A 53735-nucleotide genomic window follows, 5' to 3' on the forward strand; every position below is an offset into this window, starting at 1 on the left:
CACCCAGGGGCCGAGTAAGTCGCGCAGGTTACGATCTGTCACTTGATTCCTCACTTCTGTTAGTCACCAGCTCGTTTCTGTCATTGGTCGGTAATGCATCCGGTTCGATGTTCATGGTGCGCAGTACGCCGCCCATGATGGCACCAAACACCGGAGCAGAAACCGCACCACCATAATATTTGCCGGCCTGGGGATCGTTGATCACCACCACCAGCGCGAACCGAGGATGACTGGCAGGTGCAACACCTGCGGTATAGGCGATGTATTTGTTGACGTAGCGACCATCCGGCCCGACTTTTTTCGCCGTACCGGTTTTTATCGCAATGCGATAGCCCTTGATGGCCGCTTTGACACCGCCGCCACCGGGCAGCGCCACGCTTTCCATCATATGCATCACGGTTTTCACCAGCGACTCATCGAAAACGCGCTCCCCCGCGACGGGCGGGTCGACTTTGGTAATCGACAGCGGGCGATTAATGCCATAGCTGCCAATGGTTGCGTAGACTCGCGCTAACTGTAACGGCGTTACCATTAGCCCGTAGCCGAAAGAGAAGGTGGCCCTCTCTATGTCAGACCACCGTTGTTTTTTAGGGTATAAGCCACTGCTTTCCCCGACCAGCCCCAAATTGGTCGGTTTGCCCAGTCCAAAACGCGAGTAAGTTTCTACCAGCGCTGAGGAGGGCATCGCTAACGCCAGACGTGAAACCCCGACGTTACTCGACTTCTGCAGAACCCCTGTCAGGGTCAATTCGTTGTAGCGCGCCACATCTTTGATCTCATGACCATTGACGCGGTACGGCACGGTATTCAGAACGCTGTTCTCTCTGACCACGCCGCGTTGTAGCGCCGTCATCACCACCATCGGCTTCACGGTTGAGCCAGGCTCGAAAATGTCGGTGATGGCGCGGTTGCGCATCAGATCTTTGGAGGTATTACTGAGATTGTTCGGGTTGTAAGCCGGGCTGTTAGCCATCGCCAGCACTTCACCGGTGTTCACATCCACCAGCACCGCCGTGCCCGACTCCGCTTTGTTGAACGCCACGGCGTTATTCAGTTCGCGGTAAACCAGCGCCTGCAGACGTTCATCAATGCTCAGGGTCAGGTTGTGGGCCGCCCGGCTGTCGACGGAAGAGATATCTTCGATGACCCGACCGTAACGGTCTTTACGCACCGTTCGTTCGCCCGGCGCACCGGTCAGCCACTTATCAAAGCTCTTCTCGATGCCTTCAATGCCCTGTCCGTCGATATTGGTAAAACCAATCAGATGGGAGGTGACCTGCCCGGCAGGATAGTAGCGGCGCGACTCTTCGCGCAGATGAATACCGGGAAGTTTGAGTTTTTTAACGTACTCGCCGATAGCCGGATTGACCTGGCGCGCCAGATAGACGAAGCGGCCTTTCGGGTTGGCGTTAACACGCGCCGCCAGCTGATCCAGCGGAATCGAAAGCGCATCGGAGAGCGCCTTCCAGCGGCTGTCCAGTGTGACGCCGCCGCCGGCGTGGAGCTCTTTGGGATCGGCCCAGATGGCATTTACCGGGACACTGACCGCGAGCGGGCGTCCGGCTCGATCGCTGATCATCCCGCGCGACGTCGGCACCGCCTGCACGCGCAGCGAGCGAAGATCGCCCTCTTTGACCAGCTTGCCTGGATTGATCACCTGCAGCCAGGCAACGCGTGACAGCAGTCCACCCAGCGCCAGCAAAATACAGCCGCACAGCAACGCAAAACGCCAGCTTACAAAGCTGGCCTTATCTTCCGGTTTCTTTAACTTCAGCGTTCTGCCTGTACCGCTCATTCGCTATCTGAGGTCCTTATTTCTGCACCACGATATTTTCTTGTGAAGGATCAACGTGCTGCAGCTGCAGCTTCTCGGTGGCGATGCGTTCGACACGGCTGTGATCGCCCAGCGCATTCTCTTCCAGAATCAGGTTGCGCCATTCGATATCCAGCGCGTCGCGCTCCAGTACCAGCTGTTCACGCTGTGCGGTTAACAGTCGGGTTTTATGGGTGGTGGTGACCACCAGTACGGCAGAAACCACCACAGCGATCAGCAACAGCACCGGGATCTTGCCCTTTCGCAGCAGATCCCCGCCGATGACGGCGGGCAGACTGTGACGCTCATTACCGATCATGCGTCGGTTTTCTCCGCAATACGTAATACCGAACTGCGCGCGCGCGGGTTCTCAGAAACTTCGGCATCGCCCGGCGACATTTTGCCGAGTAATTTCAGTTCTCGACCGCCCAGGGCACGCAGCTGATGTTCCGTCATTGGCAGCCCGGCTGGGACCTGCGGCCCGCGACTCTGATCGCGCATAAAGCGTTTCACCAGCCGATCTTCCAGCGAGTGGAAGCTGATCACCGAAAGGCGCCCTTGTGGTGCCAGCACCTCAACTGCCCCTTTCAGCGCAATATCGATCTCTTCCAGTTCACTGTTAATCCAGATACGGATCGCCTGGAAACTGCGCGTCGCCGGATGCTTGAACTTATCTTTAACCGGCGTGGCAACGGCGATCACCTCAGCCAGCTCCCGTGTCCGGGTCATCGGCGCTTCGCGATTGCGCTCAACAATGGCGCGGGCGATACGTTTGGCGAACCGCTCTTCACCGTAGGTTTTCAGAACGAAAGCGATGTCTGCCTCTTCCGCCTGCAGCAACCACTCGGCGGCGGAGTGACCGCGCGAAGGATCCATACGCATATCCAGCGGTCCGTCACGCATAAACGAGAAGCCGCGCTCTGCGTCATCCAGCTGCGGTGAGGAAACCCCCAGATCCAGCAGGATGCCGTCAATTTTTCCGACCAAATCCCGCTCAGAAACATACTCTGCCAGGGCGGAAAAAGGGCCATGAATAATAGAGAAGCGGGGATCTGTAATCTCAGCGGCAGCGGCGATAGCTTGAGGGTCGCGATCGATGGCGATCAGTTGTCCCTTCTCTCCCAGTTGCGAAAGAATCAGACGTGAATGACCACCACGACCAAACGTGCCGTCGATGTAGATACCGTCTTCCCTGATATTGAGGCCGTTAACCGCCTCATCCAACAGCACGGTGGTATGTTTGAAATTTTCCTGCATAGCTATAGCGACAAGTCCTGCAACCGCTCAGATAAAGGCTCCTGAGCTGACTGTTCTGCGTCAATATCGTCCCTGACCTGTTGATACCAGGTCTGTTCATCCCACAGCTCAAACTTGTTGAACTGTCCGACCAGCATCACTTCTTTGGTTAATTTTGCGTGCTGCCGAAGCGTATTCGCCAGCAGCAGGCGTCCTGCATTATCCATCTGACATTCACTGGCATGTCCCAGCAACAGACGCTGCACACGGCGCTCAAGTGGATTCATACTGGATAAGCGGGCGAGCTTTTTTTCAATGATTTCCCATTCGGGCAGGGTATAAAGCAACAGGCATGGCTGGTGGAGGTCGATGGTACAGACCATCTGCCCCTGAGATTCCCCGATCAGCAAATCGCGATATCGCGTGGGTACGGCAAGCCGCCCTTTACTGTCGAGATTGACTAACGTTGCTCCGCGGAACATGCCAGTCTCTCCCCCTGGTCACCCGTTTGCACCACTTTATCCCACTTTTTACCACGAAACGAGTTTAAGGATTCGATGAAATCCTTGTCAAGCCGGAGCGGCAGTTGAATATCACTATTTACAGAGCGCCGAATTAATGGCTGCCGACGCCGTTATCGAATAAAAAGAGAAAGAAAAAATTAAACCAATGAATACCTGAATAAAAAAAGCGGGCGCGGAAAAAACGATTAAAAATGAAACAGCATCACACGCTGAATATTTCTCGTGGTTTCTGAGACAGCGGCGGCATTTTAGGGGATTTCCGAAAGAAAGCCCAGCGGCTCAGGCCGGACAGGAAAGCGGCATTTGTTGAAGTTGTAAGCAGATAATAAAAATAACCCTTTCTGCTTTGTTAGAATTGATGAGCAGAATTTACGCTTTTTTACGTCGACCTGTTTATTTAATCAGTAATTCGGAAAAAATAAACGTGGCGGGCAGCGTAATACTGCCCTTCCCTCATTTAACTCTTCGGCTTAATTGTCCGCGACGATATAAATTACGGCGGATACGGGTTAAACCGGGTTTAGGTTTTCTTGGCTCATCCAGCGAGGCTAAAACTAATTCCAGTACCCGTTCGGCGACGTCACGATGGCGCTGTCCTACGGCCAGCACCGGGCACTCAAGAAAGTCCAGTAATTCGTGGTCGCCAAAGGTGGCAATCGCCAGCTCGGTAGGCAGCCGGCCGTCTCGTTTCAGCGTGACATCCATGACGCCCTGCAGCAGCCCGAAAGAGGTGGTAAAAAGCGCCTCCGGCATCGGATGCTCTTCAAGATAACGCTCAAACAGCGCGGCGGCAGCGGTGCGTTCGAAGCTGTTGCAGTAGATGTAATCTATCGGCCGCGGGTCATCTTTCCACGCATCACGGAATCCCATCTCACGCAGGAAGCTCACTGACAGCTCAGGCAGGGCGCCGAGGAACAGCACGTTTTTGACCTCAAGCTGACGCAGTTCAGCCGCCAGCGTATGGGCATCGTCCTGGTCGGCACCCACGACGCTGGTGAAATGTTCACGATCCAGCGCACGGTCTAACGCAATGATCGGCAGCGGATCGTTGACCCAGCGCTGATAAAAGGGATGCTCAGGCGGTAACGAGGTGGAGACGATGATCGCGTCGACCTGACGCTGTAGCAGATGCTCAATGCAGCGCATCTCGTTATCAGGCTGATCTTCTGAGCAGGCGATCAGCAGCTGATAGCCTCGCTGGCGCGCCTGTCGTTCAAGATAGTTTGCAATACGGGTGTAACTGGTATTCTCCAGATCGGGAATCACCAGCCCAATAGAGCGCGTTCGCCCGGCGCGCAGCCCGGCGGCCACCGCATTGGGGTGATAATTATGTTCACGCACGACCGCCATCACTTTCTCAACGGTTTTGTCGCTGACACGATACTGCCGCGCTTTACCATTGATCACATAACTGGCCGTGGTGCGCGACACGCCTGCCAAACGCGCAATTTCATCCAGCTTCACGATAACCCCACCATCAAATCCGCTTTTACGGCAGAAATAGCCGCAGTTAAGCTATGGATAACTCATGGCTATCATCTAACAGCAGAAAAGTGCGCGGAGCAACCGCTTTTCTGAATGTAACCAGCCTGGCGCATAAAAAATAAAAAAACCCGGCATTTCGCCGGGTTAGGTGAGGTTCGATGGTGACGCAGCGTGATTAACGCATGATGCGATCGCCGCGTGATACGCCCACAATACCGGAGCGGGCCACTTCAACGATTTCGGCAACCTCACGCACGGAATGGAGAAACGCGTCCAGTTTGTCACTGGTGCCTGCCAGCTGAACCGTGTACAGCGTAGGCGTTACATCAATAATCTGACCGCGGAAGATCTCAGCATTGCGCTTCACCTCTTCGCGGCCATAGCCACTCGCCTGGATCTTCACCAGCATGATCTCACGCTCAACGTAGGCACCCTGCCCCAGTTCGGTCACGCGCAGCACATCCACCAGCTTGTGCAGCTGCTTTTCGATCTGCTCCAGCACCTTCTGGTCGCCTACCGTCTGAATGGTCATCCGCGACAGGGTGGGATCGTCGGTAGGCGCAACGGTCAGGCTTTCGATGTTGTAGCCGCGCTGCGAAAAGAGACCGACAACACGGGATAATGCGCCAGATTCGTTCTCCAGCAGAACTGATAAAATGCGACGCATAGTTATGTCCTCTCCGTTTTGCTTAACCACATCTCATCCATGCTGCCACCGCGAATCTGCATCGGGTAAACATGCTCGCTACCGTCCACGGCGACATCCACAAACACCAGACGCCCCTGTGCCAGTTTCTCCAGCGCCAGCGTCAGCTTCTCTTCCAGTTCAGCCGGATGCTCAATGGCGATCCCGACGTGCCCGTAGGCCTCAGCCAGACGCACGAAGTCAGGCAGTGATTCCATATAGGACTGCGAGTGGCGGCCGGAGTAGATCATATCCTGCCACTGTTTCACCATGCCCAGAACCCGGTTATTCAGGCTCAGTACCAGCACCGGCAGATTGTACTGCAGTGCGGTAGAGAGCTCCTGAATGTTCATCTGGATACTGCCATCGCCCGTCACGCAGATAACGGTTTCGTCCGGCAGCGCCATCTTGACACCCAGCGCAGCGGGCAGGCCAAAGCCCATCGTGCCCAGCCCCCCGGAGTTGATCCAGCGACGCGGTTTATCGAACGGATAATAGAGCGCAGCAAACATCTGATGCTGGCCCACATCGGATGTGACGTAGGCGTCGCCGTGGGTCAGACGGCTGATGGTTTCAATGACGGCCTGCGGCTTGATTTTGTCGCTGGTCCGATCGAACTCCAGGCACTGACGACTGCGCCAGCCCTCAATCGCGCTCCACCACGCCTGCAGACTCTCAGAGCGCGGCTCACTGTCGTTTTGCGCCAGCAGCTCCAGCATCTGCTGCAGCACCTGCTTCGCATCACCCACGATCGGGATATCCGCCGCCACCGTTTTGGAGATTGAGGTCGGGTCGATATCAATGTGCATGATGGTGGCGTTGGGGCAATACTTCGCCAGATTATTGGTGGTGCGGTCGTCAAAGCGAACGCCGATACCAAAAATCAGATCGGTGTTGTGCATCGTCATGTTGGCTTCATAGGTGCCGTGCATGCCGAGCATCCCGACGCACTGACGATGCGTGCCAGGAAACGCGCCCAGCCCCATCAGAGACGTGGTGACCGGAATGTTCAGGCTTTCGGCCAGCTGTAACAGTTCCGCTTCACAGCCCGCGGTGATGGCTCCGCCACCGGCATAAATCACCGGCTGTTTTGCGGCCAGCAGTGTCGTCAGCGCACGCTTGATCTGACCTTTATGGCCCTGGATGGTCGGATTGTAGGAGCGCATGCTGACAGCGTCCGGCCAGTGATAAGGGAGCTTATTGGCCGGGTTGAGAATATCTTTCGGCAGATCGATAACCACCGGTCCCGGACGTCCGCTGGCGGCGAGCCAGAACGCCTTTTTCAGCACGGTGGGGATCTCTTCGGTGCTTTTGACCAGAAAACTGTGCTTCACCACCGGTCGTGAAATGCCGACCATGTCGCACTCCTGAAAGGCATCATAGCCAATCAGCGAGGTAGGCACCTGGCCCGACAGAATCACCAGCGGAATAGAGTCCATATAGGCGGTGGCGATCCCGGTGATCGCATTGGTCGCGCCGGGGCCGGAAGTGACCAGCACGACCCCAACTTCACCCGTGGCGCGTGCGAGGCCGTCAGCCATATGCACCGCAGCCTGCTCATGGCGTACCAGAATGTGATCGATACCCCCGACGGTTTGCAGCGCATCATAGATATCTAATACCGCGCCACCCGGATAACCGAATACCTGCTTAACGCCCTGATCGATTAACGAACGGACGACCATTTCGGCTCCTGACAACATCTCCATCTTCTGCCTCCAGGCTTCAGGACCGGGCGCCATGAATAGGGCCTTTTGCACATATCGCGTCGCGCCGGTGCCTGCTCTGCCAATCAAAATCTTATGTTTATGCACGACAGCGGAAACCTGTGCCGCTGTCCGGTTACAGAGAAATCTGTCGAGTTCATTGTTCTGAGAGTAGGTCGATTACCATAACCGCACTTCAGCGGGCAGGCAAACCGCAAAGCCGTGTAAATTAAATGGCAGGGACGTAAAGGCTCTGCCCGATAAGAATTGGCTGCGCGGATTAAACTAATTACGCCGCAGAACCGCAGAGGAAAATGCTGACTAAGAAATTATTTTTAGCGTGATCTAAGAAATAACGAAAACTTATTGTGACCTGCCCCAGCCCACAATCGCCCCACCGTTTTATTTTCTGGGTTAATTAACCAGAAAATCGCTAAAGCGCATACGATTATGCTAAGCAAGCGGACATAAATTCTGCGCCACGCCTGAGAAACATAAAAATAAAATTATTATTTTTCAAATAGATAAAACAGTCACCACCCTGAAACAGCGTACTTATCCTGCCTGACCGGCGCGGCACTCACTTCTGCGCTATTCATTACGCTGTCAGGCCGTAAAATAACAGACGATCTTCCTTTTACTCGCTGGAGAATAACCCTGCACAGAAGGTTGACATCCCTGAGTGATTGCAGTACCAATATAGGCAGCACAACAATTTATAAGGTTTGAATCCATGTTTCGTTTTGCTCGCCTTCTCGGTCTACTACTAAACGCATACAGCTTGCGCGGTAGACTTGTGGGCGGAATCAAACACTGATTCAAACCTGCTGAAAGTTAAAAACCCGCGCCTGTCGCGGGTTTTTTTATGCTCGTTGCCAGGCCAGAAAATGCATAAGGATGAATACGATGAGTCAGCAAGTCATTATTTTCGATACCACTCTGCGCGACGGTGAGCAGGCATTACAGGCCAGCCTGAGTGTGAAAGAAAAATTGCAGATTGCATTAGCGCTGGAGCGTATGGGCGTGGATGTCATGGAAGTGGGTTTCCCGGTCTCCTCACCTGGCGATTTTGAATCCGTACAGACCATCGCGCGCACCATTAAAAACAGTCGGGTCTGCGGTCTGGCCCGCTGTGTGGAGAAGGATATTGATGCGGCGTACGAATCACTGCGCGTTGCCGAAGCCTTCCGTATTCATACCTTTATCGCCACCTCACCGATGCACATCGCCACCAAACTGCGCAGCACGCTGCCCGAGGTGATTGAGCGCGCGGTACACATGGTGAAACGTGCCCGCAACTACACCAATGACGTTGAATTCTCCTGCGAAGATGGCGGCCGCACCCCGATTGATGACCTGTGCCGGATGGTTGAAGCCGCAATTAATGCCGGTGCCAACACCATCAATATCCCGGACACCGTGGGTTACACCCTGCCAGGCGAATATGCTCACATCATCAGCCAGCTGATCAACCGCGTGCCTAACATCGACAAAGCGATTCTCTCCGTCCATACCCACGATGACCTGGGTATGGCGACCGGTAACGCCCTGGCGGCTGTCCAGGCGGGGGCACGTCAGGTTGAAGGCACGCTGAATGGTCTGGGTGAACGTGCCGGTAACTGTGCGCTGGAAGAGGTGATCATGGCGATCAAAACCCGCCAGCAGATCATGAATGTGCACACCAACATCAATCATCAGGAGATCTACCGCACCAGCCAGATGGTGAGCCAGATCTGCAATATGCCTATCCCTGCGAACAAGGCGGTGGTCGGCTCCAACGCCTTCGCCCACTCCTCCGGTATTCATCAGGATGGCGTGCTGAAGAATCGCGAAAACTATGAAATCCTGACGCCGGAGTCGATCGGCTTACACAAGATTCAGCTGAACCTGACCTCACGTTCTGGCCGCGCGGCGGTAAAACATCGTATGGAAGAGATGGGCTATGCAGAACAGGATTACAATCTGGATGCCCTGTATGACGCCTTCCTGAAGCTGGCTGACAAAAAAGGTCAGGTGTTCGACTACGACCTGGAAGCGCTGGCCTTCATCAATAAACAGAATGAAGAGCCGGAGCATTTTCAGCTGCATGAATTTAACGTTCAGACCGGTTCCGGCATCACCGCTACCGCCTCTGTCAAGCTGGGCTGCGGCGATGATGCCAAAGCGGATGCGGCCACCGGCAACGGCCCGGTTGACGCGGTCTATCAGGCCATTAACCGTATTACCCAGTTCGACGCGGAGCTGGTCAACTACAAACTGACCGCCAAAGGCCACGGCGAAAACGCGCTGGGTCAGGTCGACATTGTGGTGAGCTACAACGGCCGTAAGTTCCACGGCGTCGGTCTGGCGACCGATATCGTGGAATCGTCCGCCAAAGCGATGGTGAATGCGCTGAACAATATCTGGCGTGCCCGCCAGGTTGAACAGGAATTGCAACGCAAATTTAAAGATCAGAAGGAAACCGTATAACTATGTCCAGCTCTTCTCATATCGCAGTTTTACCCGGTGACGGCATTGGCCCGGAAGTGATGGCACAGGCAATAAAAGTGCTGGACGCCATTCGCCAGCGCTTTGATATGCAGATTACCACTCAGGAATATGCGGTCGGCGGCATCGCTATCGATCAGCACGGCGAACCCCTGCCTCCTGCGACCGTAGCGGGCTGCGAGCAGGCGGACGCGATCCTGTTTGGTTCGGTTGGCGGACCGAAGTGGGAACATTTGCCACCGGCCTCGCAGCCGGAACGCGGTGCTCTGCTGCCCCTGCGCAAACACTTCAGACTGTTCAGTAACCTGCGCCCGGCGGCACTCTACAGCGGTCTGGAAGCTTTCTGCCCGCTGCGCGCCGACATCGCGGCGAAAGGCTTCGATATCCTGTGCGTGCGTGAACTGACCGGCGGCATCTATTTTGGTCAGCCTAAAGGACGCGAAGGCAGCGGCCCGGAAGAGCGGGCATTCGATACGGAGGTTTACCACCGCTTCGAGATCGAGCGCATCGCCCGTATCGCGTTTGAGTCTGCGCGTAAACGCCGCAATAAAGTGACCTCAGTAGATAAAGCCAACGTCCTGCAGACCTCAGTCATGTGGCGTGAAATCGTCAACGAGGTCGCTAAAGAGTATCCGGACGTGCAGCTGAGCCACATCTATATCGACAATGCCACCATGCAGTTGATCAAAGATCCGTCACAGTTTGACGTGCTGCTCTGCTCCAACCTGTTCGGCGACATTCTCTCTGATGAGTGCGCCATGATCACCGGTTCGATGGGGATGCTGCCTTCGGCCAGCCTGAATGAAGCGGGCTTTGGCCTGTTTGAACCGGCAGGCGGCTCCGCACCGGATATCGCCGGACAGAATATTGCTAACCCGGTCGCGCAGATCCTGTCGCTGTCCCTGCTGTTACGCTACAGCCTGAATGCCGATGAGGCTGCCGACAGTATCGAACGCGCCATCAGTCGTGCGCTGGAACAGGGCTACCGCACTAAAGATTTAGCCGGTGATGGCCCAGCGGTCAGCACAGATGAGATGGGCAGCATCATTGCCCGCTTTATCGCCGAGGAAAAATAAAAAAATGAAAACCTTATACCAGAAGTTATTTGATGCACATGTCGTCCACGAAGCGCCGAACGAAACGCCGTTACTCTATATCGATCGCCACCTGATCCATGAAGTCACCTCGCCTCAGGCTTTTGATGGTCTGCGCGCGCACGGACGCAAGGTGCGTCAGCCGGGCAAAACCTTTGCCACCATGGATCACAACGTCTCTACTCAGACCAAAGACATCAATGCGTCGGGCGAGATGGCGCGGATTCAGATGCAGGAGCTGATGAAGAACTGCGCTGAATTTGGCGTACAGCTCTATGACCTGAACCACCCGTATCAGGGAATTGTGCACGTTATCGGCCCTGAGCAGGGCATGACGCTGCCAGGCATGACCATCGTGTGCGGTGACTCGCACACGGCGACGCACGGAGCCTTCGGCTCACTGGCCTTTGGTATCGGCACCTCCGAAGTAGAGCATGTGTTTGCCACCCAGACCCTGAAGCAGGGCCGGGCGAAAACCATGAAAATTGAGGTGCTGGGCCAGGCTTCAACCGGCATTACGGCAAAAGATATTGTCCTGGCGATCATCGGCAAAACCGGCAGCGCAGGCGGAACCGGCTATGTGGTTGAGTTCTGCGGTCCGGCCATTCAGGCGCTGAGCATGGAAGGTCGTATGACGCTGTGCAACATGGCGATTGAAATGGGCGCGAAAGCGGGCCTGGTGGCACCGGACGAGACCACCTTCAGCTACCTGAAAGGCCGCCAGTTCTCCCCACAGGGTGAGAAGTGGGAGCAGGCCGTAGAGTACTGGCGCACACTGAAGTCAGATGAAGGCGCGACCTATGATGCGGTGGTCACGCTGCAGGCAGAAGAGATTGCGCCACAGGTCACCTGGGGCACCAACCCGGGTCAGGTGATCGCCGTTGATCAGGTGATCCCGAACCCGGCCTCATTCGCCGATCCGGTAGAGCGCGCCTCAGCGGAAAAAGCGCTGGCGTATATGAATCTGCAGCCGGGCATCCGACTGACCGATGTCGCAATTGATAAAGTCTTCATCGGCTCCTGCACCAACTCACGCATTGAGGATCTGCGTGCCGCCGCCGCTATCGCCAAAGGCCGCAAAGTTGCGCCGGGTGTGGTTGCGATGGTGGTGCCCGGTTCCGGTCCGGTAAAAGCACAGGCGGAAGCGGAAGGTCTGGATAAAATCTTCCTGGAAGCGGGCTTTGAGTGGCGTCTGCCAGGCTGCTCCATGTGTCTGGCGATGAACAATGACCGCCTCAACCCCGGCGAGCGTTGCGCGTCAACCAGCAACCGTAACTTTGAAGGTCGTCAGGGCCGCGGTGGACGAACCCATCTGGTCAGCCCGGCGATGGCCGCAGCGGCAGCCGTCACCGGCCACTTTGCCGACATCCGTGAACTGACGACAGGAGCATAAGTCATGGCGAATAAATTTACTCAGCACACCGGCATCGTCGCGCCGCTGGACGCCGCAAACGTCGATACCGACGCGATCATCCCTAAGCAGTTTTTGCAGAAGGTGACCCGCACCGGTTTTGGTCAGCACCTGTTCCATGACTGGCGTTTTGAAGATGACGCCGGCACGGTCCCTACCCCCAGCTTTGTGCTGAACAAGCCAGAGTTTAAAGGCACCAGCATTCTGCTGGCGCGCGAGAACTTTGGCTGTGGCTCTTCTCGTGAGCATGCGCCCTGGGCGCTGACCGATTTCGGTTTTCACGTGGTGATTGCGCCAAGCTTCGCCGATATCTTCTACGGCAACAGCTTCAACAATCAGCTGCTGCCGGTGAAGTTAAGCGAAGAGGAAGTGGATGAGCTGTTCCGGCTGGTTGCGGCTCAGCCAGGTATCAGCTTTACGGTCGATCTGGAAGCGCAGACGGTGACCGCAGGCGATAAAGTCTACCCGTTTGAACTCGACAGCTTCCGTCGCCACTGCATGATCAACGGCCTCGACAGCATCGGCCTGACCCTGCAGCATGAAGCGTCTATTTCGCAGTATGAGCAGAATCAGCCCGCCTTCCTCCGCTGATTACGTTAAGACAGGGCAACATCCCATCGCCTGAGGTTGCTGGCAACCTCAGTTCTGGCCCGCTTTGAGATCGAGCCAGCGAAGGCAACACGGTCAGATCGGAAAGTCGCTTAAACCTTCCCTGGCCGCTCGGCCCGCGCCGTCCATGGCGCGGGACGCTTTCCTCCTCTGCCCGTGTTGCCTTCGTGTAAAGCGTGTTGTTGCGGTCAGACTCACTCGAATCTGAGCTTGTCAGAAATCCAGGAGCGACATCCTGTCGCCCTTCTTCTTTATACGTCGCGCACCCGCGCCGACATCACCAGCGCCACAATCGCCAGCCCGAATGCCAGCCAGTAGACCGCCTCATGTCCCAGCCGCTCACTCAGCGTCCCCTGAATCACCCCGGCCAGAATCATGCCGGTTGAGATGGAGTTGGTGAACAGGGTGGTTGCGGCGCCAGGCCGTCCCGGCATCAGATCCTGGAACCACAACATCCCAATCCCGGCAATAATCCCGACAAACACCGCATTAAACAGCTGCAATACCATCAGTGACGTGCGGGAGTTAAACAGCACCAGCCCCAGGTAAAACAGCACCCCGGCGGCCACCGCCACCAGCATTAACCGGCGCTTGCCCATGCGGCGGGCGTAATGCCCGGCCAGCAGCATCACCGGGATCTCCAGCCCGGCGGCCGTGCCCATCAGCAGACCCGCCAGCTTTTCCGGCAGGCCAAGCGTCGTACTGATATAGAGCGGCATATCAATGATATACATGGTATTGCAGGTCCACATCACCACCGACGCGATAAACAGCAGGCGCACATCGCGATCGCGCCAGCCGCTTAGCGGCAGACCGCCGCTTTGCAGCAGCGGCTGCGCACGGGGCACTGACGGCAGGGTAAACCAGACCAGCAGGATACAGATCAGAAACAGCGCGGCGGCCACCATAAACAGCGTGACAAAACCATAGTTCAGCGCCAGCGCAAATGAGAGCGGTGGCCCGATGACCCACGCCAGCGACAGCTGCGCGCGCATCACCGAACTGAACATGACCGCTTCACGCGCCGACTGATCGGCATATTCCCGTGCCAGCGCAAAGAGCTGAGGCATTGAGACGCTGGCGAGCGCCGACAGCAGCACACCCAGCGTAATCAGCGTCAGGTAGTGGCGACTGAAGGCAAACAGCAGCGCATTGACCAGCGCCATCAGGCAACAGAACAGAATGATATTACGGCGGTCCCCCACGCTGTCCGAACGCTTCGCCACCAGCATGCTCACCAGAATACCGGCCACCGCATTGATGGTAAAAAACAGTCCGACCCAGAAAGGGCGGGCCTGCACTTCGCGCGTCAGAAACAGGCTCAGCGTCGGTGCCTGCAATGCGCCCGCCACGCCCAGCATGAACGAGGCAATCATAAAAGCGAGGTAGACCGGATTGATGCGGCGCTGCCGCGTTAACAGCGATTTCATAGCGAAATCCCTTAGAGGCTAAACAGAGAGGAAAAAAAGAAGGGTAGACCATACCGCGCACGATGAAAAAAGCCAGCAGAGATCCTCTGCTGGCGGTGTAAATGCACCCTACTCAGAAAAGCACTCCGCTGAACAGCGAAGTCAGGGTTGAACGCCATTCCAGACTGAATGCCTCCCGCTCTTCCCATAGCGCAAAGTTTGCTCTTAAAATGAGGCAGAAAAAACAGAGCGCTTTTCAGCAGGAGTTCCTCTTTTATGTCCTCGTCACGTCTGAAGCAGCAATTCATTCGCCTGTGGCAGAGCTGCCAGGGCCAGTCGCAGGCCATTACCCTCAGCGAACTGGCTGACCTGCTACACTGCTCGCGCCGCCACATGCGCAATCTGCTCAACCGGATGCAGGCGGCAGGCTGGCTGGTCTGGCAGGCAGAAGCGGGACGCGGCAGGCGGTCACATCTGACGTTCTGCTATACCGGGCTGGCTTTACAGCAGCAGCGTGCCGAAGATCTGCTGGAGCAGGATCGCATCGATCAGCTGGTCCAGCTGGTGGGCGATAAGGATCAGGTGCGGCAGATGATCAGTGCGCATCTCGGCCGCAGTTTCCGGCAGGGTAAGCATATCCTGCGGGTGCTCTACTATCGTCCCCTGCTCAATCTGCTGCCTGGCTCGCCGCTGCGGCGCTCTGAAACGCACATCGCCCGGCAGATTTTTAATGGCCTGACGCGGATAAATGAGGAAAACGGGGAAATCGAGCCCGATATCGCGCATCACTGGCAGCAGACCTCTCCGCTTCACTGGCGCTTCTTTCTGCGTCCGGCTATTCGTTTCCATCACGGTAGGGAGCTGGAGATGGCGGATGTCATCGCCACCCTGGAGCGTCAGCGCCCTCATCCGCTCTTTTCCCACATTGCGGAGATCTTCTCACCCGCCCCCTGGACGCTGGATGTGCATCTGAGCCAGCCCGACGACGGCCTGCCCTGGCTGCTGGGCAGCGTCAGCGCGATGATCCTGCCGCGCGAGTGGCCGACGATTCAGGATTTTGCCCGCCAGCCAGTCGGCACCGGCCCCTACCGGGTGATCCGCAATCATGAGAGCCAGCTGAAGATTGAAGCCTTTGATGATTACTTCGGTTTTCGTGCCCTGATCGACGATGTCTCTATCTGGGTGCTGCCCGACATCAGCGATGAGCTGGTCTATGCCGGTGTGCGCCTGCAGGGGGACGCTGCGGATGAGATTCAGGAGGAGAGCCGCCTTGAGGAGGGCTGCTACTATCTGCTGTTTGACCAGCGTTCAGAGCAGGGCCGCAGCGAGGCAGTCAGGCGCTGGGTCAGTTATCTCTTCAACCCTATCGCCCTGCTCAACCACGCGGGCGTCGGCTATCAGCGATACTGGTTTCCGGCTTATGGCCTGCTGCCGCGCTGGCATCACCGCCGGGACCTGACCCCGGTCGAAAAGCCGCCCGGCCTGACCCATCTGACGCTGACCTGGTACAGTCAGCACGTGGAGCATGAGGGCATCGCCAATGCGCTGCGTCCCCTGCTGGCCCAACAGGGCGTCACGCTGGAAACCCGTGAGATCAGTTATGAAAGCTGGTATCAGGGCGACGCGGAGAGTGATATCTGGCTCGGCAGCGTCAACTTTACCCTGCCGCTGAACTGGTCGCTGTTCGCCCAGCTGTATGAGATCCCGCTGCTGCATCACTGCCTGCCGATTGACTGGCACAGTGACGCGGCCCGCTGGCGCGAGAAAACGCTGCCGCTGGCCGAGTGGAGCAAACAACTGGTTGAAGAGGCGGGCCTGCATCCGCTGTTTCATCACTGGCTATTGCTGGAGGGCCAGCGCAGCATGCGTGGCGTGCGGATGAATACCCTGGGCTGGTTTGATTTTAAATCGGCCTGGTTTGCGCCACCGGCACTGTGACGCTTTCGCCACGGCGCTGAAATGACTAGAATGTGACGTTCTCAACGGGGTGCCGCCTGCCACCAGCAAGCAGCTGAGAGAGACCCGTCGAACCTGATTCGGTTAATACCGACGTAGGGATTTGAGAGGCCGCTGTGCTCAGATCCTTTGCGACTCATCCCCTATTCTCCTGAAGGAGCGCAAAGTGTTAAACAAAGTTCTGCCGGTATTGCTGTTACTCTCCGCCCCCGTTCTGGCGGCTAAACCGGTCCTCACGGTCTACACCTACGACTCCTTCTCTGCCGACTGGGGCCCTGGCCCGGCGGTAAAAAAAGCCTTTGAGGCGCAGTGCAACTGTGAGCTGAAATTCGTCACGCTGGAAGATGGCGTCTCGCTGCTGAACCGCGTACGGATGGAAGGCAAAAACAGCAAAGCGGATCTGGTGCTGGGGCTGGATAACAATCTGGTGCAGGCGGCGCAGAAAACCGGTCTGTTTGCTGAAAGTCAGGTCGACACCGCAAAACTTACCCTGCCTGGCGGCTGGCACGACACCACCTTTGTGCCGTTTGACTATGGCTACTTCGCCTTTGTCTATGACAAAACCCGGCTGAAAAACCCGCCCAAAAGCCTGAAAGATCTGGTCGACAGCCCGGAAAAGTGGCGGGTGATCTACGAAGATCCGCGTACCAGTACCCCCGGCTTAGGCCTGCTGCTGTGGATGCAGAAGGTCTACGGCGACCAGGCTCCGCAGGCGTGGCAGAAGCTGGCGCAGAAAACCGTAACGGTGACCAAAGGCTGGAGCGAAGCCTATGGCCTGTTCCTGAAGGGCGAAGGCGATCTGGTGCTGAGTTACACCACCTCTCCGGCTTACCACATCATCGAAGAGAAAAAAGAGAACTACGCCGCCGCCCCGTTTGCCGAAGGACACTATCTGCAGGTGGAAGTGGCCGCACAGTTAGCCAGCAGCAAACAGCCTGCGCTGGCACAGCAGTTCATGCAGTTTATGGTCTCGCCTGCGTTCCAGCGCACCATTCCCACCGGCAACTGGATGTACCCGGTGATCGATACGCCGCTGCCTGCCGGTTTTGCCAGCCTGACGGTGCCGTCCACCGCCCTGCAGTTCTCGCCTGAAGAGGTGGCCACACAGCGTTCAGGCTGGATCAGCCAGTGGCAACGCGCCGTCAGCCGCTGATGCCGCGCTGGCTGATCCCCGGCTCGCTCGCCACGCTGCTGCTAACCGGCGTGGCGCTGCTGGCCTTTGGCGCACTCTGGATGGCCGCGCCAGGCCTGGAGTGGCGCAGCGTGCTGCAGGATGCATATCTGCGGCACGTGATCGGCTTCTCTTTCGGTCAGGCGCTGCTCTCCGCCCTGCTCTCCCTGCTGCCTGCCGTGCCGCTGGCGCGTGCGCTCTATCGGCGCCGTTTTCCCGGCCGCCAGCTGCTGCTGCGTCTCTGTGCCATGACTCTGGTCCTGCCGGTACTGGTGGCGGTGTTTGGTCTGCTGACCGTCTATGGCCGCGTTGGCTGGCTGGCCCAGCTCTGTCAGCTGCTGGGCATCGGTTATCACTTCTCACCCTATGGTCTGCCGGGCATTTTGCTGGCGCACGTCTTCTTTAATCTGCCGCTGGCGACACGCCTGATGCTGCAGGCGCTGGAGAGCATTCCGGCCGAGCAGCGTCAGCTCGCGGCGCAGCTCGACCTGCGCGGCTGGCACCATTTTCGCCTGCTGGAGTGGCCGTGGCTGCGGCGTCAGTTGCTGCCGACCGGCGCGCTGATCTTTATGCTCTGCTTTGCCAGCTTTGCCACCGTGCTGTCACTGGGGGGCGGGCCGCAGGCTACCACGCTCGAACTGGCGATTTTCCAGGCGCTGAGTTATGACTACGATCCGGGCCGTGCCGCGCTGCTGGCGCTGATTCAGCTCGGCTGCTGCCTGACGCTGGTGCTGCTCAGCCAGCGCTTCAGCAAGGCGATCCCCGCCGGAACCCGTCAGCTGAAGGGCTGGCGCGATCCGCAGGATTCGTGGGGCGCACAGCTCAGCGATGCGCTGCTTATCCTGCTGGCGCTGCTTATCCTGCTGCCTCCGCTGGCGGCGGTGATTGTGGAGGGTCTGCATGGCGGCGTGCGCGGTGCGCTGGCTCAGCCTGCTCTCTGGCGGGCAACCCTGACCTCATTACGCATCGCCACGGGGGCCGGATTAATCTGCGTGGTGCTGACCATGATGCTGCTCTGGAGCAGCCGCGAGCTGCGTCTGCGCCAGCATCTGGCGGCGGCCACGCTTATCGACACCAGCGGAATGCTGATTCTGGCGATGCCGGGCATTGTGCTTGCCACCGGCTTTTTCCTGCTGTTCAACGCCACCATCGGCCTCCCCGACTCCGCCGAAGGGCTGGTGATGTTTACCAATGCGCTGATCGCCATTCCCTATGCGCTGAAAGTGCTGGAAAACCCGATGCGCGACACCGCAGAGCGTTACGGCAGACTCTGCCATTCACTGAATATTCAGGGCTGGAACCGGCTGCGGCTGATCGAGTTGCGGGCGCTGAAACGTCCGCTGGCCCAGGCGCTGGCCTTTGCCTGCGTGCTGTCGATTGGTGATTTTGGCGTGGTGGCGCTGTTTGGCAGCGCCGACTTCCGCACGCTGCCGTTCTATCTCTATCAGCAGATAGGCGCCTATCGTGGCGCTGATGGTGCGGTCACCGCCCTGCTGCTGCTGCTGCTCTGCTTATTGCTGTTCACGCTAATGGAAAAATTACCGGGCCGCCATGCTGACTCTTGATAACCTTACCTATCTCTACCAGCATCTGCCGATGCGCTTCAGCTTCAGGGCCACACGCGGTGAACGCATCGCGATTCTCGGCCCCAGCGGCGCGGGTAAAAGCACCCTGCTGAGCCTGATTGCCGGTTTTCTGCCGGTGAATCAGGGCACCCTGCTGATTGACGGTCAGGAGCACACCCACACTGTCCCGGCCCGACGACCGGTCTCCATGCTGTTTCAGGAGAACAACCTGTTTCCGCACCTCAGCGTGCAGCAGAATATGGCGCTGGGGCTGCACCCCGGGCTACGACTCAGCGCGGAACAGCAGCAGCAGCTGACTGCGCTGGCTGAACAGGTGGGATTAGGCGATCTGCTGTCACGCCTGCCAGGCGAACTGTCGGGCGGCCAGCGCCAGCGCGTGGCGCTGGCCCGTTGCCTGCTGCGTGACCGTCCGGTACTGCTGCTGGATGAGCCCTTTTCCGCGCTGGACCCCGCCCTGCGCGGCGAGATGCTTCAGCTGGTGCGATCGGTGTGTGAGGCGCGCAGCATCACGCTGCTGATGGTGTCACACAGTCTGGAAGATGCGCAGCAGATCGCGCCGCGCAGCGTGGTGATTGTGGATGGCCGGGTTTACTGGGATGGCGAAACCCGACAGCTGCTGTCGGGCGACACGCGGGAGGCCGACGTGCTCGGCATCCCGCGTCGTTAAGCGGCTCAGGCGATGAAGACCTGCCACAGCAGATGGCGGAAAACCGGCATCATGGGATGGAACTGGATCGCGACAAACGCCGCCACGGCGATCGCCAGCCCCAGCGGGCCAGCCCAGCGCAGGCGCGCCGGAGGCAGCCAGGCGGTGGCCCAGTCACGGCTTTTGCCACTGCGCCACCAGCGCCAGCCTAACCAGCCGCCAAGCCAGATCAGCAGCGCTGCGCCGAGTAACAGCCATTTAAAGCTGCCACCCTGCGCCGCTTTTGGCACGTCAATCGCCACCCCGGCCAGAATGCCGGGCAGCAGATAGATCGGTGGCCAGAGAAGACAGCCAATGAGATTAGGCGGCAGAAATTTACGTACCGGCAGCTCCAGCATACCCGCCGCCAGCGGGATTAGCGGCCGCGTGGGGCCGACAAAACGTCCGACCAGGATGGTAAACATACTGTGCTGATGCAGGGCATGCTCGGTTTTATCCAGCAGGCCTTTGTACTTTTGCAGATACTTCCAGCGGTGCAGCGGCCCCTGGAATTTCCAGCCGATACCGTAGGAAACCCAGTCACCGATCAGGCAGCCCGCAAAGCCCGCCGCCCAGGCAGGATAAAGACCAAGCTCGCCACTGCCGACCAGCGCGCCCAGGCTGGCCATCATCACCGTACCTGGCAGCAACAGCCCGACCAGCGCCAGCGACTCCAGAAACGTCACCAGCGCAACGGCAAACAGCGCCCACTCCAGGGACTGCGTAATCAGTTGTTGAATCCAGGCTTCCATAGTGGTCCTTAGTCAAAGCAGAAGGCTGGATTGTCCAGAGCCAGCCACACAGCGTCAAGGCAAGAATTGTAGGACAATGTTGACAAATCGTGGCGACAGGAACTGTATAAATACCCATGATATACTCAGGTTGTTTACTTATCCCTGAAACACGGCGTCCGGAGAACATCTGACTATGCCCCGCGCAGGTTTTCTGCTCACCCGCCACTGGCGCGACAGCCCGAATGGCACCGAAATTATCCTCTGGCTCGCCACCGATGCGGGCGCGCAGCGCGTGGTGCTGCCTGTGCAGGAGTCTGTCGCTTTTGTGCCTGCGGAATATCAGGCGCAGATCAGCGAGCTGCAGAGAGAGGAACGCCAGCTGCGTATCCAGCCGCTGGCGCTGAAAGATTTTCGTCACCGTCCGGTGCTGGGCCTCTACTGCCAGCAGCATCGTCAGCTGCAGCGCATCGAAAAACGGCTGCGCGAACAGGGAATTCCGATCTACGAGGCGGATATCCGCCCGCCGGAACGCTATCTGATGGAGCGCTTTATTACCGCCCCCGTCTGGTTTGATGGCGAGCAGCAGGGCGACACGCTGGTCAACGCGCGGCTTAAGCCCCACCCCGACTATCGTCCGCCGCTGAAATGGGTCTCGCTGGATATTGAAACCACCCAGCATGGCGAGCTCTACTGCATCGGACTGGAGGGTTGCGGTCAGCGCCAGGTCTATATGCTCGGCCCCGCTAACGGCGATGCCAGCACGCTGGATTTCGACCTGATCTATCTCGACAGCCGGCCACAGCTGCTGGAAGCCCTGAACCAGTGGTTTGCAGAGCATGACCCGGATGTCCTGATTGGCTGGAACGTCGTGCAGTTTGACCTGCGGGTGCTGCAGAAGCATGCGGACCGCTACGGCATTCCGCTGCGTCTTGGCCGCCAGCAGACGGCGCTGGAGTGGCGGGAACATGGCTTCAAGCCAGGCGTTTTTTTCGCGCAGGCCAGCGGCCGCCTGATCATTGATGGCATTGACGCACTGAAGTCGGCGTTCTGGGATTTTCCGTCGTTCAGCCTGGAGTCGGTGTCGCAGCAGCTGCTGGGAGAAGGCAAAGCGATCGACAATCCCTGGCAGCGAATGGAGGAGATAAACTGGCGGTTTGCCAACGATAAACCGGCGCTGGCGCGCTACAACCTGAAAGATTGCGAACTGGTGACGCGGATCTTTCACAAAACGGCGATCATGCCGTTTCTGCTGGAGCGCGCGGCGGTCAATGGTCTGGCCGTGGACCGCCATGGCGGTTCGGTGGCGGCGTTCAGTCACCTCTATATTCCGCGCATGCACCGTGTCGGGTTTGTCGCGCCTAACATGGGTGAGGTGGCCCCGGAAGCGAGCCCGGGCGGTTATGTCATGGATTCGCGTCCCGGTCTCTACGACTCGGTGCTGGTGCTGGATTACAAAAGCCTCTATCCGTCGATTATCCGCACCTTCCTGATCGATCCGGTGGGCCTGGTGGAGGGTCTGGCTCATCCTGATGATGCGGATTCGGTTGCCGGTTTCCGGGAAGCGCGCTTCTCTCGCCACACCCACTGCCTGCCGGCGATGGTTGAACAGATCTGGCTGGGGCGCGAAGCGGCGAAAAAACAGAACAATCAGCCGCTGTCACAGGCACTGAAGATCATCATGAACGCCTTTTACGGAGTGCTGGGCACCAGCGCCTGCCGCTTCTTCGATCCGCGACTCGCCTCCTCAATTACCCTGCGCGGTCACGCCATCATGCAGCAGACCCGCGCGCTGATCGAAGCGGAAGGCTACGACGTCATCTACGGTGACACCGACTCCACCTTTGTCTGGCTGAAGTCGGCCCACGATGAGGAGCAGGCCGCTGCCATTGGTCATCAGCTGGTGCAGAAAGTGAATACCTGGTGGCGCGATCACCTGCAGCAGACGCTGGGACTGACCAGCGCGCTGGAACTGGAGTATGAAAACCACTTCTGCCGTTTTCTGATGCCGACCATTCGCGGCGCGGAACAGGGCAGCAAGAAACGCTACGCCGGACTGATTCGTGACGCCGACGGTGCGCGCATGGTCTTTAAGGGGCTGGAGTCGGTGCGAACCGACTGGACGCCGCTGGCCAAAACATTTCAGCAGCAGCTCTACCACCGTATTTTCCACCGCGAGCCGTGGCAGGATTACATCCGGGAGACCGTGGCGCAGCTGCTGGCGGGCGAGCTGGACGATCAGCTGATCTACAAAAAGCGCCTGCGGCGTCCGCTGAAGGAGTATGAACGAAATGTGCCCCCGCACGTGCGCGCCGCCCGGCTGGCTGATGAGCAGAATCGCAAACTGAACCGGCCACTGCAGTATCAGAACGGCGGCCGGATTCGTTACGTCATGGCTACGGCTGGCCCCGAACCGCTGGAGGCGCGCAGTACGCCGCTCGACTATGACCACTACGTGACGAAGCAGCTGCAGCCGGTGGCAGAGGGGATCCTGCCCTTTGTCGGGGGAGATTTTGCTACACTGATTACGGGGCAACTGGGGCTTTTTTGACAGGTGACGAATGCCCTGCCATCCAGTACCATAGCGCCCTTCCTGAAACTCACCGCTCTTATGCACGCTCCAGACCTTGTTGTCTGGCGGTAACGCTATTGCCTGAGATTCGGGAACACCTCTAAAAACGTTAAAATTCGAGCTAAAAATATATGGTTTTTACATTAGGTCAGCGCTGGATTAGTGATACGGAAAGTGAACTGGGACTGGGCACCGTGGTGGCGATCGATACCCGCATGATCACCCTGCTGTTTCCGGCCACGGGGGAAAACCGCCTCTACGCCCGCAACGATTCGCCGGTTACCCGCGTCATCTTTAACCCGGGTGATACCATCACCAGTCACGAAGGCTGGCAGATGCGCGTCGATGAAGTCCGCAACGAAAATGACCTGATGACCTATATCGGTACCCGACTGGATACTGAAGAAAGCGATGTGATCCTGCGTGAAGTGATGCTCGACAGCAAGCTGGTGTTCAGTAAGCCGCAGGATCGTCTGTTTGCCGGTCAGCTCGACCGCATGGACCGCTTTGCCCTGCGCTTCCGCGCACGCAAATACCAGAGTGAGCAATACCGTCTGCCGATCAGCGGATTACGCGGCATGCGCACCAACCTGATCCCTCATCAGCTGCATATCGCACACGATGTGGGTCGCCGCCACGCGCCACGCGTACTGCTGGCCGATGAAGTGGGCCTGGGTAAAACCATTGAAGCCGGGATGATCATTCAGCAGCAGCTGCTGGCGGGTCGTGCCGAGCGGGTACTCATCGTGGTGCCTGAAACCTTACAGCATCAGTGGCTGGTCGAGATGCTGCGCCGCTTTAACCTGCGTTTCGCTCTGTTTGATGATGACCGCTACACCGAAGCGCAGCACGACAGCGATAACCCGTTTGAAACGGAACAGCTGATCATCTGTTCGCTCGACTTTGTTCGCCGTAACAAACAGCGTCTTGAACTGCTGGCCGATGCCGAATGGGATCTGCTGGTGGTGGATGAGGCGCACCACCTGGCCTGGTCCGAAGGCGAACCCAGCCGTGAATATCTGGTCATCGAAAAACTGGCTGAGAAAACGGCCGGGGTGCTGCTGCTGACGGCGACGCCGGAACAGCTCGGCATGGAAAGCCACTTTGCCCGTCTGCGCCTGCTCGATCCGGACCGTTTCCATGATTTTGCTGCCTTTGTTGAAGAGCAGCAGCATTTCCGTCCGATTGCTGATGCGGTAACAGCGCTGCTGGCTGACCAGGCGATCTCCCAGGAGGAGATGAACCGGATCAACGATCTGGTGGGCGAACAGGATATCGAGCCGCTGCTGCAGGTCGCCAACAGCGATCGTGAGGGCAAGCTGGAGGCGCGTCAGGAGCTGATCGCCATGCTGATGGATCGCCACGGCACCAGCCGCGTCCTGTTCCGCAACACCCGTAACGGTGTGAAAGGTTTCCCGAAACGCGAACTGCATCAGATCCGCCTGCCACTGCCTGCGCAGTATCAGACGGCCATCAAAGTCTCCGGCATTATGGGCACGCGCAAAAGCGCCGAGGAGCGGGCGCGTGACCTGCTCTACCCGGAGCAGATTTATCAGGAATTTGAAGGCGACAGCGGCACCTGGTGGAACTTCGATCCGCGCGTGGAATGGCTGATGGGCTATCTCACCAGCAACCGTAAAGAGAAAGTGCTGGTCATCTGCGCCAAAGCGGCCACGGCGCTGCAGCTGGAGCAGGTGCTGCGCGAGCGCGAAGGCATCCGGGCGGCGGTGTTCCACGAAGGCCTGTCGATCATTGAGCGTGACCGGGCTGCCGCGTGGTTTGCCTCGGAAGAGAATGGCGCGCAGGTGCTGCTCTGCTCTGAAATCGGTTCTGAAGGCCGTAACTTCCAGTTTGCCAGCCGCCTGGTGATGTTCGATCTGCCCTTTAACCCGGATCTGCTGGAGCAGCGTATCGGCCGTCTGGACCGTATTGGTCAGGCGCACGATATTCAGATTCTGGTGCCGTGGCTGGAGCAGACCGCTCAGGCGGTGCTGCTGCGCTGGTATCATGAAGGTCTGGACGCGTTCGAGCACACCTGCCCGACCGGCCGTACCATCTACGACAGCGTGCATCAGCAGCTGATCGGTTATTTAGCCGCGCCGGAAAATAGCGAAGGCTTTGACGGCTTTATCGCGGAGTGCCGTAAACAGCACGAGGCGCTGAAATCGCAGCTGGAACAGGGCCGCGATCGTCTGCTGGAGCTGAACTCTAACGGCGGCGAATCGGCTCAGCTGCTGGCGAACGCCATCAGCGAGCAGGATAACGACACCGGTCTGGTGAACTTCGCGCTGAACCTGTTTGATATTGTTGGTATCAATCAGGAAGATCGCAGCGATAACCTGATTGTGCTGACCCCTTCCGACCACATGCTGGTGCCCGATTTCCCTGGCCTGCCGGAAGATGGCTGCACCATCACGTTCAACCGCGATCAGGCGCTCTCCCGCGAGGATACCCAGTTCATCACCTGGGAACATCCGCTGATCCGTAACGGCCTGGATCTGATCCTGTCGGGTGACACCGGCAGCTCCGCGCTGTCACTGCTGAAGAACAAAGCGCTGCCGGTCGGCACGCTGCTGGTTGAGCTGATCTATGTGGTGGAAGCGCAGGCACCGAAGCATCTGCAGCTGACCCGCTTCCTGCCACCGACGCCTATCCGTCTGCTGCTCGATCGCAACGGCACCAACCTGGCCGGGAAAGTGGAGTTCGAAAGCTTTAACCGCCAGCTGAATGCGGTTAACCGCCACACCGCCAGCAAACTGGTCAATGCGGTGCAGCAGGATGTGCATGCAATCCTCACCCAGGGTGAAGAGAGCGTGGTCAGTGAGGCACGTGCGGTGATTGAAGCGGCGCGGGCCGAGGCGAATGAAAAGCTGGGTGCAGAGCTTTCCCGTCTCAACGCGCTGAAAGCGGTGAACCCGAACATCCGTGAAGATGAGATCGAGGCGCTGGAAAGCAACCGTGAACAGGTGCTGGAAAGCCTGGATCAGGCCAACTGGCGTCTCGACGCGCTGCGCCTGATTGTGGTGACTCACCAGTAAGCTCAGGGGCCTTCCGGCCCCTTATTTTTGGAAAGCCCTATGGAACCTTACAATCCACCACGTGAACCCTGGCTGCACATCCTTTATCAGGATGCGCATATCATGGTGGTGAATAAACCCAGCGGTCTGCTCTCGGTACCCGGTCGGCTGGAGGAGCACAAAGATAGCGTGATGACGCGGATACAGCGTGATTTTCCGCAGGCGGAATCGGTTCACCGGCTGGATATGGCGACCAGTGGTGTGATGGTCGTCGCCCTGACCAAGGCGGCTGAGCGTGAGCTGAAACGGCAGTTTCGCGAGCGGGAACCCGCCAAGACCTATGTGGCCTGCATCTGGGGTCATCCGGAGAATGAGGAGGGAGTGGTTGATCTGCCGCTGATTTGCGACTGGCCCAATCGTCCGAAGCAGATGGTCTGCTTCGAGAACGGCAAAGCCGCGCAGACGGAGTATCAGGTGCTGGAATATCGTGCGGATAACAGTGCGCGCGTTTCGCTGAAGCCGATTACCGGCCGCTCGCACCAGCTGCGGGTGCATATGCTGGCCCTGGGCCATCCGATTCTGGGCGACAACTTCTATGCCCATCCGGACGCCAGGGCGATGGCACCGCGCCTGCTGCTGCACGCGGAGTCACTGACCATCACCCATCCGGCATTCGGTAATGCCATGACGTTTCGTCAGCCCGCCGATTTTTAAGGGGGGCGGTACGCCTGGCCGCCTCCTTCTGAGAGGCGGAGAGAGGCGCGATTACTTAAAGCCTTTTTCTTTGCGAATCAGATCGTACGCCGCCTGAATTTCCTGCGCCTTCTGCTTCGCCATCTCCATCATCTCTGGCGGCAGCCCCTTCGCCACCAGCTTGTCGGGATGATGCTCGCTCATCAGCTTGCGGTATGCGCGCTTGATGGTGGTGGCGTCATCGCTGCTCTTCACACCCAGCACGCTGCAGGCATCTTCCAGCGTTGGTCCACGTTGCGCCTGCTGAAAGCCACCACTGCCACTGCGCTGTCCGCCGCCGAACTGCTGGCCGCCTTCCATCATGCGCAGGAACTGATCGAACTGAACGCGTGAAATGCCCAGCTCCTCGGCGATGACATAGAGCACCTGCCGCTCATTGGGATGCAGGGAACCGTCGGCAAAGGCAGCCTGAATCTGAATTTCCAGGAACATGCGAATCAGATCGAACCGGCCAAAACAGGCGCTGCGCAGCTCCCGCAGTTTGCTGCGTAACGGGTAATCTGCCTGCTTGCCTTCGCGAAATGCGCGCTGGGCGGCGGTGCGCGAGTCACCGTGCAGTTGCATCCGCTCCATAAGCAGCGATGCAATCTGAATATCCGCTTCGGTAACGCGCCCTTTTGACTTGGTCAGATGGCCCATGACCTGAAAGGTGGTGCTGAAAAACAGCGTCTGTCGGGTCTGATTATTTGAGAAGTAAGCCTTGCCTTGCGCGCCGCGCACTTTGTCAAACATATGGCCAATGATCAAACCGATCACAATACCCCAGAAGCCTGCACCGGAAAGTAATCCCAGCGCCAGACCCACAACTTTTCCCCAGTAGCGCATAAACTCCTCAATTCGCCATGCTTGCGGCTGAAAATTGCATTATCATACCTGTCATTTATCTCAGCGCCTAACGGCAACGCTGACTGACCAGGATTAACACTGGCGCAACGCCGGGCAGTAAGTTAGTCTCTGACCCGATTGTCGGCATGATGCCAGTTTTCATGGAATTCTCGATACCGCGTATGAAAAAACATATACCTACCCTGCTGGCCACACTGATCGGCGCAGCCATTAGCCAGCAAGCCGTTGCCGACGATCTGATGTCGCAGTGTATGTTAGGCGTGCCGAGTTACAACCGCCCGCTGGTGAATGGCGATACCAATCAGCTGCCTGTCACCATTCACTCCGACGCTGCCAAAGGGAACTATCCCGATGATGCGGTCTTCACAGGCAATGTGAATATTGAGCAGGGCAACAGCCGTATGCAGGCCGATGAAGTTCAGCTTCATCAGCGTCAGCAGGAGGGCCAGACCACGCCGGTTCGTACCGTCGATGCCCTGGGTAATGTGCATTACGACGATAACCAGGTCATCCTGAAAGGTCCGAAAGCCTGGTCTAATCTGAACAGTAAAGATACCAACGTCTGGAACGGTCAGTACCAGATGGTGGATCGTCAGGGTCGCGGCACCGCCGATCAGATGAAACTGCGCGGTGATAACCGCTACACCATTCTGGAAAATGGCACCTTTACCTCCTGTCTGCCCGGCTCCAATAGCTGGAGCGTGGTCGGTTCTGAAGTGATTCAGGATCGCGAAGAGGAAGTGGCCGAGATCTGGAACGCACGCTTTAAACTCGGTTCCGTTCCGGTGTTCTACAGTCCCTATCTGCAGTTACCGATTGGCGACCGTCGTCGCTCCGGCTTCCTGATCCCGAATGCCAAATATGGCAGCAACAACGGCTTTGAGTTCATCCTGCCCTACTACTGGAACATCGCGCCGCAGGCCGATGCCACCATTACGCCGCACTACATCAGCAAGCGCGGCATGAAGTTTGAGAATGAATTCCGTTATCTGACAGAGCTGGGCGCAGGTCTGATGGAGTTCGACTACCTCGGCTCAGACAAGCAGTACGACAAAGACAAAGCGCTGCGCGGCATCGCCGAAGATGACAGCTCCGATCGCTGGCTGTTCTACTGGCGTCATGCGGGTGTTTACGATAAACACTGGCGTTTCAGCGCGGACTACACCAAGGTCAGCGATAGCTACTACTTCAACGACCTCGACTCGAAGTACTACAGCTCGACCGACAACTACGCCACGCAGAAATTCAGTATTGGCTACGCGGACACCAACTGGGATGCGACGCTCTCCAGCAAAGATTTCCAGGTATTTGGTAATACCAGTAACAGCAACGTCTATCGCGCCATGCCGCAGCTGGACGTCAATCTCTATCAGAATGACATCGGTCCGTTTGATGGCCGGATCTATGCGCAGGCGGTGAAATTTACCAACGTCAGCGATCGCTATCCTGAAGCGACCCGTTTGCACGTTGAGCCAACGCTGAACCTGCCGCTGTCAAACGGCTGGGCCAGCCTGGATACCGAAGCGAAATTCCTGGCAACCCACTACCAGCAGACCAATGTTGATTACTACAACAACAACTTTGCGAATCGCAACGGCAAAAGTGGCGATCTGGATGAGTCGGTAAACCGCACCCTGCCGCAGTTTAAAGTCGATGGCCGTCTGGTCTTTGATCGCGATATGGACTCCGCGGCGGGCTACACCCAGACGCTGGAGCCGCGGGTGCAGTACCTCTATATCCCGTACCGCAATCAGAGCAACATCTATCCATACGACTCAACGTTGCTGCAGACCGACTACACCGGGCTGTTCCGCGACCGCACGTATAGCGGCCTGGATCGTATCGCCTCGGCTAACGAAGTGGCCACCGGTGTCACCACACGCATTTATGATGCCGATCTGGTTGAACGTTTTAACGTTTCTGTAGGTCAAATCTACTCGTTTACCCCTTCTCGTACTGGTGTGAATCAAACCAGTAAAGAAGATGATACCGGCAGCCTGATCTGGGCTGGCGATACATACTGGAAAATCAGCGATCGCTGGGGCGTCCGGGGTGGGTTGCAGTATGACACCAAACTCGACAACGTTTCCCAGGGCAATACCGTACTGGAATATCGTCGTGATGCCGATCGCATGGTGCAGCTGAGCTACCGTTACAGCAGCCCGGAATATGTCGCAACCGCGCTGAACGACAGCAGCCTGGTGACCAATCCTATCTTCAAAAATGGGATTTCACAGGTAGGCACCACGGCCAGCTGGCCGATTGCGGATGCATGGTCCGTAGTAGGCGCGTACTACTACGATACCCGCAACAGCCGTCCGGCTTCGCAGCTGGTAGGCCTGCAGTACAGCTCATGCTGTTATGCCATTCGGGTCGGTTACGAACGCAAAATTAACGGTTGGGAAAACGACGACAGTAAATATGACAACCAAATCTCATTCAACATTGAGCTGCGTGGTCTGAGCTCCAACTATGGCTTAGGCACCAACGATATGCTGCGTCAGGGAATTATCCCTTACCAGCCCGCTTTCTGATGTTGTGATGTTTGACAGGCAATCCCGCAGTGCGGAACCAACAATGGATAAAGTATGAAGAACTGGAGAATGCTGATTCTTGGTGTGGCAATCAGTGCCAACACCGCGTTCGCAGCACCACAAGTCGTTGATAAAGTTGCCGCCGTGGTCAATAACGGCGTGGTTCTTGAGAGTGACGTGGACGGCATGATGGGCACGGTGAAATCTCAGGCCCGGCAGGCAGGTCAGCAGTTGCCAGATGATAAAACGCTGCGCCACCAGATTCTGGAACGCCAGATCATGGACAACATTATTCTGCAGATGGGTGAAAAAGCGGGGATCCAGATCAGCGATGAGCAGCTGGACCAGGCGATTAAGAACATCGCCGCACAGAACCGCATGACGCTGGATCAGCTGCGCAGTCGTCTGGCTTATGACGGCATGAACTATGGCGTCTATCGCTCACAGATCCGCAAAGAGATGATGATTGCCGAAGTCCGCAACAATGAAGTGCGTCGTCGCGTGACCATCCTGCCGCAGGAAGTGGATACGCTTTCAACCCAGATTGCCGCCCAGAACAGCCAGGGAACCGAGCTGAACATCAGCCACATTCTGCTGCCGCTGCCGGAAAACCCGACGCAACAGCAGGTCGATGAGCAGGAAACGCTGGCGAAACAGCTGGTTGGCGAACTGAAAAATGGTGCGGATTTCGGCAAAATGGCCGTAACCTACTCCGCCGACTCGCAGGCGCTGAAAGGCGGCAACATGGGCTGGGGTAAAATCGAAGAGTTACCGACCCTGTTTGCCCAGGCGCTGGCAACGGCGAAAAAAGGCGACATCGTCGGGCCGGTGCGTTCAGGTGTGGGCTTCCATATCCTGAAGGTGAACGACCTGCGTGGCGAAAGTAAGAACGTCTCGGTCACTGAGGTGCACGCTCGTCATATTCTGCTGAAACCATCGCCGATTCTCACTGACGATCAGGCCAGGGCGCAGCTGGAACAGATCGCGGCCGATATCCGCAGCGGAAAAACCACCTTTGCCGCCGCGGCCAAACAGTACTCTGATGACCCGGGATCGGCGAATCAGGGTGGCGATCTCGGCTGGACCTCTCCGGAAGTCTTTGATCCCGCCTTCCGCGATGCGCTGCTGCGTCTGCAGAAAGGCCAGACCAGCCAGCCGGTGCACTCCTCTTTCGGCTGGCATCTGATTCAGCTGCTGGATACCCGCCAGGTGGACAAAACCGACGCGGCCCAGAAAGAGCGCGCTTATCGCATGCTGTTTAACCGTAAATTTGCTGAAGAAGCGCAGACCTGGATGCAGGAACAGCGCGCCAGTGCTTATGTGAAGATTCTGGATGGCAATGCACAGTAACCAGCGTGTGGTGATCACCCCCGGCGAGCCCGCCGGGATTGGTCCCGATCTCACCGTTCAGCTGGCTCAGCACGCCTGGCCGGTGGAACTCGTCGTCTGCGCCTCCCCTGCCCTGTTGCAGCAGCGGGCAGCGCAGCTCGGTCTGCCGCTGACCCTGCGTCACTACCAGCCTGAGGCGGACCCCGTGCCGCAGCAGGCGGGGACGCTGACCATTCTGCCGATTGAGACGGCACAGCCGGTCACGCCAGGCGAACTCTGTGTCGCTAACGGTGATTATGTGCTGGCCACGCTGGCCCGCGCCTGTGACGGCTGTCTGCAGGGTGAATTTGCGGCGCTGATTACCGGTCCGGTGCACAAAGGCGTGATTAACGATGCCGGTATCGCCTTTACCGGCCATACCGAATTCTTCGCCGACCGCGCAGGCGGTCATCGCGTGGTGATGATGCTGGCAACCGAAGCGCTGCGTGTGGCACTGGCCACCACGCATCTGCCGCTGAAAGAGGTGCCTGCGGCGGTCACCCGCGAATGCCTGCATGAAGTGATCACCATTCTTCATCGTGATCTGCAGCAGAAGTTCGCCATTGCCGAGCCGCATATCTATGTCTGTGGTCTTAACCCCCACGCCGGTGAAGGCGGTCATATGGGACGGGAAGAGATTGAGACGATTACGCCGGCCCTCAATGAACTGCGTCAGCAGGGCATTAAACTGACCGGCCCGCTGCCTGCGGATACACTGTTCCAGCCCAAATATCTGCAAAACGCCGATGCGGTGCTGGCGATGTATCACGACCAGGGCCTGCCGGTACTGAAGTTTCAGGGGTTTGGTCGCGCGGTAAATATTACCCTGGGCCTGCCCTTTATCCGGACCTCCGTTGACCACGGCACCGCGCTTGAACTCGCCGGGCTGGGTCAGGCGGAACCGGGCAGCTTTATCACGGCGCTTAACCTCGCCATCACTATGATCAAGAGCAGTAATGAATAATCGCGTCCATCAGGGGCACTACGCCCGTAAACGTTTCGGGCAGAACTTCCTGAACGATCAGTACATTATCGACAGCATTGTCTCCGCCATTCATCCCCAGCGCGATGAAGCGCTGGTGGAGATCGGCCCTGGCCTCGGCGCCTTAACCGAGCCGGTGGGCGAACGCCTCGATAGCTTAACGGTGGTGGAGCTGGACCGCGATCTCGCGGCGCGTCTGCAAACGCATCCGTTCCTTGGCCCGAAACTGACCATCTTCCAGCAGGATGCCATGACCTTCGACTTTGCCGCGCTGGCACAGGAGAGAGGCCAGCCGCTGCGGGTATTTGGTAACCTGCCTTACAATATTTCGACCCCGCTGATGTTCCACCTTTTCAGCTATACTGGTTCGATCAAAGATATGCACTTCATGCTGCAGAAAGAGGTGGTTAACCGTCTGGTTGCGGGGCCGGGCAGCAAAGCGTATGGTCGCCTGACGGTGATGGCGCAATATTACTGCCAGGTTATTCCGGTGCTGGAAGTGCCGCCACACGCCTTCACGCCGCCACCGAAAGTGGACTCGGCTGTCGTGCGTCTGGTGCCATTTGCCGAGCCACCGCATCCGGTCAGCGACGTGCGTATCCTGAGCCGTATCACGACAGAAGCCTTTGGTCAGCGCCGTAAAACATTGCGCAACAGCCTGAACCATATGGTGGCGGCGGGTGCGCTGGAAGAGTTATCCATTGATCCTGGTCTGCGTGCTGAAAACGTCTCGGTCGCGCAGTATTGTCAGCTGGCTAACTGGCTGGCGACACATCAGGGAAAATCGCAGGAGTAAGTCATGAGTGAAACGGCCCGCGTCTCCGTTCATGTGCAAAGCCAGTACGTCGCCTCCCAGTCCTCGCCGGATGAGGATCGCTACGTCTTCGCCTATACCATTACGATACGCAATCTGGGTCGTTCCGCCGTGCAGCTGCTGGGGCGTTACTGGCTGATTACCAACGGTAACGGCCGCGAAACAGAAGTTCAGGGCGAAGGCGTGGTCGGTGAGCAGCCGCTTATCCCGCCGGGCAACGAATTCCAGTACACCAGTGGTGCTGTTATCGAAACGCCGATGGGCACCATGCAGGGACACTACGTGATGGTCGACGATCAGGGCGACACCTTTCACGTTGAAATCCCGGTGTTCCGCCTCGCCATCCAGACGCACATTCACTGATTTTCACGCCTTTTGCCCGATACGTCGGGCACATTCCCGATGGATAAAACGTTATGAGCACATACCTGATTGGCGACGTCCATGGTTGCTACGATGAATTACGTGCCTTGCTGCAGCAGGTCAATTTCAATCCCGAGCATGACACGCTGTGGCTGACCGGTGACCTGGTGGCGCGCGGTCCTGGATCACTGGAGGTCCTGCGCTATGTGAAGTCACTGGGCGACGCCGTGCGCCTGGTGCTGGGCAACCACGATTTACATCTGCTGGCGGTCTATGCCGGAATCAGCCGTAACAAGCCGAAAGATCGCCTCACCACCCTGCTGGAAGCGGACGATGCTGATGAGCTGATCAACTGGCTGCGCCGGCAGCCGCTGCTGCAGGTGGATGAAGAGAAAAAGCTGGTCATGGGACACGCCGGTATCACGCCTCAGTGGGATATCGACACCGCGAAAAAATGTGCGCGGGAAGTGGAAGCGGTGCTCGCCAGCGACAGTTATCCGCTGTTCCTGGATGCGATGTATGGCGATATGCCAAATAACTGGAGCGAAGATCTGACCGGCCTGGCCCGACTGCGCTTCAGCACCAATGCCTTTACCCGTATGCGCTACTGCTTCCCCAATGGTCAGCTGGACATGATCTGCAAAGATGCCCCTGAATCGGCGCTGCCACCGCTGAAGCCCTGGTTCAACATCGACGGACCGGTCGCCCGGGACTACACCATCGTTTTCGGTCACTGGGCTTCACTGGAAGGCAAAGGCACGCCAGAGGGAATTATCGGCCTGGATACCGGCTGCTGCTGGGGCGGCGCGCTGACCCTGCTGCACTGGGAAGAGCAGCGCTATGTGGTTCAGCCCTCTAACCGCGAGAAAGCGCTCGACTCTAGCGAAAGTCTGGCGCCTCCGGCGCTATAACCCTGAGGCTGGCCTGGCGGCCAGCCTGCTGTTTTATGCGCCGATAATGCCGCCATCCTCCCGGGTGATCATGATCACCGACGAGCGCGGGCGCGGACTGTTGTCAGGAAAATGTGAATCCCCCTCTTCGCCAGGGTGCTGCACGTTCACGAACAGCGTTCTGTAGTCAGGCGTGAAGGTAATGCCGGTCAGCTCGCAGGATTTAGGGCCGACCATAAACCGGCGAATCTCGCCGCTGTCCGGGTCTCCTGCCAGCATCTGATTATTCCCCTGCCCCTGATAATCCTCTTTGTTGCTGTATTTGCCATCGGTAAGGATCCAGAGCCGTCCCTGCGCATCAAACCCCAGGCCATCCGGACTGTTAAAGGTGTTTTCAGCAGTGATGTTCGGTGTGCCACGATAGATGCCTTCGGGATGGGCAATCGGATTGCCGCATAACGCGTAGATGTCCCAGGCAAACGACGTGGCCGTGGCATCGCCCTTCTCATCCCAGCGGATAATCTGGCCGTAGATATTTTTAGGACGCGGGTTGGCGGCATTAACCGGCATCCCCTCATTGCCGCGCTTGTTGTTATTGGTCAGCGTACAGTAGGCGCGGCCATCATGCGGGTTAACGGCGATCCATTCCGGCCGATCCATCCGCGTGGCGTTAACCACATCGGCAGCAGCACGCGCATTGATCAGGACATCGGCCTGGCTATGAAATCCCTTTTCAGCAGTGAGTCCATTTTCCCCCCATTTCAGTGCCAGCCAGCGACCGGTGCCTTTCAGGGGTGTGCCCTGTTCATCGCCGTTAAACTGCGCCACATAGAGCGTGCCCCGATCGAGCAGTCCGTGATTCGCTTTCGCATCGTCCGGGTTAACCTTGTCGTCCGAGACATATTTATAAATGTACTCGCCACGCTCATCGTCGCCCATGTAGACCACCAGCTGGCCGGTTTTAGCAACCGTCACCGCAGCATTCTCATGCTTGAAACGCCCCAGCGCGGTTCGTTTGACCGGCACCGATTGGGGATCGAAGGGATCGATTTCGACTATCCAGCCGTGGCGGTTAAATTCGTTAGGATTTTTTGCGATATCGAAGCGGGGATCAAAATCGGACCAGTTTCGCTCCGGCTCGGCGGCGTTCAGGGTGTAGCGCTTCTGCTGCGGGGTCGGCGTAAAATTCGCGTCATGCGTGCCAAAGTAGGTGTCGTAGTTCTCTTCGCAGGTAAGATAAGTGCCCCAGGGCGTTTTACCGTTGGCGCAGTTACCAAAGGTGCCGAGAACCTGCAGGCCCTGAGGATCGGCGGCGGTCTGCAGCGCTTTGTCGCCTGCGGCCGGACCGGAAAAACGCATCGGGGTATTGGCGGTAATGCGGCGGTTGTAATCTGAAGGACGGACAACCTGCCAGCGATTGCCTTCGCCGCGTTTAATCTCAACGACAGAAACGCCGTGCGCCGCCTGTGACTTCTTCACATCCTCCAGGCTGGTCGCTTTGCTGCCGCCATGGGCGAACAGCGTCGGCTCATTCACATACTCATTGTTGATTGCCATTAGGCCACGATGCTCATCAATGGCGAAGAAGCTCATCCCATCATTGTTGTCACCGAACTGCTTTTCCTGATCCTCCGCGCTGTTGTTGCCATGGGGATCGAACTCAGCCGCGCCATTAACCAGCGGATCGCCCCAGGAGATCAGCACTTCAGCGCGATAGCCTGGCGCCACGACAATCTCATCCGCGGTCGAAGCGGCAATCGCCTGAAAGCCCAGCAGCGGGCTGCCGGCGGGTTTTTCCTGCGCCAGTGCGCCGGATGAGAAAGTCAGGCCGCCGCTGAGAAAGCCGGTCAGCCCGAGTGCGCCGGAACCGGCAAGGAACTTACGTCGCTGCGAATCGGGCAGGCGGTCTGTGCTTAACGCGGAGAGTTCGATCTTCATCAGTGATTGCTTCCTTTGTGTCGGTCCCGGAAAAGAAGCAATGCTAATGAATAAAGATGACAGCCAGGTTACAGGCGGGTGGGCAAGGAATCAGCGACGGCGATCCAGGATCTCAAAGCAGTAGCTGTGGGAGTTATGCTCATCAGCGTCGTGGAACTCGCTGAACGTTGACTGCCACTCATCCGGCTCGTAATCCGGGAACTGCGTGTCACCTTCTACTTCTGCATCGATGTGGGTCAGATAGAGACGATCGGCACGCTTCAGCATCTGCTCATAAACGCGTCCGCCACCGATCACCATGATCTCTTCGGCTTCACCGGCAGCCTGAAGCGCCTCATCCAGCGAAGTGACCCAGGTGACGCCTTCGGCGGTGCCGGGCTGGCTGCTGACCACGATATTCAGTCGGCCAGGCAGCGGGCGACCAATAGATTCAAAGGTCAGCCGGCCCATAATCACCGGTTTTTTCAGGGTGTTACGCTTGAACCACGCCAGATCTGCAGGCAGGTCCCACGGCATGGCGTTCTCCATTCCAATAATGCGATCTGCTGCTAATGCCGCGATAAGACTAATCATGTTAACTACTCACAGGAAAAAAATTGGCGCCATGATACGAGAAGGTGAAACTTTCGTCGATAGGGGGGAAGGTCTAATTGCGTAAAGCTTTTTATGATGTCGCGTTTCACTGCCTGCGCAGCGTTTTTCACCGCGAAATCGCGTCTGTTAGCCGCAGCTCGCCAGTAATCTGACGCCAGCTGGCACAAAACCGGGCGAATAAGAAAACGGCTCCCGCAGGAGCCGTCGGGGTTATCAGAAGTCGTAGCGCAGACGCACCAGATTCATATCACCCAGGTTATCGGTGCTGGAGGTAAAGACATGTTCGTAATCGACACGGAAACCGTAGTCGAGGAACAGCGTCACGCCCAGACCGTTGTCGATGCGCTGATAATCACGTCCGGTCGCATATTCGATGCGATCGCCCATAACATACGGCTGCACCGCTTTCAGGCCATACTGCGCCACCGGGATTTTATAACCGGCAAAGTATTCCACGCCCCATGCATCGCCAGCAAAGTAGTCATGCACATCTTTGCGTTTGGTGGTCATGAAGTTCTGATACCAGCCGCCGCCCGCTGACAGCGTCCAGTTGCCCGGGGTCCAGCTCAGCGCGGTGCCATAAATGTTCTGATCGTAATCGCCGCTGTCGCCATTGTTCGGGTTACGCATCGCCGCGCGGGTGTAGTTCCACGCCGTGCCCCAGCTCAGATCGTCGGTAATGTGATAATCCACACCCAGGGAACCGCCGCCTTTGCGCTTGTAGCGCAGGCCGTTGCCTGGCAGGAACTCATTATCGTCGAACAGATAAGAGGCGTAGAGATCCAGATCGCCGAAGGTGTTTTTATACTTCAGCTGCTTACGCGAACGGTAAGAGCCATCGTAGTCGCCATTGATCCCGTTGCCTGGTGCCTGACCGATCATGTCGTAGTCCCAGATATCGGTCTTGGCCCCTACGGTATCGTAGTAAACGCTGTTCTGCTGACCAAAGGTCAGCTGGCCCCAGGTCTTGCTTTTCAGACCGGTGTAGAGCTGGCGGCGCGTGGTGTTATTCGCACCGTCGGCATAATGACGATCCCAGCTGAATACCGCCGGAATATTCACGCCCAGCTCGTAGTAGCTGATCCAGCTGACGTCGTCGAACAGGTAGTAATCCGCGCCGAAACGGAAACGGGTGCCGCCATCGAATCCGTCACGCTTGTACGATTTGTCATCTACGCCGGTCTGGTGATTGACCTGAGCACGGATGCTGCCGCCAAAGGTAAAGGTGAGGCGGCTAAGCGGATCGCCAGCCTGCGGATCCTGTTTTAACAGGGTGATTTCCGCCTGGCTGGCGAAAGGAAGAATAGCCATCAGTGCAGCCACTGCACTCAGAGAAAAAGTACGCATTTTCATTTTTATAGGTGTCCTTGCACGCTCCCGTGATGAGCGGCAGGCATATTACTGGCGAAAAATCCGGACAGGAAGTGTTTATCTTATAAATTTGCGCGAACGGGGCTGATTCGCACCTATAGCTAAAAAACTAAGTCAAATCAGTGACTTTAAGGCAAATCCTTTGCTTTATGCGAGCCTGATTTTCAGATTATCGCCAGGTGAGAGGCAAAAAAAACGGCTCCCGCAGGAGCCGCTTTTTACACTACCTTGCCTTACATCGCCTTAATCTGGGCGTGCATCTCCTGCACGGAGATGACCTGCTCCGTCGGATCGGCATTCAGCGCCATCGCGGTGGCGAAACCGCCATTCAGCGTGGTGTCATAGTGCACTTTATACTGCAGAGCACTGCGGCGAATCAGCTTCGAATCTTCAATCGCCTGACGTCCCGCTGTGGTGTTGACGATATAACTATATTCGCCATTCTTCAGACGGTCCTGAATGTGCGGACGACCTTCATGCACCTTGTTCACCAGACGTGGGTTAATTCCCGCCTCGCCCAGCACAACCGCCGTGCCGTGTGTCGCATCCAGCTCGAAACCAAACTTCTGCAGCTTGGCCGCCAGGTCGACGATACGTTTCTTGTCGCCTTCACGCACCGACAGCAGTGCACGGCCCGACTTCTTCATGTTGCTCTGTGCGCCCAGCATCGCTTTAGAGAAGGCCTCAGCAAAGGTGCGGCCCACGCCCATGACTTCACCGGTCGAACGCATTTCCGGTCCAAGAATCGGGTCAACGCCCTGGAACTTGTTAAATGGCAGTACGACCTCTTTCACGGAGTAGTAAGGCGGAATCACCTCTTCGGTAACGCCCTGCTCTGCCAGCGTTTTGCCTGCCATCACGCGTGCGGCCACTTTCGCCAGCGGCACACCGGTCGCTTTCGAGACGAACGGCACGGTACGCGCGGCGCGCGGGTTAACTTCGATCAGGTAGACTTCGTTGTCTTTGACCGCGAACTGGACGTTCATCAGGCCGCGAACGTTCAGCTCGAACGCCAGCTTCTCAACCTGCTGACGCATCACATTCTGAATCTCCTGATTCAGTGTGTAGGCCGGCAGTGAACAGGCGGAGTCACCGGAGTGAACGCCAGCCTGCTCGATATGTTCCATGATGCCGCCAATCAGCACCCGCTCACCGTCGCAGATCGCATCCACATCGACTTCGACCGCATCATCCAGGAAGCGATCCAGCAGCACCGGCGCATCGTTAGAGACGGAGACCGCTGTCTGGAAGTAGCGCTTGAGGTCGGTTTCGTCGTAGACGATCTCCATGGCACGGCCGCCCAGTACATAAGAAGGACGCACCACCAGCGGATAGCCCAGGCCAGCGGCTTTCTCAACGGCCTGCTCCAGTGTCGCAACCGTGGCATTGGCTGGCTGTTTCAGGCTCAGACGATCGACAGCCTGCTGGAAACGTTCACGGTCTTCAGCACGGTCAATAGAGTCCGGGCTGGTGCCGATAACCGGCACACCTGCCGCTTCCAGCGCACGCGCCAGCTTCAGCGGGGTCTGACCGCCATACTGCACGATCACGCCTTTAGGCTGCTCGATACGGACGATTTCCAGCACATCTTCCAGCGTCACCGGCTCAAAGTAGAGACGGTCGGAGGTGTCATAATCGGTCGACACCGTTTCCGGGTTACAGTTGACCATAATGGTCTGGTAACCATCTTCACGCAGTGCCAGCGCGGCGTGAACGCAGCAGTAGTCGAACTCAATACCCTGACCGATACGGTTTGGCCCACCGCCCAGAATCATGATCTTATCGCGATCCGTCGCCGGATTGGCTTCGCACTCCTCTTCATAGGTGGAGTACATGTAAGCGGTATCGGTGGCGAACTCGGCGGCGCAGGTATCCACACGCTTATAAACCGGGTGCAGGTTAAACTGCTGACGCAGCTTGCGGATTTCGCTCTCAGCCACGCCTGCCAGCGCCGCCAGCCTGGCGTCGGCAAAGCCTTTACGCTTCAGCGCACGCAGGAAGGTCGCATCCAGGCTGTTTACCCCTTCACGGGCCACCTGGTCTTCCAGCCGGATCAGCTCTTCAATCTGCACCAGGAACCAGCGGTCAATGTTGGTGAGATTGAAGACGCCATCGACCGACATCCCGGCGCGGAACGCGTCAGCGATATACCAGATACGGTCTGAACCGGCATCTTTCAGCTCGCGGCGGATGCGGGTCAGGGCTTCCGGGTCGTCCAGATGCACTTTCGGGTCGAAGCCATGCGCGCCCACTTCCAGGCCGCGCAGCGCTTTCTGTACGGACTCCTGGAATGTGCGGCCAATCGCCATCACCTCACCGACCGATTTCATCTGGGTGGTCAGGCGGTCGTTGGCACCGGCAAATTTTTCGAAGTTGAAGCGTGGAATTTTGGTGACCACATAGTCAATCGACGGCTCAAATGAGGCGGGCGTTAAACCACCGGTGATGTCATTCATCAGCTCATCGAGAGTAAAGCCGACCGCCAGCTTGGCCGCAACTTTCGCAATCGGGAAGCCGGTCGCCTTTGAAGCCAGCGCAGAGGAGCGAGACACACGCGGGTTCATCTCGATAACAATCAGGCGACCATCCTTCGGGTTCACCGAGAACTGGACGTTAGAGCCACCGGTTTCCACACCGATTTCACGCAGGACCGCCAGCGAGGCGTTACGCATGATCTGATACTCTTTATCCGTCAGCGTCTGAGCGGGGGCGACCGTGATGGAGTCACCGGTGTGAATCCCCATTGCATCGAAGTTTTCAATCGAGCAGACGATGATGCAGTTGTCGTTTTTATCGCGAACCACTTCCATCTCATACTCTTTCCAGCCAATCAGCGACTCATCAATCAGCAGCTCATTGGTTGGTGAAAGGTCGAGGCCCCGTTCACAAATCTCTTCAAACTCTTCGCGGTTATAGGCGATGCCGCCACCGGTGCCGCCCATGGTAAAGGAGGGACGGATGATGCAGGGGAAACCGACATCTTCCGCCACGGCCAGCGCTTCTTCCATGGTGTGTGCGATACCGGAACGGGCGGTGTCCAGCCCGATGCTTTTCATCGCGACGTCAAAGCGACGACGATCTTCTGCTTTATCAATGGCGTCTGCAGTCGCACCAATCATGGTCACGCCAAACTCTTCCAGCACGCCCTGACGCTCAAGCTCCAGTGCGCAGTTCAGCGCAGTCTGGCCGCCCATGGTCGGCAGTACGGCATCCGGACGCTCTTTTTCGATGATTTTGCGCACTACTTCCCAGTGAATGGGCTCGATATAGGTGGCATCGGCCATCTCAGGGTCGGTCATGATGGTCGCCGGGTTGGAGTTCACCAGGATGACCCGGTAACCCTCTTCACGCAGCGCTTTACACGCCTGCGCACCGGAATAGTCAAATTCACAGGCCTGACCGATCACAATCGGACCGGCACCAAGAATCAGGATTGATTTTATGTCTGTACGTTTTGGCATGAATTAGCTCCTGATTACTTCGCTTGCAGACGGAAGGCGTCAATCAATTCAATAAAGTGGTCAAACAGCGGCGCAGCATCACCCGGTCCCGGGCTGGCTTCCGGGTGTCCCTGGAAGCTGAAGGCTGGCTTGTCAGTGCGGTGAATGCCCTGCACCGTTTTATCGAACAGCGAAATGTGGGTGACACGCAGGTTCGCGGGCAGATCGTTCTCATCGACGGCAAAACCGTGGTTCTGGGCGGTGATCATCACGCGATTATTGTCGAGATCCTTCACCGGATGGTTGCCGCCATGATGGCCAAGCTTCATCTTCACGGTCCGGGCTCCGCTGGCCAGCGCCAGCAGCTGATGACCCAGGCAGATACCGAACACCGGAATCTCGGTTTTCAGGAAGGCCTGAATCGCGCTGATGGCGTAGTCACATGGCTCCGGGTCACCCGGGCCGTTGGAGAGGAAAATGCCATCCGGATTCAACTTCAGCACCTCTTCCGCCGGTGTCTGAGCCGGTACAACGGTCAGACGGCAGCCGCGGTCAACCAGCATACGCAGAATGTTGCGCTTGGCACCGTAATCGTAAGCCACGACATGATAAGGCAGGGATTCCGCTGAGGATTGTTCCGGCAGGCCACTGCCCAGCGTCCAGCTGCCCTGCTGCCAGCTGTAGGTTTCCGTCGTGCAGACCTCTTTCGCCAGATCCATCCCTTTCAGCCCGGGGAACGCCTGGGCTTTCTGCAGCGCCAGCGCGGCATCCGGATTATCACCGGCGATAATGCAGCCATTCTGAGCGCCTTTCTCACGCAGCAGACGCGTCAGCTTGCGGGTATCGATATCAGCAATGGCCACAATGTTGTTGCGCTGCAGGTAAGCGGAGAGTCCCTCTTCGCTTCGGAAGTTGCTGGCAATCAACGGCAGATCGCGGATGACCAGGCCCTGAGCATGAATCTGGCTTGATTCTTCATCAGCGGCGTTGGCACCGACATTACCGATATGGGGATAAGTGAGAGTAACGATTTGGCGGGAATAGGAAGGATCAGTGAGGATTTCTTGATAACCGGTCATTGAGGTGTTGAAAACGACTTCCCCCACTGCCGACCCCGTTGCCCCGATGGCCCGACCGTGGAATTGGGTTCCGTCTTCCAGAACCAGGATTGCTGACTTAATCAAAACATCCTCCAGGGAATAAACAGTCATAATATCTGCATATTAATTCAAAATAGCCGCCTGAATCAATGCAAAAACCGCCTGAATTGTCGATTTTTGGCAAATTGCGCGCATTCTAATGATCACCCTGGGGCTTGTCTACCCTGAGGCCCATTTTTTTCATCTTTATCTGACTTATGAGGCCAGAAACGGGCTTAAGCGGTAAAAACAGGAGAAAACCCGGCCGAATAATCGTTTGCCAGGCAGTAAAAATAAGAACCCGAGGCTGTCAGGCTGATTTTTTTGACCAAATGGTCAAAAATGGCATCTTAATGGAGATAAAACGCGATAAAACTGACAAAAACAGATGGCTTAATCTTTTTTGTCATCAGGGCGAGGATTTCAGACAAAATTAAGGGCAATAAAAATATTGCCCTTTTCCAATCAATTGCTTAACGATTGAAATAACCACATCACGATGGTTCACAACACGCACAACATCACAGATCCAGCACATCCCGCATATCAAAAAGGCCTGATTTCTTCTCTTTCAGCCACAATGCCGACTTAACCGCACCTTTTGCGAAGGTCATACGGCTTGAGGCCTTGTGGGTTATCTCAACCCGTTCGCCAATATCCGCAAACATTGCCGTATGCTCACCGACGATGTCCCCGGCGCGCACCGTGGCAAAACCGATTGTCTGAGGCTGACGTTCGCCGGTGTGTCCTTCACGCGTATAGACCGCATGCTCATCCAGTTTCCACTGCATCGCATCGGCAATCGCTTCACCCATCGCCAGTGCGGTGCCCGATGGCGCATCCACTTTGTGGCGATGGTGCGCTTCAGTAATCTCAATATCCGCATACTCCCCCATCACGCTGGCGGCTTTCTCCAGCAGCTTCAGCACCAGGTTGACGCCCACACTGAAGTTTGCGGCGAACACAATGGCGATATCTTCTGAGGCGGCGCGAATAGCTGCTTTGCCTGCGTCATCGAACCCTGTGGTGCCGATCACCATCGCTTTGCCGTGCTCACGGCAGATCGCCATATACTCCAGCGTGCCTTCCGGACGAGTAAAGTCGATCAGCACATCAAAGTCATCAATCACTGCACGTAAATCGTCAGCAATCAGGATGCCGTTTCTGCCGATGCCCGCTAACTCTCCGGCATCGCTGCCGGTCAGCGATGAACCCGGACGGGCGAGCGCAGCACCCAGCTCCACGCCTTCAGCCTGCTGTGTTGCCTCAATCAGATTACGGCCCATACGGCCCGGCGCGCCCACAACGGCAATGCGGATATTCTTCATATTTATTCATTCCTAAAACAAAACTATGCATCCAAAGCGTCATCAGGTTAACGACGAGTTAACAGTCACGCCACTATTAATCAGGGATAATAAGAATTTTATGCCAGCCGCCTGCGATTATCAGTAAAAGCAATCGCCATGGCAAAAGGCGGGCTTTTCATCGGCCGATAAAAACAAAAAAGGCCGAACAGAGTCGGCCTTTTTATCAGGATTAACGTGCGGTTACTGCACGTTGCGCACCTCGACGCGCAGCTCTTTTGGCACTTCAAAGACGATGTTCTCTTCACGGCCAATCAGCTCGATCGCGGCTTCGCCGCCCAGCTCACGCAGTCGCTCAATCACCTGCTGCACCAGAATATCGGGCGCTGAGGCACCGGCGGTGACACCGATACAGGCCACACCTTTGACCCACTCTTCCTGAATATCATCAGCAGAGTCGATCAGCTTCGCCAGCTTACCGGCGCGCTGCGCCAGTTCAGCCAGACGGTTCGAGTTGGAGGAGTTCTTCGACCCCACCACCAGCACCACCTCGGCATCTTTCGCCAGGGTGCGAACCGCTTCCTGGCGGTTGGTCGTGGCATAGCAGATATCATCTTTACGCGGCCCGATAATCGCCGGGAAGCGCTGACGCAGAGCATCGATGATGTCTGACGTATCATCCACTGACAGCGTGGTCTGCGTCATGAAGCTCAGGTTGTTTTCATCCTTTACCGTCAGCCGGAAAACATCTTCCGGTGACTCGACCAGATACATCCCGCCATTGGGGTTGTTGTACTGCCCCATGGTGCCTTCCACTTCCGGATGACCCGCATGACCGATCAGTATCGCTTCAATGCCTTTACGGCTGGCACGTGCCACTTCCATATGCACTTTTGTCACCAGCGGACAGGTTGCATCAAACAGCATGGTCAGATTGCGCGCTTTGGCTTCTGCACGCACCGCCTGCGAAACACCGTGCGCGGAGAAGATCAGAATCGCGTTATCCGGCACTTCACTGATCTCTTCGATGAAGATCGCCCCGCGCTCACGCAGGCTGTTGACCACGTAACGGTTATGCACCACTTCGTGACGCACGTAGATAGGCGCGCCATACATCTCCAGCGCGCGCTCAACGATACTGATGGCGCGATCAACGCCGGCGCAGAAACCGCGCGGATTAGCTAACAGGATTTGCATCGTTCGCCTCCAGTGCCGGATCGATCTCCAGCACCTCTACATCAAACTGAATACGATGACCTGCCAGCGGATGGTTAAAATCCACGGTGATCGAGTCACCGGAGACTTCACGGATCACGCCTGGCATTTCACTGCCGCCCATGCCGCTGAACAGCATGATGGCCCCCACTTCCGGTTCACCGGCATCGATAAAGTCACGACGCGAGAAATACTGGATCAGATCAGGGCTGACGCCACCAAATGCCTCTTCCGGCGCCAGAGTGAACTGTTTAGTTTCACCCGCTTTCAGCCCCAGCAGTGCCTCCTCCAGTGCCGCAGAGAGGCTGCCATCACCGAGACGGAACAGCGCAGGCTTACCGTTTGCACGGGTCGATTCCGCCGTCGAGCCATCTTCCAGCTTCAGCGTAAAATGCACCAACACCGCGCTGTCGCGCTGTACGGACTCAGTCATCACTTACCCTTTCTGTTTAGCCTGTTTGCCGTTCGGGCTGAAAAAGCCCTCCAGCACCACCAATGCGGCACCAATACAGATGCCGCAGTCAGCGATATTAAATGTAGCGAAGTGCCAGTTACCGACATAAAAATCGATAAAATCGACCACAAAGCCATGCCAGGAGCGATCAAATAAATTGCCTATCGCACCGCCGATAATCAGGGCATACGCGATGTTTGAAATCTTCTGGCTGGCCTGATTGCGATACATCATCAGCACCAGTGAAATCACGATCGCCAGCGCAATACCGGCAAAGAACCAGCGCTGCCAGCCGCCTTTGTCCGCCAGGAAACTGAACGCCGCGCCATAGTTATGCGCATAGAACAGGTTCAGATAGGGCATCAGCGGCTGCGTTTCATGCAGCATCATGTTGTTCATCACCCACTGCTTACTGGCGAAGTCGACAACGATGACCACCAGCACCAGCCACAGCCAGCGCAATCCGGTTGAGAGAATAGGTTTACGCATCAGGCAAATTCACGTTGTTCACCGTCACCGGCTACGTTAGTGTAACAACGACCACAGACCGCAGCGTGCTCCGGATTCTGGCCGACGTCGGTAGTGTAATGCCAGCAGCGCTGACATTTCTCGCCTTCCGCCTTGTGCAGCGCAATTTTCAGACCTTTCAGCAGTTCGCTCTGCTGCGCTTCATCGTTTGCCAGCGCATAATCGGCCACCTGGGCACCTGAGGTCAGCAGCACAAAGCGCAGCTCATTGCCCAGCGCCTGCAGCTTAGCGGCCAGCTCCGCATCGGCATAGAGCGTCACGGTGGCTTCCAGTGCGCCACCGATACGTTTGTCGGCACGCGCCTGCTCGATGACCTTGTTGACTTCGCCACGCACTTTCAGCAGCTCAGCCCAGTAGGCATCGTTCAGGGCTTCATCTTCCGCCAGGCCAAACAGACCCTGATACCACTCTTCGGTGAAGACATACTGCGCGCGTTCGCCAGGCAGATAGCCCCAGATCTCATCCGCGGTAAAGGACATGATCGGCGCCATCCAGCGCACCAGCGCTTCAACGATGTGCCACAGCGCGGTCTGACAGCTACGACGCGCCAGGCTGTCGCCCTTCGCGGTGTACTGGCGATCTTTGATGATGTCGAGATAGAAGCTGCCCATCTCCACAGAACAGAACTGCATCAGGCGCTGGATCACTTCATGGAAATCGTAGTTCTCATAAGAGGCGACGATATCGGCCTGCGCCGCCTGCGCACGTCCCACGGCCCAGCGATCCACCACGACCATCTCTTCCGGTTTCACCAGGTCAGTGGCCGGATTGAAGCCGTTAAGGTTCGCCAGCAGGAAGCGGGCGGTGTTACGGATACGGCGATAGGCATCGGCGGAACGCTTCAGGATCTCATCGGAGACCGCCATTTCACCCGAATAGTCGGTTGATGCCACCCATAGGCGCAGAATGTCAGCACCCAGCTTGTTCATCACATCCTGCGGCGACACGGTGTTGCCGATCGATTTCGACATTTTGCGGCCCTGACCATCCACGGTGAAACCGTGTGTCAGTACCTGACGATAAGGCGCTTTGCCTTTCATCGCGGTGCCGATCATCAGCGAGGACATAAACCAGCCGCGATGCTGATCGGACCCTTCCAGATAGAGGTCCGGCGCCTGTCCTTCGAATTCCGGACGGGCATCCACGACGGAATAGCTGGTTGACCCGGAGTCGAACCAGACATCCAGAGTATCCGGAACCTTGACGTAATGATCGGCGTCATCGCCCATCAGCTCGCGCGGATCGAGATCCCACCAGGCCTGAATGCCATCCTGCTCAACACGCTGTGCCACTTTCTCCATCAGTGCCAGGGTATCCGGGTGCAGCTCTTCGCTCTCTTTATGAACGAACAGCGCCATCGGCACGCCCCAGGTACGCTGACGCGAGATACACCAGTCCGGACGGTTCGCCACCATCGATTCAATACGCGCCTGACCCCAGTCCGGGATCCACTGCACGCCTTTGATCTCTTTCAGCGACTGTGCACGCAGGCCTTTCTGATCCATGCTGATGAACCACTGTGGCGTGGCACGGAAGATGATAGGCGTTTTGTGACGCCAGCAGTGCGGATAGCTGTGCAGCAGTTTTTCAACGTGCAGCAGCGCCTGCTTCTCTTTCAGTAGCTCAACGATCATATCGTTGGCTTTAAAGACGTTAACCCCATCCAGCGTCGGGTAAGTGCCTGGCAGATACGCGCCATCTGGCCCGACCGGGTTAGCGGTTTCGATGCCATACTTCTGGCCGATCACATAGTCATCCGGGCCATGGCCGGGTGCCGTATGGACCGCACCGGTACCGGCGTCCAGCGTGACGTGTTCGCCCAGCACCACTTTCGACTGAATCTGCTCAAGGAACGGATGCTGGAACAGCTGCAGCTCCAGCGCGGCACCTTTGCATTCGCCCAGCACCTGCCATTCGCTGACACCGGCACGCTTCATCACGCTTTCCACCAGCTCTTTTGCCAGGATCAGGGCACGGCCCTCGATCTGGATCAGCTGATAGTCAAATTCCGGGTGCAGGGAGATAGCGCGGTTAGCGGGCAGCGTCCACGGAGTGGTGGTCCAGATAACCAGTGAAATCGGGCCGTTGACCGCGGTGACGCCGAACGCCTGACGCACAGCGTCGGCATCGACGGCGTTGAACATCACATCAATCGACGGTGAGGTCTTGTCGTAATATTCCACTTCCGCTTCGGCCAGGGCAGAACGGCAATCCAGGCACCAGTGCACCGGCTTCGCGCCCTTGTGCAGGTGACCGTTGCCGATGATTTTACCCAGCGCACGGATGATGTTGGCTTCCGTGTTGAAGTCCATGGTCAGGTAAGGACGATCCCAGTCGCCCAGTACGCCCAGACGGATAAAGTCTGCTTTCTGGCCTTCAACCTGTTCTGCCGCATATTTGCGGCACGCTTCGCGGAATTCTGCCGCCGTGACTTTCTCGCCCGGCTTGCCGATCATCTGCTCAACTTTATGCTCGATAGGCAGACCGTGACAGTCCCAGCCCGGCACATAGGGCGCGTCATAGCCCGCCATGCCTTTCGACTTAACGATAATGTCTTTCAGAATCTTGTTAACTGAGTGACCGATATGAATGCTGCCGTTCGCATAAGGAGGGCCATCATGCAGGATAAAGGTTTTTTTCCCTTTTTTGGCTTCGCGGATAACGCCATACAGGTTGTCGGCATACCAGCGTTGCAACATTCCCGGTTCGCGTTTGGCCAGATCGCCACGCATCGGGAATCCCGTTTCCGGCAAATTCAGGGTAGATTTATAGTCACTCATCAGATTCTCGATTCCGTTTTTCGCTCAGGTTAAAGCAGCCCAAAGAACTGCCGGGCCGTTACCACATCATTCGCAATTTGTTCTTTCAACGCCTCCAGTGAGGCAAAGCGCTGCTCGTTTCGTATTTTCTGTTTCAGCACCACATCAATGTGACGACCATAAAGATTGATATTGATGTCGAGCAGGTGAACTTCAAGCTGCTGGCGTAAACCTTTTACCGTCGGACGGGTGCCGATGTTCGCCACGCCCGGCAGCGGCTCCGGCGTCAGCCCTTCCACTTCCACCGCATAGACCCCTTTCACCGGCGACACGCTGCGGCGTAAAGGCAGGTTGGCGGTGGGGAAGCCCAGCGTGCGTCCCAGTGCATCACCGTGCACGACGCGGCCGGAAATCGTGAAAGGATGGCCTAACAACGACTGCGCCAGCGCTAAATCATCGGCGGCCAGCGCCTGGCGCACGGCGGTGCTGCTGATGCGCTTTCCGCCCTCACAGAAGGTTTCGGTGCTGATAACCTCGAAGCCATACTCCACACCGGCTTTCTGCAATAACCGGAAATCCCCCTGGCGACCGGCGCCAAAGCGGAAATCATCGCCCACCGCAAGGTATCTGACGTCGAGCTTTTCAACCAGCAGGTCGCTGATAAAACGCTGGGCCGATAACGCCGCAAAGCGACGGTCAAACCGCACGCAGAGCACTTTATCGACGCCGGCTTCAGCCAGGTAGCGCAGTTTTTCACGCAGGCGCGTCAGGCGAGCCGGGGCTTTATCGCCAGCAAACAGCTCCAGCGGCTGTGGTTCAAAGACCATGACCACCACCGGCAGATTACGTTTGCGTCCCTCTTCACACAGCCGGGCCATCAGTGCCTGATGCCCGCGGTGTACGCCATCGAAATTACCAATGGTCAGAACGCAGCCGCGATGCTGCTCGTTAAGATTATGAATACCGCGGATAAACTTCATGGCTGACCCAAACCGGTGGAAATCGGCGGATTATACCCTTGAAACCGGTTCAGGTTAACCCGTCAGCACGCCTTTCATGCTTAACGCGCTGCATTTCCTGTTACAGAAGCACGTGTTGAGAATTTTGTCGCGAAATACTGTATTCAGGAAGGCGAAGCTGGTAGAATCTTGCGCCATCAAATACGTAACCGAGTGCTGCTCATAGAGCGACGCTTATTTGCACAAATCCATTGACAAAATCAGGTTGGAAGGGCATAGTCCTCGGCCTTTGATTTGTCTCTATAGAACACATTTGGGAGTTGGACCTTGGCTAATATCAAATCAGCTAAGAAACGCGCCGTAACATCTGAGAAACGCCGTAAGCATAACGCTAGCCGCCGCTCTATGATGCGTACCTTCGTTAAGAAAGTATACGCGGCGATCGCTTCAGGCGACAAAGCTGCTGCGCAGAACGCATTCAATGAAATGCAACCAATCGTGGACCGTCAGGCTGCTAAAGGTCTGATCCACAAAAACAAAGCTGCACGTTATAAAGCAAACCTGACTGCACAGATCAACAAACTGGCTTAATCGCCTGTTGTTTATCGCTTTGTTGAAAGAACCGGCGCTTACGCCGGTTTTTTTTCGCCTGTCATTTGCCGCACCGCCACTCCTCGTGAGGGTGATGCAGGGCGAAAAAAGGAGGCTTTCGCCTCCCCTCTCTTAACGCAGCCTGACCCGTAACAGGCTATATCCCAACACGGCGGAGAGCAGAGAACCGGTCAGAATCCCCAGCTTAGAGAACGTCACCAGCTGCTCATGGGCGGCATCAAAGGCCAGTGAACTGATAAATATCGACATTGTGAAGCCGATACCGCACAGCACGCCGATCGCCATGATATCGCGGATGGTGGTGCCGCCAGGCAATACCGCCAGCCGCAATCTGACGGCCAGCCAGCAGAAGAGCGTAATGCCCAGGGGTTTGCCGATTAACAGGCCAAAGATGATGCCTGCAGGTTCCGGTGACAGGATATCGCCCAGCGTAATACCGGCGAGGGAAATACCGGCATTGGCAAAGGCAAACAGCGGCAGAATCAGCCAGTTCACCCACGGCATCAGGCCGTGCGCCAGATGCTCTGCTGGCGAGTGCCCCTCTCTCTTCTCCAGCGGCACAAAGAAGCCCACGATAACGCCCGCCAGCGTTGCATGAACACCCGACTTAAGGACGGCGGTCCAGAGCACAATGCCCACCAGAATGTAGATCGAGATTTTGCGGACGTTGAAGTAATTCAGCAGGGCCAGCACCACAATCGCCGCTGCCGCCACGCCCAGAGAGAGCATCGACAGGCCGCTGGTATAGAACAGGGCGATAATCACAATCGCCCCCAGGTCATCGATAATCGCCAGCGCCATCAGAAACACTTTCAGCGCAGCAGGAACCCGGCTGCCGAGCAGGGCCAGCACCCCCAGTGCAAACGCGATATCCGTTGCCGTGGGAATCGCCCAGCCGTTGCGGGCAATCTCATCACCGTGGTTGAAAGCCAGAAAGATCAGGGCGGGCAGCGCCATGCCTCCCAGGGCTGCGATAACCGGAAAGATTGCCTTCTCCCGGCTTGCGAGTTCACCAACCCTCAGCTCGCGCTTCACCTCCAGCCCAATCAGCAGGAAAAACAGCGCCATCAGCGCATCGTTTATCCATAACAGCAGATTTTTGCTGATATCCAGCGCACCAAAGCGGATCTGGACAGGCTCATTCAGTAACGCCTGATAGCCTTCGGCCGTCGCAGCGGTATTGGCGAGGATCATGGCCGCCACGGCTGCCAGGATTAATATCATGCCGTTACTGGCATCACTTTCAATGAAGCTCCTGAGGAGGTTTCTGAGTTTCCGAGGCTTATTCAACGTTTATCTTCCTGATCGGCGAGTGAAAGTGAATAAGTGTAACGACTCATATCGCCCGTTAACAGCAGCTTGTGCCCGGCGTTGTCGCTCGCGTTGACCGGAACATCCGCAGGCCCGGCTACGCTACGGAGCAGTCGGTGTACAGCATCCCTGATCAGAGGCCAAAAAAAACGGAGCCCAGGGCTCCGTTTTATCTTTCCCGGTTTATCGGGTCAGGTCGTCAAAGAATTTTTTCACACCGTCGAAAAAGCTCTTGGAGCGCGGGCTATTGTGCTCGCCGCTCGGACCGCCAAAACTCTCTTCCAGTTCACGCAGCAGCGATTTCTGTTTCTCGTTCAGGCTGACCGGTGTTTCCACCACGACGCGACACAACAGGTCACCAACCGCACCACCGCGGACAGATTTCACGCCGCGTCCGCGCATGCGGAACAGCTTGCCGGTCTGGGTCTCTGACGGCACTTTCAGCTTCACGCGTCCATCCAGCGTCGGCACTTCAATCTCACCGCCCAGCGCCGCCATCGCAAAGTTAATCGGCACTTCGCAGTAGAGGTTGTTCTCTTCACGTTCGAAAATCGGGTGTTTCTTCACCGAGACCTGAACGTAGAGATCGCCCGCTGGCGCGCCCTGCTCGCCCGCTTCGCCTTCTCCGCTCAGACGGATACGATCGCCGGTGTCGACCCCCGCCGGAATTTTCACTGACAGCGTTTTCGACTTCTCAACGCGACCGTGACCGTGACAGGCGTTGCACGGATCTTTAATCACCGAGCCGCGACCGTGACAGGTCGGACAGGCCTGCTGAACGGTGAAGAAGCCCTGGCGCATCTGCACCTGGCCTGCACCGTGACAGGTCGAACAGGTTTGTGGCTGCGTGCCCGGTTTCGCGCCGCTGCCGTGGCAGACATCACACTCTTCCAGCGTTGGAATGCGGATCTCTTTGGTCACGCCGCGTACCGCTTCTTCCAGCGTCAGCTCCATGTTGTAGCGTAAATCGGCGCCGCGGGATGCGCGCTGACGGCGTCCACCACCAAAGATGTCACCGAATACGTCGCCAAAGATATCGCTGAAGTCTGCACCGCCGCCGCCAAAGCCGCCGCCGCCGAATCCACCGCCACCCATGCCGCCCTGTTCAAAGGCTGCATGACCATATTGATCGTAGGCCGCACGCTTCTGCGCATCGGTCAGGATTTCGTACGCTTCTTTAGCCTCTTTGAATTTGGCTTCGGCTTCTTTATCTCCGGGATTACGATCCGGGTGAAATTTCATTGCCAGGCGTTTGTACGCCTTTTTGATTTCACGCTCGTCCGCGGATTTGGCGACGCCTAAAATCTCGTAGTAATCACTCTTCGCCATGTTTATTTAGCCCTTAACATGATCGCACGGGCGTGGAGAGATCTCCGACGCC

42 protein-coding genes and 1 riboswitch are annotated in these 53735 nt (G+C 57.2%); of the genes, 19 read left to right on the plus strand and 23 right to left on the minus strand.

Annotated features, from left to right (window positions below; genetic code table 11):
* Positions 1-28: 28 nt before the first annotated feature.
* The 7 genes from CKF42_RS12315 to ilvI form a co-directional block, all read right to left on the minus strand.
* Entirely contained in the window at positions 29-1795 is a 1767-nt protein-coding gene (locus CKF42_RS12315; RefSeq protein WP_009092146.1) for a peptidoglycan glycosyltransferase FtsI, read from the minus strand.
* Positions 1796-1811: 16 nt separating this feature from the next.
* Entirely contained in the window at positions 1812-2132 is a 321-nt protein-coding gene (ftsL, locus tag CKF42_RS12320; RefSeq protein ID WP_003854764.1) for a cell division protein FtsL, read from the minus strand.
* Positions 2129-3070: a 16S rRNA (cytosine(1402)-N(4))-methyltransferase RsmH gene (gene rsmH / locus CKF42_RS12325; RefSeq protein WP_009092147.1), complete on the minus strand. Its 942-nt coding sequence runs from the start codon at positions 3068-3070 to the stop codon at positions 2129-2131. Before rsmH ends, ftsL begins: the two co-directional genes overlap by 4 nt.
* A gap of 2 nt (positions 3071-3072) precedes the next feature.
* Positions 3073-3531, minus strand: a complete 459-nt coding sequence (mraZ, locus tag CKF42_RS12330) for a division/cell wall cluster transcriptional repressor MraZ (protein WP_009092149.1) — start codon at positions 3529-3531, stop codon at positions 3073-3075.
* A 495-nt stretch (positions 3532-4026) separates the two neighbouring features.
* Positions 4027-5037 carry a catabolite repressor/activator gene (gene cra / locus CKF42_RS12335; protein ID WP_009092150.1) on the minus strand — a complete coding sequence of 337 codons (1011 nt, stop codon included), beginning with the start codon at positions 5035-5037 and terminating at the stop codon, positions 4027-4029.
* 196 nt (positions 5038-5233) lie between these two features.
* Positions 5234-5725, minus strand: coding sequence for an acetolactate synthase small subunit (ilvN, locus tag CKF42_RS12340; protein ID WP_111208304.1), 492 nt, complete (start codon positions 5723-5725; stop codon positions 5234-5236).
* A 2-nt stretch (positions 5726-5727) separates the two neighbouring features.
* Complete coding sequence (gene ilvI, locus CKF42_RS12345) at positions 5728-7452, minus strand: acetolactate synthase 3 large subunit (protein ID WP_009092154.1); 1725 nt, start codon at positions 7450-7452, stop codon at positions 5728-5730.
* 730 nt (positions 7453-8182) lie between these two features.
* Between ilvI and leuL the strand changes: the two genes are divergently transcribed.
* The 5 genes from leuL (at position 8183) to leuD (ending at position 13032) form a co-directional block, all read left to right on the plus strand.
* Complete coding sequence (leuL, locus tag CKF42_RS21515) at positions 8183-8266, plus strand: leu operon leader peptide (RefSeq protein WP_111208305.1); 84 nt, start codon at positions 8183-8185, stop codon at positions 8264-8266.
* A gap of 89 nt (positions 8267-8355) precedes the next feature.
* The gene (gene leuA / locus CKF42_RS12355) at positions 8356-9918 is read left to right on the plus strand and encodes a 2-isopropylmalate synthase (RefSeq protein ID WP_046101207.1); all 1563 of its coding nucleotides are present in this window, start codon (positions 8356-8358) and stop codon (positions 9916-9918) included.
* Between the two features lie 2 nt (positions 9919-9920).
* Positions 9921-11012 carry a 3-isopropylmalate dehydrogenase gene (gene leuB / locus CKF42_RS12360; RefSeq protein ID WP_111208306.1) on the plus strand — a complete coding sequence of 364 codons (1092 nt, stop codon included), beginning with the start codon at positions 9921-9923 and terminating at the stop codon, positions 11010-11012.
* A 4-nt stretch (positions 11013-11016) separates the two neighbouring features.
* The gene (gene leuC / locus CKF42_RS12365; protein ID WP_111208307.1) at positions 11017-12423 is read left to right on the plus strand and encodes a 3-isopropylmalate dehydratase large subunit; all 1407 of its coding nucleotides are present in this window, start codon (positions 11017-11019) and stop codon (positions 12421-12423) included.
* Between the two features lie 3 nt (positions 12424-12426).
* Positions 12427-13032 carry a 3-isopropylmalate dehydratase small subunit gene (gene leuD, locus CKF42_RS12370; protein ID WP_009092163.1) on the plus strand — a complete coding sequence of 202 codons (606 nt, stop codon included), beginning with the start codon at positions 12427-12429 and terminating at the stop codon, positions 13030-13032.
* A gap of 269 nt (positions 13033-13301) precedes the next feature.
* Here the strand turns inward: leuD and CKF42_RS12375 are convergent, their stop codons facing one another.
* The gene (locus tag CKF42_RS12375) at positions 13302-14480 is read right to left on the minus strand and encodes an MFS transporter (RefSeq protein ID WP_111208308.1); all 1179 of its coding nucleotides are present in this window, start codon (positions 14478-14480) and stop codon (positions 13302-13304) included.
* A 255-nt stretch (positions 14481-14735) separates the two neighbouring features.
* Between CKF42_RS12375 and sgrR the strand changes: the two genes are divergently transcribed.
* The 4 genes from sgrR (at position 14736) to thiQ (ending at position 19839) form a co-directional block, all read left to right on the plus strand.
* The gene (gene sgrR, locus CKF42_RS12380; RefSeq protein WP_111208309.1) at positions 14736-16397 is read left to right on the plus strand and encodes an HTH-type transcriptional regulator SgrR; all 1662 of its coding nucleotides are present in this window, start codon (positions 14736-14738) and stop codon (positions 16395-16397) included.
* 35 nt (positions 16398-16432) lie between these two features.
* Positions 16433-16535: riboswitch (TPP riboswitch) on the plus strand.
* A 46-nt stretch (positions 16536-16581) separates the two neighbouring features.
* Positions 16582-17568, plus strand: coding sequence for a thiamine ABC transporter substrate binding subunit (thiB, locus tag CKF42_RS12385; protein WP_111208310.1), 987 nt, complete (start codon positions 16582-16584; stop codon positions 17566-17568).
* Positions 17544-19151 (plus strand): thiamine/thiamine pyrophosphate ABC transporter permease ThiP, encoded by a 1608-nt coding sequence (gene thiP, locus CKF42_RS12390; RefSeq protein ID WP_111208311.1) that lies wholly within the window; start codon positions 17544-17546, stop codon positions 19149-19151. The genes thiB and thiP overlap by 25 nt, the downstream gene beginning before the upstream one ends.
* Positions 19138-19839, plus strand: a complete 702-nt coding sequence (gene thiQ, locus CKF42_RS12395) for a thiamine ABC transporter ATP-binding protein ThiQ (RefSeq protein WP_111208312.1) — start codon at positions 19138-19140, stop codon at positions 19837-19839. Before thiP ends, thiQ begins: the two co-directional genes overlap by 14 nt.
* 5 nt (positions 19840-19844) lie before the next feature.
* On the opposite strand, the gene CKF42_RS12400 is transcribed toward thiQ, so the two are convergent.
* Positions 19845-20609 carry a DedA family protein gene (locus tag CKF42_RS12400; RefSeq protein ID WP_009092177.1) on the minus strand — a complete coding sequence of 255 codons (765 nt, stop codon included), beginning with the start codon at positions 20607-20609 and terminating at the stop codon, positions 19845-19847.
* A 169-nt stretch (positions 20610-20778) separates the two neighbouring features.
* Between CKF42_RS12400 and polB the strand changes: the two genes are divergently transcribed.
* From polB to rluA, 3 genes are all read left to right on the plus strand, one after another.
* On the plus strand, positions 20779-23139 hold the full coding sequence (gene polB, locus CKF42_RS12405) for a DNA polymerase II (protein ID WP_111208313.1): 2361 nt from the start codon (positions 20779-20781) through the stop codon (positions 23137-23139).
* Between the two features lie 152 nt (positions 23140-23291).
* The gene (gene rapA, locus CKF42_RS12410) at positions 23292-26198 is read left to right on the plus strand and encodes an RNA polymerase-associated protein RapA (protein WP_111208314.1); all 2907 of its coding nucleotides are present in this window, start codon (positions 23292-23294) and stop codon (positions 26196-26198) included.
* A gap of 39 nt (positions 26199-26237) precedes the next feature.
* Complete coding sequence (gene rluA / locus CKF42_RS12415; RefSeq protein ID WP_111208315.1) at positions 26238-26891, plus strand: bifunctional tRNA pseudouridine(32) synthase/23S rRNA pseudouridine(746) synthase RluA; 654 nt, start codon at positions 26238-26240, stop codon at positions 26889-26891.
* Between the two features lie 51 nt (positions 26892-26942).
* Here rluA and djlA read toward each other — a convergent pair whose 3' ends face one another.
* Complete coding sequence (gene djlA, locus CKF42_RS12420; protein ID WP_111208316.1) at positions 26943-27755, minus strand: co-chaperone DjlA; 813 nt, start codon at positions 27753-27755, stop codon at positions 26943-26945.
* Between the two features lie 182 nt (positions 27756-27937).
* Here djlA and lptD point away from each other — a divergent pair, with 182 nt between their 5' ends.
* The 6 genes from lptD to apaH are packed head-to-tail and all read left to right on the plus strand — an operon-like array spanning position 27938 to position 34748.
* Positions 27938-30310: an LPS assembly protein LptD gene (gene lptD / locus CKF42_RS12425; RefSeq protein ID WP_009092188.1), complete on the plus strand. Its 2373-nt coding sequence runs from the start codon at positions 27938-27940 to the stop codon at positions 30308-30310.
* Positions 30311-30364: 54 nt separating this feature from the next.
* Positions 30365-31660, plus strand: coding sequence for a peptidylprolyl isomerase SurA (gene surA, locus CKF42_RS12430; protein ID WP_009092189.1), 1296 nt, complete (start codon positions 30365-30367; stop codon positions 31658-31660).
* Positions 31650-32642, plus strand: coding sequence for a 4-hydroxythreonine-4-phosphate dehydrogenase PdxA (gene pdxA, locus CKF42_RS12435; protein ID WP_009092191.1), 993 nt, complete (start codon positions 31650-31652; stop codon positions 32640-32642). The genes surA and pdxA overlap by 11 nt, the downstream gene beginning before the upstream one ends.
* The gene (gene rsmA, locus CKF42_RS12440) at positions 32635-33456 is read left to right on the plus strand and encodes a 16S rRNA (adenine(1518)-N(6)/adenine(1519)-N(6))-dimethyltransferase RsmA (RefSeq protein WP_009092193.1); all 822 of its coding nucleotides are present in this window, start codon (positions 32635-32637) and stop codon (positions 33454-33456) included. Before pdxA ends, rsmA begins: the two co-directional genes overlap by 8 nt.
* A 3-nt stretch (positions 33457-33459) precedes the next feature.
* Complete coding sequence (apaG, locus tag CKF42_RS12445) at positions 33460-33837, plus strand: Co2+/Mg2+ efflux protein ApaG (protein WP_009092195.1); 378 nt, start codon at positions 33460-33462, stop codon at positions 33835-33837.
* Positions 33838-33890: 53 nt separating this feature from the next.
* Positions 33891-34748 carry a bis(5'-nucleosyl)-tetraphosphatase (symmetrical) ApaH gene (gene apaH / locus CKF42_RS12450; RefSeq protein ID WP_111208317.1) on the plus strand — a complete coding sequence of 286 codons (858 nt, stop codon included), beginning with the start codon at positions 33891-33893 and terminating at the stop codon, positions 34746-34748.
* A gap of 33 nt (positions 34749-34781) precedes the next feature.
* On the opposite strand, the gene CKF42_RS12455 is transcribed toward apaH, so the two are convergent.
* The 11 genes from CKF42_RS12455 to ribF form a co-directional block, all read right to left on the minus strand.
* A complete protein-coding gene (locus CKF42_RS12455) occupies positions 34782-36665 on the minus strand; it encodes a PhoX family phosphatase (RefSeq protein WP_111208318.1) in 1884 nt (627 codons plus the stop codon).
* Positions 36666-36755: 90 nt separating this feature from the next.
* Positions 36756-37238, minus strand: coding sequence for a type 3 dihydrofolate reductase (folA, locus tag CKF42_RS12460; RefSeq protein WP_046101196.1), 483 nt, complete (start codon positions 37236-37238; stop codon positions 36756-36758).
* Between the two features lie 234 nt (positions 37239-37472).
* Positions 37473-38606, minus strand: coding sequence for a porin (locus CKF42_RS12465; protein ID WP_369974601.1), 1134 nt, complete (start codon positions 38604-38606; stop codon positions 37473-37475).
* Between the two features lie 257 nt (positions 38607-38863).
* The gene (carB, locus tag CKF42_RS12470; protein ID WP_009092204.1) at positions 38864-42091 is read right to left on the minus strand and encodes a carbamoyl-phosphate synthase large subunit; all 3228 of its coding nucleotides are present in this window, start codon (positions 42089-42091) and stop codon (positions 38864-38866) included.
* Positions 42092-42105: 14 nt separating this feature from the next.
* Positions 42106-43254, minus strand: a complete 1149-nt coding sequence (gene carA / locus CKF42_RS12475) for a glutamine-hydrolyzing carbamoyl-phosphate synthase small subunit (protein ID WP_111208319.1) — start codon at positions 43252-43254, stop codon at positions 42106-42108.
* A gap of 476 nt (positions 43255-43730) precedes the next feature.
* Entirely contained in the window at positions 43731-44537 is an 807-nt protein-coding gene (dapB, locus tag CKF42_RS12480) for a 4-hydroxy-tetrahydrodipicolinate reductase (protein WP_046101194.1), read from the minus strand.
* 222 nt (positions 44538-44759) lie between these two features.
* Positions 44760-45713: a 4-hydroxy-3-methylbut-2-enyl diphosphate reductase gene (gene ispH, locus CKF42_RS12485; RefSeq protein WP_111208320.1), complete on the minus strand. Its 954-nt coding sequence runs from the start codon at positions 45711-45713 to the stop codon at positions 44760-44762.
* Positions 45694-46164, minus strand: coding sequence for an FKBP-type peptidyl-prolyl cis-trans isomerase (gene fkpB / locus CKF42_RS12490; protein WP_009092210.1), 471 nt, complete (start codon positions 46162-46164; stop codon positions 45694-45696). The genes ispH and fkpB overlap by 20 nt, the downstream gene beginning before the upstream one ends.
* Before the next feature lie 3 nt (positions 46165-46167).
* Entirely contained in the window at positions 46168-46674 is a 507-nt protein-coding gene (gene lspA, locus CKF42_RS12495) for a signal peptidase II (protein ID WP_111208321.1), read from the minus strand.
* Entirely contained in the window at positions 46674-49493 is a 2820-nt protein-coding gene (gene ileS / locus CKF42_RS12500) for an isoleucine--tRNA ligase (protein WP_046101192.1), read from the minus strand. The genes lspA and ileS overlap by 1 nt, the downstream gene beginning before the upstream one ends.
* A gap of 29 nt (positions 49494-49522) precedes the next feature.
* Positions 49523-50452 carry a bifunctional riboflavin kinase/FAD synthetase gene (gene ribF / locus CKF42_RS12505; protein WP_009092217.1) on the minus strand — a complete coding sequence of 310 codons (930 nt, stop codon included), beginning with the start codon at positions 50450-50452 and terminating at the stop codon, positions 49523-49525.
* Between the two features lie 306 nt (positions 50453-50758).
* Here ribF and rpsT point away from each other — a divergent pair, with 306 nt between their 5' ends.
* Positions 50759-51022, plus strand: coding sequence for a 30S ribosomal protein S20 (gene rpsT, locus CKF42_RS12510; RefSeq protein ID WP_006117633.1), 264 nt, complete (start codon positions 50759-50761; stop codon positions 51020-51022).
* A 132-nt stretch (positions 51023-51154) separates the two neighbouring features.
* On the opposite strand, the gene nhaA is transcribed toward rpsT, so the two are convergent.
* Complete coding sequence (gene nhaA / locus CKF42_RS12515; protein ID WP_033736405.1) at positions 51155-52333, minus strand: Na+/H+ antiporter NhaA; 1179 nt, start codon at positions 52331-52333, stop codon at positions 51155-51157.
* 204 nt (positions 52334-52537) lie between these two features.
* Positions 52538-53683: a molecular chaperone DnaJ gene (gene dnaJ / locus CKF42_RS12520; RefSeq protein WP_009092225.1), complete on the minus strand. Its 1146-nt coding sequence runs from the start codon at positions 53681-53683 to the stop codon at positions 52538-52540.
* Positions 53684-53735: the final 52 nt, after the last annotated feature.

The sequence above is a fragment of the Pantoea sp. ARC270 genome (assembly GCF_003236725.1).
GTDB classification, from domain to species: domain Bacteria; phylum Pseudomonadota; class Gammaproteobacteria; order Enterobacterales; family Enterobacteriaceae; genus Pantoea; species Pantoea anthophila.

What these genes read in the sequence shown, in the direction of transcription:
- CKF42_RS12465 (WP_369974601.1), bottom strand. Translation starts at nt 38,606, where the DNA reads ATGCGTACTTTTTCTCTGAGTGCAGTGGCTGCACTGATGGCTATTCTT.
- leuL (WP_111208305.1), top strand. Translation starts at nt 8,183, where the DNA reads ATGTTTCGTTTTGCTCGCCTTCTCGGTCTACTACTAAACGCATACAGC.
- lptD (WP_009092188.1), top strand. Translation starts at nt 27,938, where the DNA reads ATGAAAAAACATATACCTACCCTGCTGGCCACACTGATCGGCGCAGCC.
- ispH (WP_111208320.1), bottom strand. Translation starts at nt 45,713, where the DNA reads ATGCAAATCCTGTTAGCTAATCCGCGCGGTTTCTGCGCCGGCGTTGAT.
- folA (WP_046101196.1), bottom strand. Translation starts at nt 37,238, where the DNA reads ATGATTAGTCTTATCGCGGCATTAGCAGCAGATCGCATTATTGGAATG.
- leuD (WP_009092163.1), top strand. Translation starts at nt 12,427, where the DNA reads ATGGCGAATAAATTTACTCAGCACACCGGCATCGTCGCGCCGCTGGAC.
- fkpB (WP_009092210.1), bottom strand. Translation starts at nt 46,164, where the DNA reads ATGACTGAGTCCGTACAGCGCGACAGCGCGGTGTTGGTGCATTTTACG.
- surA (WP_009092189.1), top strand. Translation starts at nt 30,365, where the DNA reads ATGAAGAACTGGAGAATGCTGATTCTTGGTGTGGCAATCAGTGCCAAC.
- apaG (WP_009092195.1), top strand. Translation starts at nt 33,460, where the DNA reads ATGAGTGAAACGGCCCGCGTCTCCGTTCATGTGCAAAGCCAGTACGTC.
- ftsL (WP_003854764.1), bottom strand. Translation starts at nt 2,132, where the DNA reads ATGATCGGTAATGAGCGTCACAGTCTGCCCGCCGTCATCGGCGGGGAT.
- carB (WP_009092204.1), bottom strand. Translation starts at nt 42,091, where the DNA reads ATGCCAAAACGTACAGACATAAAATCAATCCTGATTCTTGGTGCCGGT.
- rluA (WP_111208315.1), top strand. Translation starts at nt 26,238, where the DNA reads ATGGAACCTTACAATCCACCACGTGAACCCTGGCTGCACATCCTTTAT.
- lspA (WP_111208321.1), bottom strand. Translation starts at nt 46,674, where the DNA reads ATGCGTAAACCTATTCTCTCAACCGGATTGCGCTGGCTGTGGCTGGTG.
- leuC (WP_111208307.1), top strand. Translation starts at nt 11,017, where the DNA reads ATGAAAACCTTATACCAGAAGTTATTTGATGCACATGTCGTCCACGAA.
- rsmA (WP_009092193.1), top strand. Translation starts at nt 32,635, where the DNA reads ATGAATAATCGCGTCCATCAGGGGCACTACGCCCGTAAACGTTTCGGG.
- dnaJ (WP_009092225.1), bottom strand. Translation starts at nt 53,683, where the DNA reads ATGGCGAAGAGTGATTACTACGAGATTTTAGGCGTCGCCAAATCCGCG.
- rapA (WP_111208314.1), top strand. Translation starts at nt 23,292, where the DNA reads ATGGTTTTTACATTAGGTCAGCGCTGGATTAGTGATACGGAAAGTGAA.
- ribF (WP_009092217.1), bottom strand. Translation starts at nt 50,452, where the DNA reads ATGAAGTTTATCCGCGGTATTCATAATCTTAACGAGCAGCATCGCGGC.
- CKF42_RS12375 (WP_111208308.1), bottom strand. Translation starts at nt 14,480, where the DNA reads ATGAAATCGCTGTTAACGCGGCAGCGCCGCATCAATCCGGTCTACCTC.
- pdxA (WP_009092191.1), top strand. Translation starts at nt 31,650, where the DNA reads ATGCACAGTAACCAGCGTGTGGTGATCACCCCCGGCGAGCCCGCCGGG.
- ilvN (WP_111208304.1), bottom strand. Translation starts at nt 5,725, where the DNA reads ATGCGTCGCATTTTATCAGTTCTGCTGGAGAACGAATCTGGCGCATTA.
- rsmH (WP_009092147.1), bottom strand. Translation starts at nt 3,070, where the DNA reads ATGCAGGAAAATTTCAAACATACCACCGTGCTGTTGGATGAGGCGGTT.
- CKF42_RS12315 (WP_009092146.1), bottom strand. Translation starts at nt 1,795, where the DNA reads ATGAGCGGTACAGGCAGAACGCTGAAGTTAAAGAAACCGGAAGATAAG.
- leuA (WP_046101207.1), top strand. Translation starts at nt 8,356, where the DNA reads ATGAGTCAGCAAGTCATTATTTTCGATACCACTCTGCGCGACGGTGAG.
- dapB (WP_046101194.1), bottom strand. Translation starts at nt 44,537, where the DNA reads ATGAAGAATATCCGCATTGCCGTTGTGGGCGCGCCGGGCCGTATGGGC.
- leuB (WP_111208306.1), top strand. Translation starts at nt 9,921, where the DNA reads ATGTCCAGCTCTTCTCATATCGCAGTTTTACCCGGTGACGGCATTGGC.
- mraZ (WP_009092149.1), bottom strand. Translation starts at nt 3,531, where the DNA reads ATGTTCCGCGGAGCAACGTTAGTCAATCTCGACAGTAAAGGGCGGCTT.
- thiQ (WP_111208312.1), top strand. Translation starts at nt 19,138, where the DNA reads ATGCTGACTCTTGATAACCTTACCTATCTCTACCAGCATCTGCCGATG.
- ilvI (WP_009092154.1), bottom strand. Translation starts at nt 7,452, where the DNA reads ATGGAGATGTTGTCAGGAGCCGAAATGGTCGTCCGTTCGTTAATCGAT.
- sgrR (WP_111208309.1), top strand. Translation starts at nt 14,736, where the DNA reads ATGTCCTCGTCACGTCTGAAGCAGCAATTCATTCGCCTGTGGCAGAGC.
- CKF42_RS12400 (WP_009092177.1), bottom strand. Translation starts at nt 20,609, where the DNA reads ATGGAAGCCTGGATTCAACAACTGATTACGCAGTCCCTGGAGTGGGCG.
- ileS (WP_046101192.1), bottom strand. Translation starts at nt 49,493, where the DNA reads ATGAGTGACTATAAATCTACCCTGAATTTGCCGGAAACGGGATTCCCG.
- CKF42_RS12455 (WP_111208318.1), bottom strand. Translation starts at nt 36,665, where the DNA reads ATGAAGATCGAACTCTCCGCGTTAAGCACAGACCGCCTGCCCGATTCG.
- djlA (WP_111208316.1), bottom strand. Translation starts at nt 27,755, where the DNA reads ATGCGCTACTGGGGAAAAGTTGTGGGTCTGGCGCTGGGATTACTTTCC.
- apaH (WP_111208317.1), top strand. Translation starts at nt 33,891, where the DNA reads ATGAGCACATACCTGATTGGCGACGTCCATGGTTGCTACGATGAATTA.